Origin of the sequence: Enterobacter sp. BIDMC 29, from assembly GCF_019378755.1 — a bacterium.
GTDB classification, from domain to species: domain Bacteria; phylum Pseudomonadota; class Gammaproteobacteria; order Enterobacterales; family Enterobacteriaceae; genus Enterobacter; species Enterobacter ludwigii.
This window is the reverse complement of the sequence record NZ_CP080000.1, coordinates 1,226,584-1,276,866: the sequence shown is the minus strand read 5'-3', so window position 1 is coordinate 1,276,866 and position 50,283 is coordinate 1,226,584. Positions and strand designations below refer to the sequence as shown.

Here is a 50,283-nt window from a genome sequence, read left to right as displayed (position 1 = left end):
AGTCCGCTTCTGGCACATAACGGCCCTGGAAATTGGGAAAATCACCGGACCCTTAGCAGATCTGAATATCTGGTCGTATATCTCGGCGACAGCATTTCACGTTTCATCTGCCAATACTGCTGTATGCCCTGTCCTGCAAAGTAAAGCCTGCCTTTCCCGTCTTTCGCATTCAGGTGATCGAGCACCTCAATCAACTTTTCGCTGCCAGCATACGGTGCGTTCTCATCGAAAAGGTTGAGCTGGCTCCCCCCTGGCTGAAGAAGTCACCCGACATTATTCCGGCTTTCTGGTAACGATGGCCATCCTTCCAGATTTTATCCAGGCACTTTATGTGGCGTTAATGATTTTGGGGAAGAAAAATCGGTCAAAAAACCGGGCATCGCGCCCGGTTCTGTTCCCACACTAAAAAAGCCCTTAAGCACTCAATCCACGATTTTCCAGCATCGGTTCAATCCTAGGATCGTGCCCACGCCACTGGCGGTAAAGTTCAGCTAAATCAGTACTATTCCCGCGCGACAAAATGGCCTCGCGGAATTTCTGTCCGTTTTCGCGAGTCAAACCACCCTGCTCGACAAACCACTGGTAGCCATCGTCTGCCAGCATCTGCGTCCACAGGTAGGCGTAATACCCCGCTGCGTAGCCGCCGCCGAAGATATGGGCGAAGTAGCTGCTGCGATAGCGCGGTGGAACGGCGGGCAGATCCAGTTCCTCTTTGTGCAGTGCTGCCGCTTCAAAGGTGTCAACATCGTCCACGGGTTCGCTGATGCCGTGCCAGTTCATATCCAGCAGCGCAGCGCTAAGCAACTCGGTCATGTCATAACCTTTATTAAACTGCGTCGCGTTAAGCATTTTATCGCGCAGCGCCTCCGGCATCGGCTCTCCGGTCTGATAGTGGCGGGCATAGTGGGCAAACACCTGCGGATGGCTCGCCCAGTGCTCGTTGATTTGCGATGGGAACTCGACAAAATCACGCGGCGTATTGGTGCCGGAGAGGGAGGCGTAGCGCTGGCTGGCAAACAGACCGTGCAGCGTATGACCAAACTCGTGGAACAGGGTGACCACATCGTCCCAGGAGATCAGCGCCGTCTGACCGTTAGCCGGTTTTTGATAGTTGCAGACATTGTAGATAACCGGGCGCGAGGCAAACTCATACGATTGCTCGACGAAATTCCCCATCCACGCCCCACCGGCTTTCGATTCGCGGGCAAAGAAATCACCGTAGAACAGCGCCATCCCTTCGCCGGTATGGTCGAAAATTTCCCACACGCGGACATCAGGATGGTAAACCGGAATATCGAAACGCTCGACAAAGCGGAGGCCAAACAGCTGGCTTGCAGCCCAGAATACGCCATCCTGCAACACGGTGTTGAGCGCAAAGTACGGCTTGATTTGCGACTCGTCGAGGGCATATTTCGCCTGGCGCACGCGCTCGGCATAAAAGGCCCAGTCCCACGCCTGCACGGTGAACCCGCCCTGCTCGTCATCAATCACTTTTTGGATATCGGCCTGCTCAAGCGTCGCTCGGGTGCGTGCGGCGGGCACAATTCCGCGCATAAAAGCCAACGCGGCGGCAGGTGTTTTCGCCATTTGATCGGCGATACTCCAGCTTGCGTAGTCCTCAAACCCCAACAATTTTGCCTGACGCGCCCGCAACGCGGTGAGACGCAGGATCAGTGCCCGGGTATCGTTTTCATCCCCTTTCTGGGTACGCGTCCAGCCCGCGTTAAATAAATTTTCCCGCGTCTGACGGTCACGCAGCGCGGAAAGTGCGGGTTGTTGAGTGGTATTCAGCAGCGGAATCAACCACCGATCGTTCAGCCCTTTCTCCGCGGCGGCATGGGCAGCCGTCGCAATCTCGTCAGGACTGAGTCCATCAAGCTGATGTGCATAATCCACGACCAGCCCACCGGCTTTGGTGGCGGCCAGCAGACGCTGATTAAACTGGCTGGTGAGGGTCGCCGCCTCGGTATTCAGCGCTTTCAGCTCCGCTTTTTCTGCATCATTCAGCCGCGCACCGGCCAGCACAAAGTGCTGGTACGTCTCTTCTGCCAGCCGACGGGATTCGGCGTCCAGCGCAGCACAATCCTGCCAGACGCTCTCCACGCGAGAGAACAGCGTGTCGTTAAGCCAGATATCGTTCGCCAGCGCAGCAAGCTCGGTAGAGATCTGCTCCTCAAGCGCCTGTAAGTCATCATTGGTGTGCGCAGAGGTCATGGCGAAGAAAACGCTGCTGACACGCGAGAGCATGGCACCGCTTTTTTCGAGTGCCAGCACGGTATTGTTGAAATCGGGGGCGGCCGTTTGCGCGACAATCGCGTCAATTTCGGCTCGCTTCTGGCGTATCGCTTCATCGAATGCCGGGCGGTAGTGGCCGTCGTTGATTTCGTCGAATCGGGGTGCCTGATAAGGCAACAGGCTGCTTTCAAAAAAGGGATTAGTGGCCGACATCTTTCACTCCTGAGTACGGTTATCTTCCCAGAGTAGGCCAGGCCGCCACTGCCTGCAATGCCGTCATACAAATGTTGCCTTAACGCATCCTTCGCGGCCGTGCTATGTTAGTACAACACAAAAAGCGTTGAGGAACAGTGAGATGATTATTTTAGTTACCGGGGCAACGGCAGGTTTTGGTGAAAGCATCACGCGTCGCTTCGTCGCCAACGGACATAAGGTGATTGCGACGGGTCGTCGTCAGGAGCGTCTGCAGGAGCTGAAAGATGAGCTGGGTGACAGCATCCTGACCGCGCAGCTTGATGTCCGTAACCGTGCCGCCATCGAAGAGATGATTGCTAACCTGCCGGCCGAATGGCGTGCCATTGACCTGCTGGTCAACAATGCCGGTCTGGCGCTCGGTATGGAGCCTGCCCACAAAGCCAGAGTCGAAGACTGGGAAAACATGATCGACACGAACAACAAAGGGCTGGTGTACATGACCCGCGCCGTGCTGCCAGGCATGGTTGAGCGCAATCGCGGCCACATTATTAACATCGGTTCGACCGCAGGAAGCTGGCCTTATGCGGGCGGTAATGTTTATGGCGCGACCAAAGCCTTCGTGCGTCAGTTCAGCCTTAACCTGCGTACCGATCTGCACGGCACCGCCATTCGCGTGACCGATATTGAGCCGGGCCTGGTAGGCGGAACCGAATTTTCCAACGTTCGGTTTAAAGGTGATGACGCGAAAGCAGACAAAACCTACGAGAATGCGAACGCCCTGACGCCGGAAGATGTCACCGAAGCGGTCTGGTGGGTGGCAACGCTGCCAAAACACGTCAACATTAACACGGTAGAAATGATGCCAGTCAGCCAGAGTTTTGGCGGACTTAGCGTCCATCGTGGCTAACATTGCCCTTCCCGGCCTGCGGGCCGGGTCTGTTTCAGGCCATAAAAGAATGGTAGTATGTTCAGGCTAACTATCTGAGAAATGACAACTCATGGCCGCTGAATCGCAACTCAATCCTACCCAGCCCGTAAACCAGCAAATCTATCGCATTTTGCGACGTGATATTGTCCATTGCCTGATCCCACCCGGAACGCCGCTCTCTGAAAAAGAGGTGTCCGTGCGGTTTGACGTGTCCCGCCAGCCCGTGCGTGAGGCGTTTATCAAGCTTGCAGAAAACGGTCTGATTCAGATCCGCCCGCAGCGTGGCAGCTATGTGAACAAAATCTCGCTCTCCCAGGTGCGTAACGGGTGTTTTGTCCGTCAGGCCATTGAGTGCGCGGTGGCGCGCCGTGCCGCATCCTTGATTGATGACAACCAGTGCTACCTGCTGGAGCAAAACCTGCATCAGCAGCGTATTGCGATTGACCGCAAACAGCTCAACGACTTCTTCCAGCTTGATGACGAGTTTCACCAGAAGCTGGCGCAAATTGCGGACTGTCAGCTGGCCTGGGACACGATTGAAAACATCAAAGCCACCATCGACCGCGTGCGCTATATGAGCCTCGACCACGTCTCACCACCGGAAATGTTGCTCCGACAGCATCATGATATTTTCAGTGCGCTGGAAAAACGCGATCAGGACGGTGTAGAAAAAGCGATGACGCTGCACCTGCAGGAAATCAGCGAATCAGTACAGTTAATTCGTCAGGAAAACAGCGACTGGTTTAGCGAAGAGTAAAATACGCCGCCCCCGTTTCGGTTGCGGCGAAGAGATTAGCGAACCACCAGCACCGGAATACTCGCATAGCGCAGGATAGATTCCGCATTTGAACCGAGCAGATGGGTGCTGATGCTCGGGTTTTTCGACCCGATGACGATCACGTCATATTCCCCTTCTTTGCTCAGTTTGATAATTTCATCACGCACGTTGCCAAAGCAGACCAGGCTGTGGATATTCTCCCCGGGGAGATCAAACAGCCTTTTCAGCTCGTTCATTTTCTTCCCGGATTCAGCGGTCATAAACGCTTCAAACTTTTTGATATCGGCGTTGAATCCGCGTAGCAACGAGCGGCTGCTGTTGGGGAGAATGTTCACCAGCGTAATCGACGCACCTTCCGCCTTTGCAAGGTTGGCCGCGTGGCGAACCGCTTTGTCGCTCAATTCCATTTCAAATACATCAACAGGCATTAAAATCTTCTTATACATAAGCCTGACTCCTTATTCCTGTGAAAGGGGTATTCCCTGCTTCAAGAATGACAGCCGCAATATAAACAAACCCTAAACGCTTGCCTGCAGAAACTATCAACAAAGGAAAATAAATGTGGGCTTTGTAAATTGCTGTCGTGAACCGTCAGCACGCACCAATATTGAGAAAAAAGTGTGAGTTTGATCAAAAACAAAAAAATGAGATGCAGACAGGCGTATTTATAGTGTCCCGTGAACGGTGAAACCTGAAATAGCGCCGTAACGGATAAGTGAGAGAGGAGAAAATACCATGATGACATACGACCGTAACCGTAACGCAATTACCACCGGCAGCCGTGTAATGATCAATGGCACAGGACACACCGGCGTGATTAAAGCGATCCACAGCGAAGGGCTGGATGCCGCGCAGGTGCGTCGCAGCAAAACGGTAGAAGTGGAAGGTTGCGAAGGTAAGTTCGAACCGATTGAACTGATTCGCCTGGGTATGCACTGATTCATGCGACATCATGCCGCCGCACGCGGCGGCATGTGATGACTTAGCCGTTAGCCGCGTACTCTGCGACCGTGGCTTTTGCACCTTTTTGCACTAACGTCTGGTAAGCACGCATTACCGCATCCACAAAGACGGTTTCATGCGGGAGTTCTTTGCCAAAAATGGCCTCAATGCCCAGCAGCGCCTTCACCCGGTCTTCGCCCTCAGCACTTCCCTTCACCGCCGCCTGAATGACCGCCTGCTGCGGGTCGCTCACGTCGATAGCGTTGCCCTGCTCATCGACACCACCGACATACCGCATCCAGCCTGCAATGCCTAATGCCAGCAGCGGGAAGCTTTTTTGATGCACCAGATGCCAGCGCACGGAATCGAGCATACGCTGCGGGAGCTTCTGGCTGCCGTCCATCGCGATTTGCCAGGTACGGTGACGTAACGCCGGGTTGCTGTAGCGGGCAATCAACAGGTCAGCATAGTGGCCTAAATCAACGCCTTTCACTTTTAAGGTCGGCGCCTGCTCGTTCAGCATCAGCGCATGGGCGGCAGTACGGTAGTGCGCGTCTTCCATGCAGTCGTTGATATGCGGGTACCCCGCCAGATAGCCAAGATACGCGAGGAAAGAGTGACTGCCGTTAAGCATGCGCAGCTTCATCTCTTCAAACGGAATGACGTCTGAAACCAGCTCCGCCCCGGCCTTTTCCCACTGCGGACGGCCTGCAACAAAGTTGTCCTCAATCACCCACTGACGGAACGGTTCGCACGCCACGCCTGCCGAGTCACGAACGCCAGTCAGCTGTTCAATTTTATCCAGCGTCTCCGGTGTAACCGCGGGAACAATACGATCCACCATGGTGGACGGGAAAGTGACGCTGGATTCAATCCAGTCTGCCAGCTCGCCGTCAACCGCACGGGCATAAGCGCAGGTCACATTACGCATGACGTGACCGTTCTCCGGCATATTGTCACAGGACATGACGCTAAACGCGGGCAGCCCGGCAGCTTTGCGTCGCGCGAGTGCTTCCACCACCACACCCGGCGCAGATTTCGGCTGATGCGGATTTTGCAGGTCGGCGGCAATTAACGGGTGATCGAGCATCAGTTTCCCGGTCGCCGGCGAGTGGCAATATCCCTTTTCAGTAATGGTGAGCGAGACAATCGCCACCTGCGGCTCACACAGTGCGGCCAGCACGCGTTCCAGCCCGTCAACCTGTGCATGCAGTGCGTTCCTGACCACGCCCACCACCCGCGATGTCCACGCATCGGCAGACATTTCCGCCACGGTGTAGAGATGATCCTGTGCGTTCAGATCGGCAATCTGCTGTTCACCGCCAATCAGGTTTACCTCACAGTAACCCCAGTCGCTGTTGTGTTCCGCGGCGAGAATGTCGGCGTACACCGCCTGGTGCGCACGGTGAAATGCGCCAAACCCTAAATGAACAATGCGTGCCTTGAGGCGATCGCGATCGTACTGAGGAAGCGTCGCTTTCGCCTGTAATAACCGGTTTTCCATGATTAAGACTCGTTAAGTTATGTACGCTGGGATTCGCTGCCGCTCTATATGAGCAGCAGCGCCTGCTGACTACACCAACTAGAATGGCAGTCGGGGTAAAAAAGAACTGCCATTAACCATACTGATCCTGCAGTTTGAGATTTTGATTTATATTAACTTTTACGCATGTGGTGTGACATGAATATAAAGTTGTGTGACAGGTCACTCAAGATATAAACCATTACCGCCGCGATGAAACCGCTCCATAGCCAACGGAATCACGTGCCGGCCCCTCCGCCGCATCTTCCGCCACGCTCAAATCACGATCGCAGACCTCTGGCATGCAGATGGCGGCGATCAGCCCAATCACGGAGTAGGCGATCATCATGGCGACAATTGGCCACCAGGAACCGGTCATATTGCAGAAGATCCCGGCGAGCACTGGCCCAAAGCCTACCGCCACCAGCCCGCCCGCCTCTTTTGAGATAGCCATCCGGGTAAAGCGGTTACGCGAGCCAAACATCTCCGCCATCGTGATGTTTTCCAGGGCAAACAGTCCCAGTACGGCGAAATTATGGATAACGATGATGGAAAGCATGATCACACCCGGCGCATAGCTCTTATCAACGATAATCGACAGCATCGGGTACGCCAGAATAATGGCGGAGATATTGAGCAGAATGTACGGCAGACGACGCCCTACTTTATCGGAGAGCCAGCCCAACAGCGGGATAGAGATAAACCCGAGAATTGAGCTTATCATCAGCGCATCGGTGGGGATCGCTTTATCGAACAGCAGCGTCTGAACCAGATACCCGGCAAGAAACGTCTGGATCAGTCCCGAATTCCCCGCCTGACCAAAACGCAGCCCGGTTGCCAGCCAGAAGGACTTACTCTTCACCATCGCTGCAAATGATAAATCATGTTTTGTCACCGGTGCGGTTGTCTCAGCCTCGTTCACTTTTTCAAATACCGGGCTCTCCTTGAGGTTCATTCGCAGCCAGATGGCGAAGATCATTACCACCACGCTTGCAAGAAACGGTACACGCCAGCCCCAGGCAACCAACTGTTCGCGGTCGAGGGCGAAGAACATAACTGCCCAGATAGCCGTTGCACTTAGCGTCCCGCAGTTGGTGCCCATCGCCACCAGCGAGGAGATAATGCCCCGTTTCCCTTTAGGGGCGTACTCCGCCAGCATGGTCCCGGCGCCGGAGATTTCAGCCCCTGCTCCCAGCCCCTGGATGATACGCAGCGTCACTAACAGGACGGGCGCGAAAATCCCAATCTGCGCGTAGGTCGGCAAGACCCCGATCAGGGTTGTGCAGATCCCCATCATAGTAATGGTGATAAACAGCACCTTTTTTCGGCCAATGCTGTCGCCCATTCGCCCGAAGATAAAGGCGCCGACAATGCGCGCGATATAGCCTGCGCCGTACGTCCCCATCGCCAGAATCAGCGCCATTGCGGCCGATTGTTCCGGGAAGAAGATCTCATGGAATACCAGTGCGGCCCCCAGCGAATAGAGCTGGAAATCCATAAACTCCAGTGCGGTGCCCAGCCAGCCGGAAACGGCGGCTTTCACCAGATCTGAAGTCGTTCTTTGTGGTTGTGTTTGCGTCATAATGGCTATCTCTGCAAGGTAAGATGCGTACCACTCAGAGCCTGTCTGCGCAGGCTCTTAACCGCGTGAATTATTATTGCCCGAACGTGAGTAAGACTTTGCAGCACTGCCGCTGATCTTTTTCAAACCGTTCGATGGCGTCTGTTACGTGGTGATAGTCAAAAGTGTGGGTAATCAGTTTGTCCGGGTCGATCAGCCCCTTTTCCAGCCAGTCGATGACGACGGGGAATTTGTTGGCATTCAGCCGTGATGAGAATATCGCCAGCTCTTTTCCGGTGATCCCCTGCTGAACAATCTGGCTTGGGTCGCTGGAAAACCCCATCAGCACGATGCGTGCCGCCGGAGAGGCAATGGTGATGGCTTCCTGTAAAATTGTCGGATGACAGGCTGCGTCAATAATAAGCGTCGGTTTAATCCCTTTTTCTTCCAGCGCCGCCTGTAACGACAGCTCTGCGTTGTTGAACACCCAGTCCGCGCCGCTGCGTTGCGCCATTGCCAGCCGTTCATTGATCCGATCCACAACGATAACCTGCTTCACCTTATAGACACCTTTCAGCGCCTGGACGGTGACAAGCCCCATGGGACCTGCGCCGTAGATCAGGGCGATATCCTGCCCGGTGGGTTGTGCGTGGCCCGTCACGTTAGCGGCAATCGTGAACGGCTCGATCATTACCGCGTGTTTATCTGGAATAGCGTCCGGAACAACCCAGGCATTTTTTGCCGGTACGACGGCATACTCACTAAAGCCTCCGTCGCGATGAACGCCCAGCACCACCAGAGAGGTACAGACATTGGGTTTGCCCACGGAGCACGGATAGCAGTGTCCGCAGCTGATCACCGGGTCAACCGAGACGCGCTCGCCCACGCGGGCCGGGTCAACTCCCTCACCAACGGCATCAATCTCACCAAAAAATTCATGCCCAATCACGCGCGGGTATCGGGCAAACGGATTATGCCCGCGGTAAATATGGCTGTCTGAACCGCAAATACCGGCCAGTTTGACGTTGACGCGCACTTCACCTGCCGCGGGTTTCGGAAGTGGACGATCTTCAATCACCAGTGCATTGGGTTGTTGAATCACTACGCTTTTCATCGTTCGCTCCTCGTTTACCAGTTCCACAATGTGCCATCTTCGAGACGGGCAACCGGAAGATAGGCAGGATCGTACGGGTATTTCGCCGCCAGTTTTTCGTCAAATTCAATGCCCAGCCCGGGTTTGTCGCCCGGATGCATATAGCCATTATCAAAGCGCCAGCTGTGCGGGAAGACCTCCAGCATTTGTTCGGAGTAACCCATATATTCCTGTACACCAAAGTTTGGCACCCACAGGTCAAAATGCAGCGCGGCGGCGTGGCAAACAGGCGACAGATCCGACGGTCCATGTGAGCCGGTACGCACCTGATAAAGCGAGGCGAAGTCCGCGATGCGCCGCATGCCGGTGATGCCGCCCGCGTGGGTAATGGTGGTGCGGATATAGTCGATAAGCTGCTCTTCAATAAGCTGCTTACAGTCCCAGATGCTGTTAAACACTTCTCCAACCGCAATCGGCGTGACCGTGTGCTGACGGATCAGACGGAAGCAGGCCTGGTTTTCCGCAGGCGTAGGATCTTCCATCCAGAACATACGGAATGCTTCAATGCTCTTACCGAATCGCGCCGCCTCAATCGGGGTCAAACGGTGGTGCATGTCGTGCAAAAGATGCTCATTAAAGCCAAACTTATTGCGCACCGCATCGAACAGCTTCGGTGTGAAATCGAGGTATTTTTCGGTGGACCAGAGCTGCTCTTCCGGCCAGTCACCTTTAGTGGCGGGCTCGTAGGCCAGCCCTTTTCCTTTCGACATGCCATAGGTGGTTTTCATACCCGGCACGCCGCACTGAACGCGGATCGCCTTAAAGCCCATCTCTTTATGCCGGGCGTAATCTTCCAGCACGTCATCAATGGAGTGTCCGGTGGTATGACAATAGACCATCACCCCTTCCCGGGATGCGCCGCCCAGCAGCTGGTAGAGCGGCATATTGGCCGCTTTGGCTTTGATATCCCACAGTGCCATATCCACGGCGGAAATGGCCGACATGGTGACCGGACCACGACGCCAGTAGGCGCCTTTATAGAAGAACTGCCAGATATCCTCAATGCGGTGCGCATCACGGCCGATCAACTGCGGGCAGAGGTGATCTTTCAGATAAGAGGCCACCGAAAGTTCACGTCCGTTGAGGGTGGCATCACCCAGGCCGACGATGCCCTCGTCGGTGGTAATTTTAAGGGTGACAAAGTTACGCCCCGGGCAGGTAACAAAGACTTCAGCCGCGACAATCTTCATAATCCATTTCCTTACATCGCTCATTGTGATGCTGGAAACTTACTCTTCTGCACTACTACCATACAAGTATAATGATCATAAAATCAGCGAACGGTCACAAAAAAATCGGGCGCTCAGGCGCGCCCCCATCCGGCAACAATAATCAACATGCCGCACAGCGCAACCAGCGCCCCGGCCCAGTCATACGCGCTGAGCTTCACACCATCCACCACGCGTAACCACAGCAGCGCGGTACAGACATAAACGCCCCCATAAGCGGCGTAGACGCGCCCGCTGGCCGCCGGGTGCAGCGTCAACAGCCAGACAAACAGGGCCAGCGCAATGCCCGCCGGGATCAGCAGGAAGATGGTTGCCCCCTTCTTTAGCCAGAGCCACGGAAGGAAGCAGCCGATGATTTCACACAGCGCGGTGGCAAAAAAAAGCAGAGTGGTTTTGAGCATATTTACGGTCATGTGATGATTTATTTAGACATCATACCTGATGATATCGTTTACTTTTCCATACCCGTGCCGCGGGTATGCCGTTATTTCTCTTTGGTGTAGAATCTGAACGGGATAACTTAATTATCTGCGCCCATTTAAAAGGAAACGCTATGACTACATTAAGCAAACGCCTTTGTCTGACAGCCCTGCTGGCGCTGTCATCGTTCGCCTTTGCCGCCTCTGCCACCGCCGAAACCAGCAAACTCATTATTGAGTCTGGTGACAGCGCGCAAAGCCGTCAGAACGCCGCGATGGACAAAGAACAATGGAATGACACCCGTAGCCTTCGCCAGAAGGTGAACAAACGTGTTGAAAAAGAGTGGGACAAAGAAGATGTCGCTTTCGACGCGCGCGATAAGTGTCAGCAAAGTGCCAACGTTAACGCCTACTGGGAGCCAAATACCCTGCGCTGCCTGGATCGTCGTACTGGCCGCACGGTCGCGCCATAATGTCAGTGCAGTGTGACGTTAAGCTCCGCCCGCTGGAGCGTGAAGACCTGCGCTTCGTCCACCAGCTCGACAATAACGCCAGCGTGATGCGCTACTGGTTCGAAGAGCCTTACGAGGCGTTTGTTGAGCTGTCGGATCTCTACGACAAGCACATTCACGATCAAAGCGAACGCCGTTTTGTCGTGGAGTGTGAAGGTGAAAAAGCCGGTCTGGTGGAACTGGTTGAGATCAACCACGTTCATCGTCGGGCAGAATTCCAGATTATCATTTCACCTGAGCATCAGGGGAAAGGTCTTGCCACGCGGGCGGCGAAGCTGGCGATGGATTACGGATTCAACGTCCTGAATCTCTACAAGCTTTATCTCATCGTGGATAAAGAGAACGAGAAAGCAATCCATATCTACCGCAAGCTGGGCTTTATGGTGGAAGGCGAGCTGGTTCACGAGTTCTTTATCAACGGTGAATACCGCAACACCATTCGCATGTGCATCTTCCAGCATCAGCACCTGGCCGGACACAAACCGTCAGGCGCCAGCCTGCTGAAACCCACCGCGCAGTAACCTGCGCGGCTTTTTCTCAGTAGTATTCAATACTGTTCTTAATGGTGTACTTGCGCTCAACGGCGGGCTTCACGCTGTTGTCGGTGATCGTCAGATCGCAACTCACCGGATTATTGTGTCGATCGTAATCACAGCTCTGATTGACGTTGCCCAGCGGTTTGTCATTCAGCATGCTCACGGCGGAGTAATCCATTCTTTTGCGAAGATCTTTAGACGGCGTCGACTGGACGGATAAATGCTGGTCCCCGGAGACGGTGGTTTTCCCCAGCGGATAGCCATCCGCATCATAGCGGTACTTCACTTCCATCTCTTTGCCGTGCGCCGCCACCACAAACCCGTTATCGTCGGTATCCCACGTTACGCCCGCCGACGGTAATTCGGCCAGCTGGCATTTCCCCTGCAGTTTCACTTTTCGCTGCTGGGTTTCCGCATCAAGGTAGTAATTAGCATCCAGTACCAGCGCCACGCCGGTATTGGCCTCGAGGTCGTGCAGTTCGAGGGTATCGAAACACCCTTCCGTCGACATCGTACCGGTTACCCGTTTGGAGACTTCACCTTTGTCGTTGAACAGTGTCTGGGTAAAGTCTTTTACCGGGCCGCGCAGAGGGTCAAAATCAAATTCATTGGAGAAGCTCGCCATCTCGGGCGTAAACGACAGCGGCGCGGAAGGGTTGTCGCACCCCACCAGTGTTGCTGCCAGTAGCGTTATCGCTGCGTAGTTCTTCACATCATTTACCGAATCAGGGAGAGTATTCCCGATCATATTAGCAAATACCGTTGTTCACACGATAGCAAAATGTCAGGCGAAAAGAGACGTACAATCAATGCATTAATCTCTCTTGCCCTCTGCAAAACCTCGCCAGAACGAGAAGGCGCTGTGCCCTCTGTTGAACAGGAAACACACCTGCTTTGAGCGCATGACGGATATTCTGTGACATATTAACAACATGAAAACGCCGGCAGATTGCGCCATCTAACTTTTTTCTTTGATATATTAAATGTTTAACATCCCCTTTCTTCCTCTATAAGGATGCGCTACCCTCACAAATGCGTTCGCGTCCAAAACCGCCTGGAATCTCTATGCTTTCTTTATTCATGAAAAAACGTAGGCAAAACGCTGATTTTTGATTGCTCATCAAAGGTTAAAAAATGAAAAAAACAATCCCTGCATATACACCTGTTGACTTATCACGTTGGGCCAGAAAAGAACATTTCGAGGTATTTCAGTCCTTTGCTCAATCTACATTTAATCAAACTGTTCAAATAGACATCACCGCATTGCTCAAGGATATAAAAGAACTGGGCTGGAAATTTTATCCGACGATGATTTCCCTCCTTTCTAAAATCGTCAACAACCATTCGGAATTCCGTATGGCCATGAAGAACAATGAACTTGTCATATGGAATGAAATTCATCCAAGCTATACCATTTTCCATAATGAAACGGAGACCTTTTCTTCATTATGGAGTCACTTCGATGGCAATATTGATCATTTCCAGAACGTTTATTCGGAAGATGTTGCTCGCTATGGTAATAGCCTTTCTTATTGGCCGAAGGAAGAGTCACGGGAAAATCTATTTTTCGTGTCGGCGATCCCCTGGTCAAGTTTTACCAGTTTTAATATCAACGTAGCCAATATGCAGAACTTTTTTGCCCCCATGTTCACTATGGGGAAATACGTCAACCAGGGTGGAAAAGTATTGTTGCCCCTCGCCGTGCAGGTCCATCATTCCGTGTGCGATGGTTTCCATGTAGCAAGATTATTCAATGAGTTACAGGCGATGTGTGATGACTTACGGCATCACTCCGGCGAACGACAGGTGCAGAGCAAAACGCACCGCGCTTAGCGTCGCGATGCCGGGCGGTTATAACCGCCCGCAGGACGTGTTGATGGAAATTGGGGAAAATGAGCGCAGGAAGCCTGTATAAGATTGTTCAGAAAGTTATCTCCAATAACAAAAGCTTACACGAACCCTGCTAAGCTTAACCGACACACAGAGAAAAGGAGCTACAGATGAAACGGTTACCCTGGATTACCGCCCTGCTGTTAATGAGCGCTTCTACAGCGGCTCTGGCTGCCCCGGATTCCTGCGAGCGCGTAAAAAGCGACATTCAGCAGAAAATCATCAATAACGGCGTGCCCGAGTCCGGCTTTACGTTGAATATTGTGCCAAACGATCAGGCTGACCAGCCGGATGCACAGGTTGTCGGTCATTGTGCGAACGATACCTTTAAAATTCTCTATACCCGCACCGGTAGCGGTGCCGCATCAGGGATGCAGGATAATGGTCAGGGCGAACCTCAGTGATTTTAATCACTTTCTCGCGGCCAATTCCCTTTGACTTGATGAGGATTAATATTTAATACCTCCAAATAAGTAACATTCACCCCATCATTAGCCCGGTTGTAATCACGGGCGAAAATAATACGCAATTAAAATGATGGGGTGAGTTATGTCCGATGTCGATAATCACGGCGGGATCAGCCGTCGAACGTTGGTTAAATCCACTGCAATAGGCTCTCTGGCACTTGCCGCCGGGGGGATTTCACTGCCTTTTGGCCTCAAAAGCGCCGCTGCCGCGGTACAAAACGCCGTAAAGCCCGCTGAAGACAAAGTGGTCTGGGGTGCCTGCTCGGTCAACTGCGGGAGCCGTTGTGCGCTGCGCCTTCACGTCCGTGATGAAGAAGTTTACTGGGTCGAAACGGATAACACCGGTGAGGATATTTATGGCAATCATCAGGTTCGCGCCTGCCTGCGCGGGCGTTCTATTCGCCGTCGGATCAATCACCCCGATCGTCTGAACTACCCCATGAAGCGCGTAGGGAAACGCGGTGAAGGAAAATTTGAGCGTATCTCATGGGATGAAGCCCTGGACACCCTTACCCGCAGCCTGAAAGATGTCGTCGAAAAATACGGCAACGAAGCGGTCTACATTAACTACTCCTCCGGCATTGTGGGCGGCAATATCACCCGCTCCTCCCCTTATGCTTCGCTGGTCGCGCGTCTGATGAACTGCTACGGCGGCTTTTTAAGCCACTATGGCACTTATAGCACCGCGCAAATAGCCTGTGCAATGCCCTACACCTACGGAAGCAACGACGGCAACAGCACCTCAGATATTGAAAACACGAAGCTGGTGGTGATGTTCGGCAATAACCCGGCAGAGACGCGAATGAGCGGCGGCGGGATAACCTATTATCTCGAGCAGGCCCGCGAGCGCTCTCACGCGCGCATGATCGTCATCGATCCGCGGTATACCGACACCGCCGCCGGGCGCGAAGACGAGTGGATCCCGATTCGCCCGGGGACGGACGCCGCGCTGGTCGCGGGTATCGCCTGGGTACTGATCGACGAAAACCTTGTCGATCAGCCGTTCCTCGACACGTACTGCGTCGGCTATGACGAAAAAACGCTGCCGGAAGGTGCGCCTGCTAACGGACATTACAAAGCGTATATTCTCGGTCAGGGTGATGATGCCACCGCCAAAACGCCGGAATGGGCCTCGCGCATCACAGGCATACCGGCCGATCGCATCATCAAGCTTGCACGAGAAATTGGCAGTACCAAACCGGCTTACATCTGTCAGGGCTGGGGCCCCCAGCGCCAGGCCAACGGCGAGCTGACCTCCCGCGCCATTGCCATGTTGCCGATTTTGACCGGAAACGTCGGTATCAACGGCGGGAACAGCGGCGCACGTGAATCGACCTACACGATCACCATTGAGCGTATGCCACTGCCGGATAACCCGGTGAAAACGCAAATCTCATGCTTTAGCTGGACCGACGCCATCGCGCGCGGCCCCGAAATGACCGCCCTGCGCGACGGCGTGCGGGGAAAAGAGAAGCTGGATGTGCCGATCAAATTCATCTGGAACTACGCCGGCAACACCATCATCAACCAGCATTCCGACATCAACAAAACCCACGATATTCTGCAGGACGAGAGTAAATGCGAAACCATCGTGGTGATCGACAACTTTATGACCTCGTCGGCGAAATATGCTGACATCCTGCTGCCCGATTTAATGACCGTTGAGCAGGAAGACATTATTCCTAACGATTATGCAGGCAACATGGGCTACCTGATTTTCCTTCAGCCCGTGACCGCACCGAAGTTTGAGCGCAAACCGATCTACTGGATCATGAGTGAAGTGGCGAAACGCCTCGGCCCGGATATTCATCAGCGATTTACCGAAGGACGTACCCAGGCGCAGTGGCTGCAGTATCTGTATGCCAAAATGCTCGAAAAAGATCCGCAGTTGCCGTCCTATGACGAACTGAAAGAGAGGGGTATTTATAAGCGTAAAGATCCGGCCGGGCACTTCGTAGCCTATAAAAAATTCCGCGATGATCCGCAGGCTCATCCCCTCAACACCCCCTCGGGCAAGATTGAAATTTACTCCAGCAAGCTGGCAGAGATTGCGGCTACCTGGGAGCTCGCCGACGACGAAACCATCAGCCCGCTGCCGGTCTACGCCTCGACCTTCGACGGCTGGGACGCCCCGGAACGTCATAAATTCCCGCTGCAGCTCTTCGGCTTCCACTTCAAAGCTCGCACCCACTCCAGCTACGGCAATGTCGACGTGCTGAAAGCCGCCTGCCGTCAGGAGGTCTGGCTTAACCCCGTGGACGCGGCGCAACGCGGCATCAAAAATGGCGATACGGTGCGCGTGTTTAACGATCGCGGCGAGGTGCGCATCGAAGCGAAAGTCACACCACGCATCATGCCCGGCGTGAGCGCGATGGGCCAGGGAGCCTGGCATGACGCCAATATGAACGGCGATCGTGTCGACCACGGTTCATGCATCAACACCCTGACCACGCACCGCCCGTCACCGCTGGCCAAAGGTAACCCGCAGCACACCAATCTGGTGCAGATCGAGAAGGCGTAAGGAGTAACCGATGACAACCCAGTATGGATTTTTTATTGATTCCAGCCGCTGCACCGGGTGCAAAACCTGCGAGCTCGCCTGCAAGGATTACAAAGATTTAACCCCGGACGTCAGCTTCCGCCGTATTTACGAATACGCGGGCGGTGACTGGCAGGAAGACAACGGTGTCTGGCACCAGAACGTGTTTGCCTACTACCTGTCGATTGCCTGCAACCACTGCGAAGACCCGGCCTGCACCAAGGTCTGCCCRAGCGGRGCGATGCACAAGCGTGACGACGGGTTCGTGGTGGTGGATGAAGATGTCTGCATCGGCTGTCGCTACTGCCACATGGCCTGTCCGTACGGTGCCCCGCAGTACAATGCCGCCAAAGGGCATATGACTAAGTGCGACGGCTGCCACACCCGCGTGGCAGACGGCAAAAAGCCGATCTGCGTGGAGTCCTGYCCGCTGCGTGCGCTGGACTTCGGTCCTATCGACGAGCTGCGTAAAAAACATGGTCAGCTGGCGGCCGTCGCGCCGCTGCCGTCCGCGCACTTCACGAAGCCGAGCATCGTGATTAAACCTAACGCCAACAGCCGCCCGACAGGGGATACCACCGGCTACCTGGCAAACCCGAAGGAGGTGTGAGATGGGAAGTGGATGGCATGAATGGCCGCTGGTGATCTTCACCGTCTTCGGACAGTGCGTCGCCGGGGCATTGATCGTTATGGGGCTCGTCTGGCTTACTGAAAAAGACGACGCGGTGAAAACACGCCTTGTCCGCAGTATGTTCTTTCTGTGGCTGGTAATGGGCATCGGATTTTTGGCGTCCGTGCTGCACCTTGGCTCCCCACTCCGGGCCTTTAACTCGCTCAACCGCGTGGGTGCTTCGGCGCTCAGTAACGAAATTGCCGCGGGATCCATTTTCTTTGCCGTTGGCGGTTTCTGGTGGCTGGTATCCGTTATCGGTAAAATGCCCCCGGCACTGGGTAAAATCTGGCTGGTCGTTAGCCAGATCCTGGGCGTTGTCTTTGTCTGGGCGATGACCCGGGTTTATCAAATTGATACCGTACCGACCTGGTACACGGGTTACACCACGGTGGGCTTTTTCCTGACGCTGGTATTGGGGGGGCCGCTGTTTGCAGCCCTGTTGCTGCGCGTGGCAAACACGACATATAAAAGCACATTCGCGGCCTCTGTCAGCGTGCTGGCACTCCTGGCCTGCGTGGCGGTCATCGTGCTGCAGAGTAATGACCTGGCGACAATCCACAGTTCCGTTCAACAGGTGAGTGCCCTGCTGCCTGACTATGGCGCACTGCAAATCTGGCGTATCGTACTGCTTGCCGCCGGACTCGGCTGCTGGTTGTGCCCGCTGATGCGTCGGCAGGAGCCTAAAGCCCTCGCTCTTTTTGCAGGCGTGATACTGGTCGTCGTGGGTGAACTGATTGGCCGTGGTCTTTTCTATGGTCTGCACATGACCGCAGGTATGGCGATTGCGGGTTAACACAGTCGCGCGGGCGACTCCGCGCGAGCAAGGAAGGTAGTCATGAAAGAAGTCTCACAGCGTGATTCGTTCGCGTTCAGCGCCCGGGTACTGGGCGCGCTGTTTTATTTTGCTCCGGATAGCGAGCAGACTGCGCCACTGGTGCAGGCACTCACCGCAGGCGACTGGATTCAGGACTGGCCGCTGGCGCCGGAAACGCTGCAACCCGTTGCAGATGCGTTCAAAACGCCATCCGATGCAGCGTTGAAAGATGCCTGGCAACGTCTGTTTATTGGCCCTTACGCCCTGCCGTCACCGCCATGGGGTTCCGTCTGGCTGGATCGGGAATCCGTGCTCTTCGGCGACTCCACTCTCGCGCTGCGCCAGTGGATGCGTGAAAACAACATTGCCTTCGAGATGAAGCAGAACGAACCGGAAGATCACATCGGTACCCTGCTGTTACTGGCCGCGTGGCTGGCAGAAAATGGCCGCGACGCTGAACGCGACCAACTTCTGGCGTGGCACCTGCTGCCGTGGAGTACCCGCTTCCTGTCCGTGTTTGTTGAAAACGCCGGGCATCCGTTCTACACCGCACTTGGCAAACTCGCACAGCTGACGCTCGCGGACTGGCAGGACACGTTAATTATTCCGGTCGCGGAAAAAACGCTCTACCGCTAACGCCAGCACCCTGGCTTGCTCACCGTTTCCGGGCAAGCCAGGCTCTCCAGCCACCAAATTCGGTGATATCCCGTGCCCCCTCCAGGCCATACGCCTCGCAGATAAACCCGGTCAACCACCGTCCGTCCTGCAGCTCGATTTTTCCCAGCCCCAGAGGTGCGGGGATCCCGGCGAGAAACGACCCCACTTCGCTGTGCGGTAGCTCCCAGACTTCGACCGCAATCCCGACCCCCTGGTCTGCCACCCGAACCATTCCGGGACGTTTACCGTCCGCCAGCGCATACAGACGGTAATAAGGTGCGCTGGTGGTCGCGTCTACAAGACGTGCTCCGCGCTCTCGTAACTGAACATTGAGCGCCAGACCGTCCATATGCGCACCGCAGACCACTATCCGCAGGCGGTCATGGGTTGCGGTGCAGGTCGGCGCATCGTCCAGCATGGCACGATTGCCCGGTAACGTTAATTTTGTGTGACGTTGTAACGCATCGGCCAGACTGAGCAGATACTGATCGGTAAACGCGCGGCCAAATAGCGTGACGCCGGATGGCAGCCCATTGTTCATTTCACCGACCGGGACCGCTACGGCGGCATAGTCGAGCAGGTTCATAAAGTTGGTATAGATGCCCAGCGCCGAGTTGCTTTTAACCGGTTCATCGGCCAGCTCAGCCAGACTCACCGGGCGGGGATACGTCGGGATTAATACGCAATCCAGGTCGGCCATCATGGCATCGCACTCGGCTTTATACCGCTGGAGTTTGTACTGCGCGTCAAACGTCGCCACCGCAGTGGCTGCAGGCGCGTTTTGCAGGACATCACGGATAACCGGCAACACCGCGTCGGGCTGGCGTTCAATCAGCGCACCCGCGAGGTGATAACGCTCGGCGACCCACGGGCCGTCATAGAGCAGTTTCGCGGCCGCCAGAAACGGTGCAAAGTTGAGAGTCACGGGCACGCCCCCCAGCGCGATAAGCCCCGTCTTCGCGCGGTGATACAGCGCCTCGCTTTCTGCACAGCCGAGAAACTCGAGCGTCTCCGGCACGCCAAAGCGAAAGCCCGCAGCAGGGGCACCAAAAGCCTGAGGGCCGTTCCACGTCGGGTTGGACCGGCTGTATTCGTCACGCGGATCCTGTCGCGCCGTGAGTGCCAGCAGCTGGCTGGCCTCTGCTGCCGTCGCGGTGAAAAACGTGACGCAGTCCAGCGTGCGGCAGGCAGGCACAACCCCTGCCGTGGAGATGAGTCCTTTGGTTGCTTTGAGGCCGACCAGATTATTCAGCGAGGCCGGTACGCGCCCGCTGCCGGCCGTGTCCGTTCCCAGTGCGAAGCTCGCCAGACCCAGGGCGACCGCCAGCGACGACCCCGCGCTGGATCCACCGGACGGGTAATCCGGATGAACGCTGTTACGACATGGGCCATACGGCGAACGCGTACCGTTTAAGCCGGTAGCGAACTGATCGAGGTTAGTTTTCCCCAGAGGAATCGCCCCCAGCGCAATCAGCTGCGAAACTATCGTTGCATCCTGTTCTGCCCGATACGCAAATGCCGGACAGGCGGCGGTGGTGTCGATACCCGCCAGATCGATATTGTCTTTGATGGCAAAGGGCACGCCGAACAGCGGCAGCGCGTCCGGCGCTACGCCCTCCAGCGCGGCGAGGTACGGCTCCAGCTCTTCAGGGGTGAGCAGATAAATAAAAGCGTTAAATGACGGGTTCAGCGCCAGCGCGCGCTCGCGTAATGCCGTTATCACCTCACGCGGGGCGATCTGGCCTTCACGGTATGCCTCTGCCAGCACAGAGAGACGTAAATCATAAAGAGGCTTCATGCTGTTTTCTCCAGAACGACCACGCACTGGCCCGCCCGCACCGACGACCCCGGCTGGACACGGACCTGACTGACCACACCGTCCTGAGTGGCAACTAACGGGATTTCCATTTTCATCGACTCCAGCACCACCAGCACATCGCCTTCGCGCACGGTGTTGCCGACCTCAACGTTCACCTGCCACAGGTTGCCGGCAACCGGGCTTTCAACACCGGATTCTCCCGACCGTAACGGCACGTCGTCACCGTCATCCGTTGTTTCGTCGCTGCTGTCAAAATGCGCCTGCCCGCCCGCTATCCAGCGCTCACGCTCGGCATTAAACGCCGCCTGCTGATGCGCACGGAATGCCTCAATCTCAGGTGCTTCGTCAGCCAGAAACTGCTGATACTCCGCCAGTTTCAGCGTGGTGTGTTCAATACGCAGCGGATAACGCCCCAGCGGGAAATCCCGGCGGATGGTTTGCAACTCCCCGGCAGAGACCGGATAAAAGCGAATTTGATCGAAGAAACGCAGCAGCCAGGGCTTGCCGCCGAAATCCTCTACCGTGCGATAGCGATTCCACATCTGTAGGGTTCGCCCCACAAACTGATACCCGCCCGGCCCTTCCATACCGTAGATGCAGAGGTATGCCCCGCCAATGCCCACCGAGTTCTCCGCCGTCCAGGTACGCGCCGGGTTGTATTTGGTGGTCACCAGACGGTGTCGCGGGTCGAGCGGCGTGGCCACCGGCGCGCCGAGGTAGACATCCCCCAGCCCCATCACCAGATAACGGGCGTCGAACACCGTTTTATACACTTCATCAATGTTAGCCAGATCGTTTATGCGACGGATAAACTCCAGGTTGCTCGGGCACCACGGCGCATCGCGGCGCACGGTGGTCATGTATTTGTCGATGGCTTTCTGACACGCCGGATCGTCCCAGGAGAGCGGCAGCCAGACGATGCGCGACGGCACGTCCAGCGAGTCCTGGTCACAAACGCCCTGCCACAGGCCGGCGATCACCTCCAGCAGGCTATCCAGGCGCAGCGTTTCCGGCTGATAATGAATTTGCAGGGAGCGGATCCCCGGCGTGAGATCGATAACGCCTTTCAGCGCCCGGCCCTCCAGCGCCTGCATCAGCGCGTGGCCGCGAAAACGCAGCACCAGATCCAGCTCAGGCTCGCCAATCTCCAGCAGCAGATGGGTATCACCCGACACTCTCGCCACCAGACGTTTATCGTCCGTCCCCTGCGTCAGCACAATCGGTGAGTCCAGACCGGCAGGTTGCCATGTGACAGGTTGCGGGGTCAGGCTGGCGATTTGGCGCTCCTGCGCCTGCGCCAGCCGTCGCGCGGTGGCAATATCCACCGGCACAAAGCGAACGTAATCTCCCGCCTTCAGTTGTCCTACCGCGTGCAGATCGGCCTCGATGATGGTGACCGGACAGACAAACCCGCCCAGGCTTGGGCCATCCGGGCCGAGGATCACCGGCATATCGCCGGTAAAATCCACCGCGCCGATGGCATACGGATTGTCATGAATGTTCGACGGATGCAGGCCCGCCTCGCCGCCGCTGTCGCGAACCCATTCCGGTTTCGGGCCAATCAGGCGTACCCCCGTCCGGCTGGAGTTGAAATGCACCTCCCATTCGGTGGCGAAAAACGTCGCGATGTAATCCGGCGTGAAATACTCCGGCGCACCGTGCGGGCCGTAAATCACCCGCAGTTCGCGCACCGCGTCCAGCCTCGTGTGCAGCGCCTGCGGCAGCGGCGCGTCCGCAACCGGCTCGATTAACGGCGCCAGGTGCAAAATGTCACCGGTACGGAGCGCCCGTCCGGCGTGCCCCCCGAACTGCCCCAGCGTGAAGGTGCTTTTACTGCCCAGATATTCCGGCACGTTAAACCCGCCGCGCAGGCAAAGATAGCTGCGCACGCCCTCACCGCGGATCTCTCCCATACGCAGCGTCATGCCCGCACGGACGCGAAAAACGTGATTATTGGCCAGCGGTTCACCGTCCAGCGTGAGCGCAATTTCAGCGCCCGTCACCACCAGCTGCGCATCGCAGTTGAATTTCAGCGTCGGGCCGCTGAGGGTGATCTCAAGCGCGGCGGCATCGTCTTTATTGCCCAGCAGACGGTTACCCAGACGCAGCGCCAGGCTGTCCATTGGCCCGGATGGCGGAACGCCAACCGCCCAGTAGCCTGTGCGTCCCGGGTAATCCTGCACCGTGGTCTGCGTACCGGCGCTGAGCACCTCCAGCGTGGACGCCTGGTACATCAGGTGCTCAAGACAGCGGGTCCAGGGCTCACCTGCGGCAAACGGCGCGAAGGTCAGGATCTGCTGCAGATAATTGCGGTTGGTTTCAACGCCATAAATACGGGTCTCCCCCAGCGCGGTATGCAGCACGCGGATGGCGGCTTCGCGTGTCGGCTGCCAGGCGATCATTTTGGCTAACATGGGGTCAAAAAACGGCGGGACTTCGCATCCGGCCTCAACCCAGCTGTCGATGCGCAGCGTAACGCGGTCATCGGGCGGGAAAGCCACGTCCGTGAGCAGTCCCGGTGAAGGCTGGAACTGACGGCCCGGATTCTCGGCATAGATCCTGGCCTGAATGGCATGCCCCTTCGGTTTCAGGGTGTCGCGCAGTGTCGTCAATGGCGGCAACGTTCCGGCGGCAAGTTCGATCATCCAGCGCACCAGATCCACGCCCCACACCTGTTCGGTCACGCCGTGCTCCACCTGCAAACGGGTATTCACCTCAAGGAAGTAAAAGCGGGCGGCGTCGCTGTCATAGACGAATTCAACGGTGCCCGCGCTGCGGTAGTTGACCGCTTTACCCAGCGTTATCGCCGCCTCGCACAGTGCCTGCGCCATGCCCGCCGGCAGGTTTGGTGCGGGCGTCTCCTCCAGCACTTTCTGGTTACGCCGCTGCACAGAGCAGTCGCGCACGCCGAGGGCAATCACCTCGCCCTTGCCGTCGCCAAACAGCTGTACTTCCAGATGACGCGCCCGCTCGATGTACTTTTCGATAAACACACCCGCGTCGCTGAAGTTATTTTTCCCCAGACGCACTACTGCATCGAACGCGTCGCGCAGCGCTTCTGCGTCATAGCAGACGCGCATACCGATACCGCCGCCTCCCGCCGTGCTTTTCAGCATCACCGGATATCCCACCCCGGCGGCAGCGTTGACGGCCTGGTTAACATCGGCCAGCAGTTCGGTGCCCTCCAGCATCGGAACCCCGTGCGTTTTCGCCAGCGCGCGAGCGGTATGTTTTAGCCCAAACAGACGCAGCTGTTCCGGCGTGGGGCCCACAAAGGCAATCCCCGCGGCGTCACACGCTTCGGCGAACGCGGCGTTTTCCGAGAGAAAACCGTAGCCCGGATGAATGGCCTGTGCGCCGCTGGCTTTCGCGGCGGCGATGATCTTCGTGCTATCCAGATAGGTGTTCGCCGCCGGGCCATCGCCCAGACTCAGCGCTTCATCGGCCTCGCGAATATGCAGGCTGCTGATATCTGCCTCGGAATAGACTGCCACACCACGAATTTTCATGGTGCGCAGGGTGCGTAAAATGCGGCAGGCTATCGCCCCGCGGTTCGCAATCAGGAGTGTCGTCAACATAGGTCAGACTCAATCGTGGCGGGTCGTCCCGCCGAAAATCGGCTCACCCATGGTCGTCCATGGGGGAAAAAGCGGTTACGGCAGAATGCGTCCGGCACGGACTTCAAACAGGCGGTACAGCGCCTGGCGCAGTCGCTGCCAGCGGGTGGGCGTCAGTTCCATACCAGCACCTCAGCAGGCGTTGGGTTCCAGCCGTTGCAGGGGTTATTCAGCTGTGGACAGTTGGAGATCAAGACAATGACGTTACACTCGGCGCGCAGGTCGACGTATTTCCCCGGCGCGGAGATACCATCTTCAAACGTCAGCCCGCCCTCTGGCGTCACCGGCACGTTCATAAAGAAATTGATGTTGGCCGTGATGTCGCGTTTTTGCAGACGGCCATCGTGCAGACAGGCGCAGAGAAAGTTATCGCGACAGCTGTGCATATGGCGTGTATCGAGGGCGTATCGCACGGTGTTGCTCTCCTGGGCGCAGGCCCCGCCGAGGGTATCGTGACGCCCGCAGGTATCGTCGATAATGGTCAGCAGGGGGTTACCGAGGCTGGAGTACAGGACGCTGCCACGCGTGAGATAGGCGTTGTTCTGACGGCGCAATGTGCGCTGCGCATCGTAACGTTCACGCGGGTTATCCGCATTGTAGAACAGCGTGTCGACCGCCTGGTTACCTTCCAGGTCGAGCAGGCGCAACGTCTGCCCTTGTTTCACCTCGAACAGGTACGGTTCACCTGCCGGTATCACGTGGCGAAATACCGCGTCTTGCACATGCTTTTCAGAGATCATGGTCATTTTACTGCTCCTTACAGGGCGAAAAGCCGGGTATTGATCATGGCGCGTTCGTTTTCCGGGCGCGTCAGAAGCGCGTTAACGGCCCCCTCTTCATCCTCAGCCTGTCGCCAGCTCAGCGCGACCGGTCGTGGGGCATATTCCCGGGACGGATCCATCGGATGCTGCAGCGCGGTCATCACCACAAGCGTGTCCATGGGGGCGTACAGCTCCACGTAACTGCCCGGCTGCGAATAGCCGCCGTGGAAGGTGAACTGACCGCGGTCATCGACGGTGACTTTACTGAAGAAGTTGACCACCATCAGCAGATCTTCGAGGTTGAGATCCCACTTACCCATCTCCACCAGCAGGTTGTCCGTTCCGTTTCGGTAAAACCCGTTACGCAGTTCCTGATAGCGTCCCTGGCCATACTTTTCAGTCACCTCGGCGGCGTTCAGTACGCCGCCAAACGGGTCATGCCAGCCGCAGGTATCTGCGGTGATGCCTGCCAGCACGCGTCCCATGTCGGAGTAAAAGCAGTGTCCGGCGGTCAGACGCGCGGTGTGCTGGCCTTTCAGGGTGTCGGGCAGGTTAAGACGTTCACTTTTCTCGTGCGGATTCAGCATCAGCAGGCTGACGTTTGCTCCACCTTCAATGTCGGTCATACGCAGGATCTGCCCGCGCTTAAGCACAAACGAGAGGTGACCGCCGCCGGGCAGGATATCTTCGCGTAACATGGTCATGGTATTCACGGTGTTAACCCCTTAATGCATAAACGTTATCGGGAGCCGTTCCACTCAGCGCGGAGAGCCGCGTCTCGTTGAGCGGAATGTCGTAGGTAATACGGGCGCCAAAGGCGTTGGGCGCCTGCGGGTCGAGGCGCACTTTGTCGAACACCAGTAAGCGGGTGCCGAGGTTAAAGCCTTCCGAAAGATCGTGGGTGACCATAAAGACGGTCATGCGGGTCTCCCCCCACAGCTGAAGCAACAAGGCGTGCATATCTTTACGAATACCCGGGTCCAGGGCGCCAAACGGCTCATCCAGCAGCAACACGCGCGGCTGCATGATGAAGGCCTGCGCAATGGCTAAACGTTGCTGCATACCGCCGGAAAGCTGGGCCGGGTATTTGTGCATCGCATGCCCGAGACCGACTTTTTCCAGCATCCCGGTGGCCCGCTCACGCGCCGCGCGTTTCTTTGCCCCAAACAGGCGCCCGAACAGCGGCGCTTGCGGCAGTTCGAGCCCTATGGTGACGTTATCCAGCACGCTGAGATGCGGGAAAACGGAGTAGCGCTGAAACACCACGCCCCGGCTGCTGTCCGGCTCGGCGCGCAGCGGTTTACCATCCAGCGTAATGGACCCTCGGCTGGGCGCTTCCTGACCGAGCAGCAGGCGCAAAAACGTGGATTTTCCGCAGCCAGAGGCCCCCACCATTGAGCAGAACTCGCCCTCTTTCACCTGCAGATTGAGGCGCTCCAGCACCACGTGATCGCCGTACTCCTGCCAGATATTGTTGATGGTGATAAAGCTCATGCCTTCCCTCCTTCCGCCCAGGGAAACCAGGTTTTATGTAACTGGCGCAGGGCCAGATCCATCAGCCAGGCCAGCAGCGTGATCCACAGGACGTACGAAATGATCACATCCATCGCCATATAGCGGCGCACGAGGAAAATGCGATAGCCCAGCCCGGCGGTTGAGGAGATGGCCTCTGCCGAAATGAGAAACAACCATGCCGACCCCAGCAGCAGACGCAGCGAGGTCAGCAGCCGCGATAACAGCTGCGGAAGCACCACGCGCAACACCAGCGTCCAGCTGCTGGCACCCAGCGTCTGGGCTTTGATCAGAATCTCCGGTGGGATTTCGCACGCGCGATGCTCCAGATCGCGCGCCAGCATCGGAGTGATGCCGATGACAATCAGCATCACTTTCGACAGTTCATCCAGCCCGAAAACGATAAATAGCACCGGCAGGATCGCCAGCGGCGGGATCATCGACAGTACCGTCATCAGCGGCGAGAGCGACGCGCGCCACAGCGGGAAAACACCGGCGGTGACGCCAACACAGAGGCCGATGATTGAGGCGATGACCAGCCCCGTCAGCAGACGGGCAAGGCTCACCAGCGTGTCCACCCAGAACAGATAGTCACCACTGCGTTTATCCGGGGTAAACGCCATGCGTGATAGCGCGTCCAGCATCTGCTGCAGGCCAGGCAGCAGCTTGTCCTGCGGGTTAGCCTCCAGCCTGACCGCGGAACCGAAAAAGTATGCGGCCAGCAGCAGGACGAAAGGCAGCATCACGAGCATCAGCCGCATGCCGGGCGTGGGATGGCGATTAATTTGTCGCATGGATGTTCCGTCCGTTATTACAGCGTGCCGGCAGCGGCCATTTTCACGAAGCTGTCGTCAAAGCGCAGCTTCACGTTGCTGGCATCGCCCTGGGTGACATTGCCCGGGAAGCGCATGCCGATGAAATCCGCGCTTTGCGCCCCATCGCCCAGCAGCCCTTTATCGAACGAAAACGTGGCCACGCGCTGCATGGTTTTCGCCAGTTCCGGCGACGTTAAAAAGGCAATATTGTCCTGCGGGGTATAGAACAGATGGGTTGTTTTCAGCTGCGCCTGATAACCGGCCAGATCGGTACCGGAGGCGGCGGCCATTGCGTTGAGCACGGTGGCATCCTGCGCTTTCATCAGCCCCATCATCTCGTACCATGCGCCGGTCAATGCTTTGCCAAGCGCCGGGTTGTCTTTCAGGGTTTCGCTGTTGACCACCATCATGTCGATAAGCTCACCCGGTACCTGAGAGGAGCTGAACACTTCAGTCGTTTTTGGCGTGCCTTTGATGACCGACAGCTGCGGGTTCCAGGCTACCGCCGCCTGCACATTTGCCGTGCCAAAGGCAGAGACGATATCCGCGTCAGACGTGTTTACCACGGTGACGTCTTTTTCGGCCAGGCCGGCTTTTTCCAGGCCGCGCACCAGCAGATAGTGGGAAACAGAGAGCTCAGGCAGGTAGACTTTCATCCCTTTCAGGTCGTTGAGCGTTTTGCCCTCGCCCTTCATCACCACGCCGTCGTTGCCTTCTGAATAGCTGCCGAGGATCAGCGCCGTGGTATCAACGCCGCCCGCGGCCGGTATGGTCAGCGCATCCATATTGGTCATGGTGCAGCCGTCAAACTGGCCCGCAGTGTACTGGTTGATGGATTCGATATAGTCGTTGAGCTGAACAACGTTGATTTTGATGCCGTATTTATCGGCCCATTTATCGATGATTTTGCTACTGCTAAGGGTGCCCCAGGGCATCCAGCCGGCGTAGATGGTCCAGCAGACGTTGAACTCTTTCTTCACCGCAGCAAAGGTGGGGAGACTGACCAGCATCGCCAGGGAGAGTACCAGGGTGCGGAATAATGGCGTTTTCTTCATGCTTGACCTCTGAGTGGCACAAAATTAGGGGGCAGCGCGACACCTTCAGGTGCTGCTGTCTCCCGGGCTTTTGTCCCGCCGTGTAACCTCTCAGAGGTCGCCAGCTCTTGGACCAGCCATTCACCGCAGTGAACCGGAACCCTAGCCAGCTATTTTTCAAATTGTGGTGTGCTGCCCTTCAGTGTTAAGCGTTGCAAGGGATATGCCAGAATTTTTTATGTTAATTATTAAACTGTTAAGTCTGCCTGTGCAGGCTCTTTCACCGTTTTGGTGAGACAAGGCGAGTTGAGTGCACCGTGCTGGTGCTCTTTGGGATGACGCGTGGTGCTGACGGCGTTGCCCACAGAACGTGTCTGCGACAGCAGGAAAGGCTCAAAATGATGTGCTGGTTTTTGCCAGGTCTTTCATCATCGTCGTCGTCAGGCTGAGCTGCTCGCTTCCCATTTTACGTGACAATTCCTCTCTTGCGGACTGCCATACGGGGATCACGGATGTCAGAAGCGCCCACCCCTGCGAGGTCAGGCTAAGTTGTTTTCCACGGCGCCCGCGCCCCCCCGTTGATTCAATAACCCCACGGGACTCCATAATCCGTATGTTTCGGCTCAGTGTGGTTGCATCCACCCCGGCCTTTGATGCAAGCCCTGCCACCGTTTCATTTACGCCACCGCCGATCCCCACCAGCAGGCTGAACTGTTCTGCCGTCAATTCATAAGGTCTGAAGCAGGCGTTGTAATAACGCGTAATAGCCCGTGCTGTTGCACGTGCCTGATACGCCGGACAGGTCTCGGGGATGGTTTTTAGTAACGCCAGATCAACAGTGTTCATACTTTACGCTCGACAGATACGGTGAGATAAAATAGTGTATATACACTATTAATGCTATTCAAGGTATCATGATGCCCGCATTTATCCATATCAATTTACGTGTTATAGACCCTGCACGGCAGGCCAATCTTGCCCCTCACTTCAGACTGGCACTTGAAGAGGCCGGCGGCAAAATTCTGCATTTTGGTCCTGTTGTTGAACTCCTTGAAGGCGATGAAGAACCGCTACCCTTTGCTGGCATTTTTGAGTTCCCTTCACTGCAGCAGGCGCTGGCGTTTTACCATTCGGAAAAATATGCCCCGATCAAAGCTGAACGCCAGCTGGCACAGCAGGCAAAAATGTTCGTTGTCACCACTGACTAAGCGTTTCGTTTCCTTGCCTGCGATATCGTTTCCAGATTTCTCCATCCGTTCGCCAGAACCGGTGTAGAGTTTTTAAACACTGCATCTCTAAAAGGACACCGGCATCATGTTAAGCATCCTGGGCAAGACAACCTCGATCAACGTACGTAAAGTGCTCTGGACCTGCGAAGAAGCGGGTATCGAGTATCACCAGGAAGACTACGGCAGCGGTTTTGCCTCCACGCAAACCGCTGCCTTCCGCGCCCTGAATCCCAACGCCATGGTTCCCGTGCTGCTCGATGACGAGTTCGTCCTCTGGGAATCTAACGCAATCTGCCGTTATCTGGCACGTAAAGCCGGCCGTGAGGATCTCCTGCCAACGGAACCGCAGGCCTGCGCCAACGTCGAACGCTGGATGGACTGGCAGGCAAGCGAATTTAACAATGCCTGGCGGTATGTCTTTCCGGCACTGGGACGCAATAACCCGGACTATAACGACCCGGAGCGTATTGCCGCCGGAATTAAAGCGTGGAACCACTGCATCGCTATTCTGGAGGAGCAGTTGCAACGCACTGCAGCCTATACGGCGGGCGAGGTGTTTACCCTTGCAGACGTGGTACTTGGTCTTTCGGTGAACCGCTGGAAAATGACGCCATTTGATAAGCCTGATGTGCCGGCAATTAACGCCTGGTTCGAACGACTTAATCAGCGACCGGCATTTTTACGTCACGGGAATAACGGTATGGTGTAAGTTTTTCAGCCCTCACACATTCAGCAAGGATATTTTATTTAATTACAAAACCCTGAATGCCGTTATCAGGAATAATAATTAAGCAATATCCTGGACAGCCCCTTGCACCGCTTTGCTAGCCTGAATAGTCAGGCAAAGCTCAACCCGGAGGTATTCTTGCTGATTAAACTCAAAAAAGAACGAACGCATCAGGAGGATCGCCTGCTCGCACTCTGGCTGGCGACCTCTGCAGGCTTGCTCAACGCCATCGCCCTCGGGGCATTTGGCTTTTTTCCCTCCCATATGACCGGCAATACCTCCCAATTATCCAGCGAAGTTTCCTCTACCGATCTGAATGATATTTTGTTCTTTGGCGCCATTATTCTGTCTTTTGTTGCCGGCGCAATCATGGCCCGTATCATCGTGTTATGGGGGATTATCCATAATATCAGGCTGGTTTTTTGCCAGATACTGTTGGTCGAGGGATTATTACTGACCGGCGTTTCCTGTTACGAGATGTATTTCCATGCCCTCACGACTAACCGTGAAATTATTATCTTTCTTTGTGGTCTGATGGGGATTCATAATTCAACGTCGACCCAGCTTTCCGGCGGCCGGGTAAGATCAACCCATATTACCGGCACGCTGACGGACGCGGGAATATCCCTGGCCTCGGTCCTGGTGGCGATGCTCCGCCGGGATTATTCCAAAGATACGGCAGCGCAAAAAAGTCAGCTCAAAACCCACTTAACCACCATTTTCTCGTTTATTACCGGCGGTATCGCCGGGCTGATCCTGTTCAGGTGGATTGGGTTTAACGCCATGCTGGCGCTTGGGGTGATGCTCGTCGTTGTCGCCGCCTTTTCCATCATCAGCACCTCAGTGCGCGTTCGCCGGGTGCGCGCCGCCTTCAGCCGATAATGAGGGTCGCAGGCGTGAGGAGACGCTCACGCCATGTGACACTGTCACATTTTAAATTACGCTTTAGGACAATTCTGTCTGCCCCACAGCCAGCCCTTGCTCCATAAGGCTTAACCTAAGGTTGTCACTAATTTCATAGGGTTACTGATTTTCCCCCTTCGCTGGAACCCATCCCAAACGCTTGCTATAGGTCATCTACCCCTGCCGAAACATGGCATAACAACAGGCAACCCGTGGTTGCTATAACGCATGCGCACAGGGAGACACATCGCAATGCACCCATTACTCAAACGTTCGCTGCTTTTTGTCGGCGCCATTATTGTGGTCGTTGCCCTCCTCACCTGGGGAATTGGGCTGGATACAATTAAGGCGCGTCAGGTTGACCTGATTTACCTCGGGCAACAGCATTTAATCCTGGTATTCTCATCCATGTTCTTTGCCCTGCTGATGGGTATTCCCAGCGGCATTTTGTTGAGCCGCCCGTCAGCACGCGGTATCGCTGAATACGTGATGCAGATCTTTAACGTCGGTAATACCCTGCCGCCGCTGGCCGTTCTGGCGCTGGCAATGGTGGTGATTGGTATCGGTGATACGCCTGCGATTATCGCCCTGTTCCTCGCCTCGCTGCTGCCGATAGTGCGAAACACCTATGCCGGACTGTGCTCGGTTCCGGCGTCGTTACTGGAAGCGGCTAATGGCATTGGGATGACGAAATGGCAGCGTCTGCGCCAGGTCGAACTTCCCAACGCCTGGCCGGTAATGCTCTCCGGGATCCGCATTGCCACCGCCATCAACGTGGGTACCGCCCCGCTGGCCTTCCTGATTGGTGCCAGCAGCTACGGCGAACTGATTTTTCCCGGTATCTACCTCAACGACTTCCCGACACTGATCCTCGGCGCGGCGGCCACCGCCCTGTTTGCTCTGATCCTCGACACCCTGCTGGCTGCGCTGGGTCGCGTGATGAGTCCACATCTCGCTCGATAACAATAACAAGGAGCTTTTATGAGACTGATATCCAGCCTGACGGCGCTGTGTGCCGCGGCACTGTTCACCAGCCAGGCGATAGCGGCCCCGCTGATCCTGGCGACCAAGAGCTTTACCGAGCAGCACATTCTCTCGGCCATGACCGTCCAGTATCTGCAAAAGAAGGGGTTTCAGGTCCAGCCACAGACCAATATTGCTACGGTCATTTCCCGCAACGCGATGATCAACAAACAGATTGATATGACCTGGGAGTACACCGGCACGTCGTTAATCATTTTTAACCACATCGACAAGCGCATGTCGCCACAGGAGTCTTACGAGACGGTGAAACGCCTGGACGCGAAGCACGGTCTGGTATGGCTCAACCCCGCCGATATGAACAATACCTACGCCTTCGCCATGCAGCGTAAACGCGCCGAAGCGGAACACATCAACACCATGTCTGAAATGGTCACAAAGATTGAGCAGATCCGTAAAACCGATCCGGATAAAAACTGGCTGCTGGGTCTGGACCTCGAATTTGCCGGACGCAGCGACGGGATGAAACCGCTGCAGGCGGCATACAACATGGAACTGGATCGCCCGCAGATCCGCCAGATGGACCCGGGCCTGGTCTATAACGCGGTGCGGGACGGTTTCGTCGATGCCGGGCTTATCTATACCACCGACGGGCGGGTAAAAGGTTTCGACCTGAAGGTGCTGGAAGATGATAAAGGCTTCTTCCCGAGCTATGCGGTCACTCCCGTGGTGCGTAAAGACACCCTTGACGCCAATCCGGGTCTGAAAGAGGCGCTGAATACTCTCTCCGCCCAGCTCAATAACGACGTTATCACCGAACTGAATAAGAAGGTGGATATCGACCATCAGTCACCGCAGCAGGTCGCCCGTGATTTCCTGCGTAGCAAACAGTTGCTGTAGGAGGCGCTATGGAGACGATTCACTACATTCTGGATAACTGGGACTATCTGTTAACCCTGACGCTGCAACACCTGTGGCTGGTGGCGCTGGCGGTTGGGCTAGCCATACTCATCGGCGTCCCTCTGGGGATTTTGATTGTCCGCCACAAATGGCTGGCGACGCCGGTGCTGGGGATTGCCACCATTGTGCTGACGATACCGTCCATTGCGCTGTTTGGCCTGATGATCCCGCTCTTTTCGCTGATCGGTCAGGGCATTGGTGCCCTGCCCGCTATCACGGCGGTGTTTCTCTACTCGTTGCTACCAATTGTGCGTAACACCCATACCGCGCTGGACAGCCTGCCGCCGGGCCTGCGTGAAGCCGGACGTGGTATCGGGATGACCTTCTGGCAGCGTTTGCGCTGGGTTGAAATCCCGATGGCACTGCCGGTGATTTTTGGCGGTATCCGCACCGCCGTCGTGATGAACATCGGCGTGATGGCCATTGCCGCAGTGATTGGCGCTGGCGGCCTTGGCCTGCTGCTGCTTAACGGCATCGGCGGTAGCGATATTCGAATGTTAATTGCGGGTGCGCTGATGATCTGTCTTTTAGCGATTGTGCTCGACTGGCTGCTGCATCGTCTGCAGGTAGTCCTGACTCCAAAGGGGATACGATAATGATAAAACTGGAAAACCTCACCAAACAATTTTCACAGAAACACGGCCAGAGCGTTAAGGCCGTCGACAACGTCAACCTCAACGTGCCTGAAGGGGAAATGTGCGTCCTCCTCGGCCCGTCAGGCTGTGGGAAAACCACCACCCTGAAGATGATTAACCGTCTGATCGCGCCAAGCAGCGGCACGATCCTGATTAACGGTGAAGACACCAGCGGGATGGATACCGTGACCCTGCGCCGCAATATTGGCTACGTTATTCAGCAGATTGGTCTGTTCCCGAACATGACCATTGAGGAGAACATCACCGTGGTGCCGCGCATGCTGGGCTGGGATAAAGCCCGATGTAAAACCCGCGCTGAAGAGCTGATGGATATGGTGGCCATGGACCCGCATAAATTTCTCAACCGCTATCCGCGTGAAATGTCCGGCGGTCAGCAGCAGCGTATCGGCGTGATCCGCGCCCTGGCGGCGGATCCTCCGGTACTGCTGATGGATGAACCGTTCGGTGCGGTGGACCCGATAAACCGCGAGGTGATCCAGAACCAGTTCCTGGAGATGCAGCGCAAACTGAAAAAGACCGTGATGCTGGTCAGCCATGACATCGACGAGGCCCTGAAGCTTGGGGATCGTATCGCCGTCTTCCGCCAGGGGCGTATTGTCCAGTGCGCCAGCCCGGACGAACTGCTGGCAAAACCGGCGAATGAGTTCGTCGGCTCGTTTGTCGGCCAGGACCGTACGCTCAAGCGTTTGCTGCTGGTATCGGCAGGCGATGTCACCGACCAGCAACCGACCCTCACCGTGCGGGGCTCTACCCTGCTTTCTGACGCCTTTGCGATCATGGATGACAACGATATTCGCGCCATTACCGTCGTGGACGATCGGGGTAAACCGCTGGGCTTTGTGAAGCGTCGGGAAGCGCGTAATGCCAGCGGCACCTGTGCCGATATCCTGCATCCGTTCCGTATGACCGGCAAAGCGGAGGATAACCTGCGCGTGGTGCTTTCACGGTTGTATGAGAGCAACACCAGCTGGATGCCGATTGTCGACGAAGAGGGCCGCTATAACGGCGAGATCTCACAGGATTATATTGCCGAGTATCTCAGCTCCGGCCGTACGCGCCGGGCGCTGAATATTCACAGCGAGAGTTAAGCGAAAACACTCCGCCGGGCGGGCCAGACGTATGGCGCTGACCTGCCCGGCGGCACGCTCCCCCACAGCGCATTTGCTCAGGCCGACACGGTTCATCGCACGCATACCTTTTGCTAACCCCGCGATTTCCCCTCACAATATTGTATCTCCCACGTTTAATTGCGGCCCATGCAACGTCTTCACGCTTATCCCGACATCCGCGCGATGTTTCGCAGACTTCTGATTGCCACCCTCACCGGCATACTGGCCGCGCTGGCCGTCGCGGTGTTCCGCCACAGCATGTATCTGCTGGAGTGGCTGTTTCTCAGTAACAACAGCGGCAGTCTGGTGAATGCCGCGGCTGCGTTATCCCCGTGGCGTCGCGCGCTCACGCCCGCGCTGGGAGGGCTGGCGGCGGGGTTATTGTTGTGGGGATGGCAGCGGCTTACGGCGCAACGACCTCATGCGCCGACAGATTATATGGAAGCACTGGAGACGGGCGACGGCCAGTTTGATTATGGCTCGAGCCTCGTAAAATCCCTTGCGTCACTGCTGGTTGTCTCCAGCGGGAGCGCCATCGGCCGCGAAGGTGCCATGATCCTGCTTGCGGCACTGGCCGCCTCCTTTTTCGCCCAACGCTTTACGCCGAAATCCGAATGGAAATTATGGATTGCCTGCGGAGCCGCGGCCGGGATGGCCAGCGCCTATCACGCGCCCCTGGCCGGCAGCCTGTTTATTGCCGAAATTCTGTTTGGCACGCTGATGCTGGCCTCGCTCGGGCCGGTGGTGATTGCGGCGGTGGTAGCCCTGCTTACCACGCGACTCTTAGCGCCCGGTGCCGGTACGCTCTATGACGTCCATCTGAGTGGCCTACTCAGTGCGGCAGATTATGGCCTGCTTGTCGTGACAGGCCTGCTGGCGGGACTGTGCGGACCGCTGCTGATGTGGCTTATGGCGTTCAGCCATTCGTTATTTCTGCGTCTCAGGCTTTCGCCGCCCTGGCAACTGGCGCTCGGCGGAGCGATCGTCGGGCTGCTGTCGCTCCTGACGCCTGACGTGTGGGGGAATGGCTACAGCGTGGTTCAGGCTTTTCTGCTCGCCCCACCGCTGCTGTCCGTGATAGCAGGTGTATTTATCTGTAAATTGCTGGCGGTACTGGCAAGCAGCGGTTCTGGCGCGCCGGGCGGGGTTTTCACACCGACGTTGTTTGTCGGCATGGCCACAGGAATGCTGTTTGCACAACTCTTCGGGCTGTGGTTTCCGGGGTCTGAAACGGTGATTTTGCTGGGGCTGGCAGGCATGGCGACGTTACTCGCCGCGACGACCCATGCGCCCATTATGTCTGCGTTGATGGTCTGTGAAATGACCGGGCAGTATTTTTTGCTGCCCGGTTTGCTGATTGCCTGCGTGATCGCGTCCGTCTTGTCGCGGACGTTACGCCACGACTCGATCTACGGACAACATGCGACCGAGGGAAGAGAGATCGATGTACTGCGCTAATTCACGCTGTTCGGCACGCGGCAAATAAGGCAGCTCGCCCACCAACGGTCCCGGCAGTTTTTTGCTCAGCACGTCGATGATTTCCGCGTAGTGCGCCAGGCCCGGGTTGATACGGTTTGCGACCCAGCCAATCAACGGCAATCCATCATTGGCAATCGCCTGCGCCGTCAGAAGCGCATGGTTGATGCACCCTTCCTGAATACCGACCACCATGATCACCGGCAGTTGCTCCTGCACCACCCACTCAGAAAGCGGGCGCAGATCGTTCATCAGGCTGCGCCATCCGCCGGTACCTTCCACCACGACATGGTCGGCCATCTCGCTCAGGTTCGCCAGACCGTCGGACAACAGGGTGTAATTAATCAGACCGCTGTGCGCCACGCTGCTTTCATCTTCGCTTAAGGCAATGGGATTGATCGCGTGATATGGCAGTTCCAGTGACGAGACGCTTTGTAACACCAGGGCGTCTTTATTCCGCAATCCTTCGGGCGTCTCTTTACTGCCTTTTGCGACCGGTTTGTACCCTGCAACGCGTTTACCGCTTGCTGCCAGAGCCTGTAGCAACGCGCGGGATACAACGGTCTTGCCGACAGAGGTATCTGTACCCGTAACAAAGAAACGCTTAAGCATGACTCATTCCACCTCTTGGGTATGCTTCGAAAATATAAACCAGAGAAATAATTCAGTGGGGGAAGTCTACGGGATGCGTGCGCTACCCAGCTTGAGATAGCGCAATTTTTCGTACATCTGCGGAAAAGAGTTAACCCTGTAACAGGCGGATCAGCAGCGAGCCGTTGTACATGGCGTCCTTGACCAGGGCTGCACCAGCCATGGTGCCCTGATTGGAAAACTGGGTGCTTTCCACGGCAATATTTTTGCTGTAGGCCGGGAGCGCCTGTTGATGAATACAGGCCGAGATCGCCGGGAAGAGGATTTCCGCCGCCTGACTCAGCGGTGAGCCAATCAGGATTTTTTGCGGGTTGAAGAGATTCACCATAATGGCCAGAATGCGGCCAACGTTATTCCCCACTCCGGTAATAATATCCTTTGCCAGCAGATCCCCCTGACGCGCTGCGGCGCACAGTGAATCGACGGTCAACGGTTGTCCGTGCAGCGAAGAGCTCATGGACTGGCTGAGCCTGACCTGCGCCAGCTCCAGCACGCTTTCCACGCTGGCGATGGTTTCCAGACAGCCATGGTTGCCGCAGTAACAGCGCTTGCCGTAGGGATCGACCTGCGTGTGGCCGATTTCGACCAGGCTACTGCTTCCGGCATGCAGAAGGCGTCCGTCGGTGATGACGCCCGCCCCGACGTTATGGTCAATCACCACCTGAATCACGTCCCTTGCGCCGCGGGATGCGCCAAACAGCGCCTCCGCCATCGTCCAGGCGCTGATGTCATGCTGAATATAGACCGGCACGCCGGTGTGATTTTTCAGCACCTCGCCCAGCGGCATCTCTTTGACATCGTCGTAGAACGGCATGCGGTGCACGATTCCATTTTCGGTATCAATAATACCCGGCATGGTGATCGCAATGGCCGTTAAGCGTTCAAGGCGTTGCTGATGGCGAATAAAGAAGTGATCGATATGGGTGACAATGGCATCGAGGAGCGATTGTTCAGCCTTGAGCGGCAGTTCCAGCCGGTCTTCTACCACCAGCTTGCTGCTTAGATCGCGCAGGGCAAGGAAGATCTCTCCCCGGCTAATGCGCAGTGACAGGTAGTGCCACGCTTCGGTCTCCACCACCAGTCCGACCGCCGGACGGCCGCGGCTGCCCGGCTCCTGAATTTCCGTCTCCTGGACCAGGTGGGCTTCCAGCATTTCACGAACAATCTTGGTAATACTGGCAGGTGCCAGTTGTGCCAGGCGCGAAAGATCGATACGCGAAACCGGGCCAAGCTGATCAATCAGGCGATAAACCGCGCCAGCGTTGGTCTGCTTAATCTGATCAATGTGCCCTGGCTGACTATCAGCAACCACCTCGTACTCCCTTATTTTCGAGCATCGAAATAAACTGTGGGCTATGGTGAAGCACTTCAATGGCCGTCGTCAAATATTTACTTAGCCATGTGATTTACTGCACATTTTTACCCACTTTTCCCTCTAAATATCGGCCTGCAGAGGCGCTTAACAGCTGTGCTTTAAACCGCTGCGCTGCGTGGCTCTGCTCATGATGTTTCGACCATACCAGCCACATTTCCGAAACAGCATCGTCTTCGGCGATAGCAACCCAGCGCATTTCACGCAATTGTACCCGTTTAAACGAGGCCGGAAGAATAGAGACGCCCAGCCCCGCCGCGACCAGCCCAATAATGGTCATCGCTTCCCCAACTTCCTGCGTAATGATCGGGGCAAGATCGTAGCGTCGTAACAGGCCCAGAATATCGTCGTACAGACCGGTACCTACCTGCGGGTCGAAAAAAACAAACGGCTCTTTTGCCAGCTCTGCCAGCGTGACCGCCGAACGCGAGGCGAGCGGATGATCGTGCGGAATCATTGCCATCAACGGTTCGCGCAGAATAACCTGCCACGCCAGCGTATCCGGGAGTTGGGTGTTACGCATCAGACCTAAATCAAGAGAACCTTCATTCAGCGGAGCGATTTGCTCGCGGGTATTAATTTCGCGCGTCTGAATATGCACATCCGGAAAATGCCGGCGAAACGACGACAGGGTCTGCGAAACAGCGCTGATAAACGGTGCAGACGAGGTAAACCCAATCCGCAACTCTCCGGTTTCCCCGAGATAAAGCCGCTCTGCCCGGGCTGCCGCCTCATCCACCATACTGAGAATTTGTCGGCTGTCGGCCAGAAATTGCTTCCCGGCCGCCGTCAGGCTCACGCTGCGGTTGGTCCGTGCCAGAAGGCGCGCCCCGACCTGTTGCTCAAGGATCTGAATCTGCTGGCTTAGCGGGGGTTGTGAGATATTCAGTCTTGCCGCCGCGCGGCCAAAATGAAGCTCTTCAGCGACGGCGACAAAGTAGCGCAGATGACGCAGTTCGATATTCATATTTTTAAAGTATCATTTGAGATTATTAATATATTAGACAGATTATTTACATTTTCCTACTCTGATCGTGTGGTCATACCCGTCACCCGAAACCACGGGGATGTTTAAGCAAGGACATTGTGTGAGTCGTACATCTACCATTGATATCGATCCGGCCAGAGATATTGATGATTTACCCGCAGCATCGCAGCCGGTTCAGTTCATTAAACGTGGTACCCCCCAGTTCATGCGCGTCACGCTGGCGCTTTTCTCAGCGGGTCTGGCAACCTTCGCCCTGCTCTATTGCGTTCAGCCGATCCTGCCCGTTCTTTCCCATGAATTTGGCGTATCGCCTGCCAGCAGCAGTATTTCGCTCTCCATCTCTACCGGCATGCTGGCGATTGGTCTGCTTTTCACCGGGCCACTTTCCGACGCCATTGGCCGTAAACAGGTGATGGTTACCGCCCTGATGCTGGCTTCGATTTGTACGTTACTCTCCACGATGATGACCAGCTGGCACGGTATCCTGGTGATGCGTGCGTTAATTGGGTTATCCCTGAGCGGCGTGGCGGCGGTCGGGATGACCTATCTCAGCGAAGAGATCCACCCGAGCTTTGTCGCCTTCTCTATGGGGCTGTACATCAGCGGGAACTCGATTGGCGGAATGAGTGGACGTCTGCTGAGCGGGGTGTTTACGGACTTCTTTAACTGGCGTATTGCGCTGGCGGTGATCGGCTGCTTTGCCCTTGCGTCTGCGCTGATGTTCTGGAGAATCCTTCCGGAATCACGTCATTTTCGTTCCACCTCCCTGCGCCCGAAAACGCTGTTCATCAACTTCCGTCTGCACTGGCGTGACAAAGGGTTGCCGCTGCTGTTCCTGACCGGCTTTCTGCTGATGGGCTCTTTCGTTACGTTGTTTAACTATATCGGCTATCGCCTGATGCTCTCCCCGTGGCATCTGAGTCAGGCGGTGGTGGGTCTGCTCTCTGTGGCGTATCTCACCGGTACGTGGAGTTCACCTAAAGCCGGAGCGATGACGGCCCGCTTTGGACGCGGTCCGGTTATGCTGGTCTCTACGGCCGTCATGCTGCTCGGCCTGTTGATGACCCTTTTCGCCTCCCTGTGGCTTATCTTCGCCGGGATGCTGCTTTTCTCTGCCGGTTTCTTCGCCGCTCACTCGGTGGCCAGCAGCTGGATTGGCCCACGCGCTCGCCGGGCTAAAGGCCAGGCGTCATCTTTGTATCTGTTCAGCTATTACCTCGGTTCCAGCTTTGCGGGGACGCTGGGTGGGGTGTTCTGGCATAACTATGGCTGGAACGGCGTAGGCGGTTTTATTGCGCTGATGCTCTGCGGGGCGCTGCTGGCAGGGACCCGTTTACACCAGCGTCTGCACTGATTCAGGGTTTGAAATCGAGCGTGTAGTTTTCCCCGATACGCTCATCAGGTACCACTGGGAGCACATGATCGTCACTGGCAGACTGTAAGGCCGCAATGGCGGCCTTACACAGTTCAGGATCGCTGCCTTTTACCACCTGAATGTGGGTCACATAGGTCGCGCCTTTGGGCTGGTGAATCTTTAACGAGCAGAGCTTCCCTTCATACTGCTCTGTGGTCGTCATCCTTTGTTTCACTGTTTCCACATACGCAAACGCCCATGCGTGCGCAGAGTCTTCTTCGGTGTTGAACGGAATCACCTCATGATGATGTGTCTGGCATCCCGTCAGCAACACTGCAATCCCTACACTCACAACCTTGTTCATTTTCCATCCGGCAGTCGTTTTTTTTTAGGGTTATAACACAGCGTTACTGAACGAAATAGCACCAAACTCTAAGGGGTAATGGCTTGGATTCAGGCGGGAATTTTGATACTACTCACTCTTCATGCCTGAAACATCGCCTTGCAAAGAGAAAACGAAATGAGCGAAAACAGCCACTACCAACAACTCACCCGCACCTTCCAGCGCCTCTCCCGTTTCTCCCACCTCTCCTCCATCGCCAGCTGGGATATGTTTACCATGATGCCGCCGGGAGGCAGTGCCGCGCGCGGTGAAGCGCTGGCCGAAATGAGCGTTCTGCAACACCAGATCCTGACCGATAAAAAGGTGGGTGAATGGCTGTCCGCCGCGACCGGTGAGGACCTGAATGATATTGAACAAGCCAACCTGCGTGAAATGACGCGTCATTACCAGCAGGCGTCGCTGTTGCCGGAAGCGCTGGTGGAAGCCAAATCGCTGGCAGGCAGCAAATGTGAGCACGCCTGGCGTACTCAGCGCCCGGCCAATGACTGGCAGGGGTTTGCCGCCAACCTGAAAGAGGTCGTCAAACTGAGCCGCGAGGAGGCTCGCCTGCGTGCTGAAGCCAAAGGCTGCAGCCCTTACGACGCGCTGCTGGATATTTTCGAGCCGGACATGACCAGCGCGCGTCTGGACGTACTGTTCGCGGATATGAAATCCTGGCTGCCGGACCTGCTGGCAAACGTTGTGGAAAAACAGGCTCAGCAGTCGTTCGTTCCGCCGCAGGGCCCCTTCCCGACGGCAACGCAGCGTGAACTCGGGCTTGAAGCCATGAAGATGCTCGGCTTTGACTTTAACGGCGGTCGCCTGGACGTCAGTGCACACCCGTTCTGCGGTGGCGTGCCGGAAGATGTGCGCATCACCACGCGTTATGATGAGGACGAGCTGCTCAGCGCGCTGTTTGGCGTGATCCACGAAACCGGACACGCGCGCTACGAGCAAAACCTGCCGCGAACGTGGGCCGGTCAACCTGTCGCGCTGGCCCGTTCAACGGCGATCCACGAATCCCAGAGCCTGTTCTTTGAGATGCAGCTGGGGCGCAGCGACGCTTTTCTTAAACATCTCCTCCCTGCGGTTCACGCCCGTTTTGGCAGTCAGGCGGCGTTCAGTGAAGAGAACTTTATTGCCTGGAACCAGCGCGTGAAACCGGGCTATATACGCGTCGATGCCGACGAAGTCAGCTACCCGGCACATGTGGTGCTGCGCTATGAAATTGAACGTGCGCTGATCAATGGCGATATCGAGGTGGATGACATTCCGGCGCTGTGGGATGAGAAAATGCAGGCCTGGCTCGGGTTATCAACCAAACATAACTACCGCAACGGCTGTATGCAGGACATTCACTGGACCGACGGCGGTTTTGGCTACTTCCCGTCCTACACGCTCGGCGCGATGTACGCCGCGCAATTGTTCCATGCGGCCAAAACGGCGCTGCCGGGTCTGCAGTCCTCCATCGCTGAGGGCGATTTCTCCGCCCTGTTTGACTGGCTGCGTCAGAACATCTGGCAACACGGTAGCCGCTTCACCACTTCGCAACTGATTACCCAGGCGACGGGTGAAGACCTGAATATCCGTTACTTCCGCGAGCATTTGACGTCCCGTTATCTGTAATCCAGCGGCCGGAGTGCGCTCCGGCCGTTTTCCCTTTGCGCATCCTTTACCGCCCTTTGTACATTCCGTTACACGCCGATACCAATCACTCACGGAAACCCCGAATTTACAGGGATATAGTTCTTTCAACGGCCCCGCAGTGGGGTTAAATGAAAAACCAAATTCGAGGGTATGAACATGAAAAAAGTATTAGCTCTGGTTGTTGCCGCTGCTATGGGTCTGTCTTCTGCTGCGTTTGCTGCTGAAACCACTGCTGCACCGGCTGCTGCTGCTCCAGCTGCAACAACGACTGCTGCTCCGGCAAAAACCGTACACCACAAGAAACACCATAAAGCCGCTAAACCTGCTGCAGAGCAAAAAGCCCAGGCTGCTAAAAAACACCACAAAAAAGCCGTTAAACAAGATGCCGCTAAACCGGCTGTAGAGCAGAAAGCGCAGGCCGCTAAAAAGCACCACAAAAAAGCGACCAAACCTGCTGTAGAACAGAAAGCCCAGGCGGCTAAAAAGCATCACAAAAAAGCAGTAAAACACGAAGCTGCTAAACCAGCTGCACAGCCAGCTGCGTAAGAGTACAAGCTTAACCGTGCCTTTCGGGGCACGTTGGTAAACCGGCGCTGAACCGGAAAGGTCCAGCGCCGTTTTTTTTATCCGGAGGGCGTATGCTGCGGCGCTATCGGTTTGAGCTGATTCTTATCCTGCTTATTTTATGCGCGCTCATCGCAAGCCATTTTTATCTTTCCTGATCGTAGCACGCTGATTTTACTCCCACTTTAGCGCTGTCCCGTCTATAGTATTTTCATAGGGTTCACTTTTAATAATCATAATTGCCCCCACCAGAGTGTGATATGCGTAAATCTGTTGTGTTGTTACTGGGAACGTTTGGTCTTTTTTCTGGATTCTCACATGCGGATGATGGCGGTGATGAAACCATTAGCGCGAAAGAGCTTAAAACGCTGTTTTTCGGTCATGACGATCGTACGCGCGTCGCCGATCCTACCCAAGCACCCTGGGACGCTATCGGGCAACTGGAAACCGCCAGCGGTAATTTATGTACCGCTACGCTGATTACCCCGCAACTAGCCCTGACGGCTGGCCACTGCCTGCTGACACCGCCAGACGGCAAGCCAGACAAAGCCGTTGCCCTGCGATTTGTGTCGCAAAAAGGGATGTGGCGTTATGAAATTCACGGTATTGAGGGACGGGTTGATGCTTCTCTCGGCAAACGTCTGAAGCCCGACGGTGACGGCTGGATAGTGCCTCCGTCAGCGGCATCCTGGGATTTTGGCCTGATCATTTTGCGCTACCCGCCTTCTGGCATTACCCCGCTTCCGTTATTTGACGGAGACAAAGCCGCGCTCACTGCCGCACTGAAAGCCGCCGACCGTAAGGTGACGCAATCAGGCTACCCTGTCGATCATCTGGACGCGCTTTACACCCACACGGACTGTATTGTCACAGGATGGGCGCAAAACAGCGTGCTCTCACATCAGTGCGATACGTTACCCGGTGACAGCGGCTCGCCGCTGATGTTAAAAACGGATAACGGCTGGCAGCTGATTGGGGTTCAAAGCTCTGCGCCAGCGGCAAAAGACAGATGGCGTGCAGATAACCGGGCCTTAGCCGTGACCGGTTTTCGTGACAAGCTGGAAGCACTGGCGCAGCAGTAGCTCAGCACTGTCTGACCTGACGTAACGCCCTGATTGATTCAATCGGCATCGGCTGGCTGAACCAGAATCCCTGCAGCTGATCGCAGCCAGCCAGCCGTAACAATTTCATCTGCTTTTCGTTTTCCACCCCTTCAGCGACCACCGCCATGCCCAGGGCATTGGCGATCCTCACCGTGCCGCTCACCAGCGCCGCTGCCTGCTCATCGTTGTCCACCAGCCCGGCCAGTGATTTATCAATCTTAATGGTGTCGAAATTAAAACGCCGCAAATAGCCAATACTCGAATAGCCCGTGCCAAAATCATCCAGCGCCACCGCGGTGCCCAGCGCTTTAAGGTTGGCAATCGCCGTGCGGGCACGCTCGGGGTTTTCCAGCACATAGGTCTCCGTGACTTCGAGCTGGAGTCGCCTGGCCGGGAAACGGGTGCTTTCCAGAACCCAGGCCACTTTTTCTTCGAATTCAGGGTCGCGAAACTGCGCCGGGGAGATATTAACGGAGAGCTTCAATTCGCTGTACGGCTCCAGATCCTGGCAGGCACGCTGCAAAACAAACTGGCCCAGTTTGTAAATCAGCCCGCTCGTTTCCGCAATGGAAATGAAGGTATCCGGACCGAGTTCACCTTCCGGACGACGCGGCCAGCGAACCAGCGCTTCCACACTGCTCATTTTCTGACTGCGGGCGTCAATAATCGGCTGGTACCAGACCTCAAACTCGTCTCGCTCCAGTCCGTTACGGATCTGGTTTTCAATCGCAAGCTTGCGTTCCCGGGCGTTATTCAGCGCCGCGTCATAGTGGGTGACACGCCCTTTCCCGCTAATTTTGGAATGGTACATGGCGATATCGGCGCGACGAAACAGCTCGGAACTGGTGCATTCAATCAGGGTTCCGCTGGCAATCCCGATGCTGGCGCCGATATGAATGGTGCGCTCCCCCAGACGAATGGGGGTATTGAGAAAATCCAGTACCGATTCGGCAAAGGTGGTCGCCAGCGCTTCTGCCCCTTCACCGCCGATGGTCATGGCAAACTCATCGCCTCCCATGCGCGCCAGCATCCCGCCCGGTGGAACGCATTCATTCAGCGTTTTGGCAATGGTCACAATGAGATCGTCACCGACGCTGTGGCCGTAGATATCGTTGACGTCCTTGAAGCCATCCAGATCGATAAACACCACGCTTTTGACGTCAATATCGCCACGCAAACTCACGCGGTCCAGCGCTTCAATGAGTGCGCGGCGGTTCGGCAGATGGCTTAGCCAGTCCGTTCTGGCGACCAGACGCGCCTGGCTTTCTCCGCGGGCCAGTTTGTACAGGCCCACGCAGCTCACCATAATGAACAGCAGGATCAGCACCGATGCCAGCACCACTATCTGCGTGATATCAGATGATGCGGCCCGGGCCGCCTGCGCGCCAGGAAGGCGTGCCTGCCAGTTGAGGTAACCCAGTAACTCCCCAGCAGAACTGCGCAGCGGCATACTCAGACTGTTGATTTTATCCGGGGTAAAGTTGAGGTTATCAATCTGAAAGGTCTGCCCCAGATCGGATAATATGCCGCTATTCAAATGGCGGGTAATCACCAGATAGCGGCGTGTACCGTCGTTAACCTGCAATCGCCCGATCATCGGTCGGATCAGCCCTATTCCGACAAACGCGACGCCGTGACGCGTTCGGGTGATCCCGGCATAAATATTCTTCTGGCTGGGTAATTCACGTCCGTGCTGCTGAATAAGCGCTTGCAGTCCTTTGCCAAAAAAATCGAGATTCGTCTCCGCAAAAGGCTGGCTTTGAAACGATCCCCAGATAACGTTGAAATGCTCATCCAGCACGAAAGTGCCGTCATAGAGGTTATTGACTTTAAAGCCCGCTCCCCAGGTGTTGTATAACCATTCGGTATCGAGCTTTGGGCGGTAGACCTCGCGTACCGCATCGTCCCAGACGGCATTATCAATCACCAGGGTCGAGACACGGTTAACCGACGTTTGTATCGCACCCTGCACGGAAAGCGTGGTGCGGTGCTCGTCAATTTCATTGGTTTTGGTGCTGATCAGGTGCAGAGATAAATAGAGCAGCGCGACAATGGAGATGATTAAGCCGATCCCCGCCATGAAGATCATGGCAAACAATGTTCTCGCGGTGGGAATATTGCGCCAGCTTAATGTGCGATACATTAGCCATCCTCTTCAATGTTTTGCTTTTTTTAAGAGTAATACAGGCAGCGAATTTCGCTGCCTGTAAATAATGGCTTAACGTGTATCAGGCGAGTTTTATCATGATCATGCCGGCAAGCAGCAATATCAGTCCAATCCAACCTTTGTTATTTAAACGCTGACCGAACAGCACCCAGCCGGCTGCCAGGGTGGCGGCAATACCAAACCCGCCCCACAGCGCATAGGCCACGGACAGATCGATACCCTTCACCGCCTGTGACAGGGCGCTGAACGCCCCCAGTACGGCGGCAATCGACAACAGTCCGTAAATTTTACGACGAAAACCGTCAGAGAATTTTAGCAGGACGTTCGCTAAAATCTCCAGCACGATGGCAAACCCCAACCAGGCCGCGTGGATCCATTCAAACTGCTGCATGGGTCTGCTCCTTCGGCTGCTTAGTCGGTTTGCGTGTACCCGATTTAATCAGCACGATACCTGCTACCAGCGTCGTTAACCCGGCAATCTTCATTGTTGATAATGTTTCGTCAAATAATAAGACGCTGAACAGGGTGATCAACAAAATACCGATCCCTTCCCACAGCGCATAGGCCACACCCAGCGCAATTTTCTTCACTGCAAACGACAGGAAAATATAGGAAAGTGAAATCATCACCAGCATTAAAATAAAGCCGGTATTGCCATCGCTGACGCTTGCCCATTTCATAGACAGCGTGCCGGTAATTTCAGCGACAATAGCAAGGGCTAATAAAATCCAGTAAAACATGTTTTTCTCCTGCTTGAGAATATAATCCATCGTGGCCTGCTGCGTGCAGCAAACCCAAAAATATGAAATTAAATCAGACAGCTAAGCGCGTAGCGCCAGCTCAGGCAGAAGATGTGACTATAGCGCGTTGCGCCAGTGTTGCTCACCAGAAAGAAGGCAGAAGGAAGTGAAAAATACAGCGGTGTTGTTTGAAGAATACGTCCTGAACAAATTGTCCATAAAATTACAATTATCCGCGTTGTTGCTTCTCGTCTTTGCGGATGAAAATTGTCCTCGGTAGTTGAACACGCCAAATTTGTACCATAAGTAAGGCTTTTACTCAAAGTCTTTTCAATTCTTTACCCATCCCGTTTGATTTTGGTTAGTTTATTGAAACGGCTTTCGCCTTTATTATAAATAAAAATATTATTCAGGAACCCCCATGGCTAAACCCATCATTACCCTGAACGGGCTAAAAATTGTCATCATGCTGGGCATGCTGGTGATCATACTGACGGGCGTCCGTTTTGCCGCCGACATCATCGTGCCGTTTATTCTGGCCCTGTTTATTGCGGTGATCCTTAACCCGCTCATACAGCGCATGACGCGGTTCCGCATCCCGCGCGTGCTGGCAATCACGATGCTTATCAGCATCATTATTATTGCCATGGTGCTGCTGGTCGCTTATCTCGGCACCTCCCTGAATGAACTGACGCGAACGTTACCGAAATACCGCTCGTCGCTGGCGATACCGCTGTTGCAGCTTGAACCCTGGCTGCAGCGTGCGGGAATCGAAGTGTCCGTTGAGGAGTTGCTGAAGTACATTGATCCAAATGCCGCCATGACCCTCGTCACCGGCCTGCTGGCGCAGCTCTCTAACGCCATGACCTCGATTTTCCTGCTGTTTTTAACGGTGGTGTTCATGCTGCTGGAAGTGCCGCAACTGCCCGCAAAACTGCAGCAAATAATGGTCCGTCCGGTTGAAGGCATGGGGGCGATTCAACGCGCGCTGGATAGCGTCTCCCGCTATCTGGTCCTGAAAACCGCCATTAGCCTGGTCACCGGGGCCGTGGTCTGGGGAATGCTGATGGCGCTGGATGTCCGGTTTGCGTTCGTCTGGGGATTACTGGCCTTTGCGCTCAACTATATCCCCAACATCGGCTCGGTGCTGGCCGCTATTCCCCCTATTCTGCAGGTGCTGGTGTTCAGTGGGTTCTATGATGCGCTGATTCTGCTGGCCGGGTATCTGGTGATTAACCTGGTGTTCGGGAATATTCTTGAGCCACGCATGATGGGGCGCGGTCTGGGATTGTCCACGCTGGTGGTATTTCTGTCTCTTATATTTTGGGGATGGCTGCTCGGCCCGATCGGCATGTTGCTCTCCGTTCCGCTGACCATCATTGTGAAGATTGGCCTCGAACAGACGGCGGGCGGGCAAAGTATCGCCGTGCTGCTGAGCGATATGAGCCATAAGCCAGTCGAATAACCTCCGCAGATGCCTGCCTCGTCCCCCTTACCGGGGGTGACGAGACAGGCAGGCGTTACGGCCTTCGCGCTCGGCGCTCGGCGCACAACAAAATGGCTACTCGCGCCATCCCATTGCCGGTGCAACATGCTTCAGAATGGATTCGATAACATGCGCGTTGTAATCCACTCCGAGCTGGTTCGGCACGGTGAGCAATAAGGTGTCCGCTTCGGCAATCGCTTCGTCCTGTTTCAACTGCTCAATCAGCTTTTCAGGCTCAGCGGCATAGCTGCGTCCGAAAATGGCGCGCGTTTTCTCATCAAGGTAACCCACGCTATCGCTGTCATTCCGGCTTGCGCCGAAGTACATACGGTCACGATCGTCCATCAGCGCGAAAATACTGCGGCTGACCGAGACGCGCGGCTGACGAGTATGCCCGGCTTCCGCCCAGGCCTGTCGGTAAGCGCGGATCTGTTTTGCCTGCTGAATATGGAATGGCTCACCGGTTTCATCATCTTTCAGGGTTGAGCTTTGCAGGTTCATCCCCAGTTTTGCAGCCCATACCGCTGTCGCGTTCGACCCTGCGCCCCACCAGATGCGCTCACGTAAACCTTCGGAATGTGGCTCCAGGCGCAGCAGTCCCGGTGGATTTGGGAACATGGGTTGTGGGTTCGGTTTTGCAAACCCTTCTCCGCGCAGCACCTCAAGCAGTACCTCGGTGTGTCGGCGTGCCATATCTGATTCATTTTCCCCTTCCTGCGGGACATAACCAAAATGACGCCAGCCATCAATGACCTGCTCCGGAGAGCCCCGGCTGATCCCCAGCTGCAAACGTCCGCCGGAGATTAAATCCGCCGCGCCCGCATCTTCCGCCATGTACATCGGATTTTCATAGCGCATATCAATCACACCAGTACCGATTTCGATGCTTTTCGTTTTGGCACCGATCGCCGCCAGTAAGGGGAACGGAGAGCTGAGTTGACGGGCAAAATGATGCACACGGAAATAGGCACCGTCTGCGCCCAGCTCTTCAGCGGCGACGGCCAGGTCGATGGATTGCAACAGGGTGTCCGCCGCGGAACGCGTGCCGGACTGAGGTGACGGTGTCCAGTGACCAAATGACAAAAAGCCGATCTTTTTCATAACGAGATATCCTGATGATGCTTTGCGTTATCTCTACTTTACGCATTACCCGGGGAGAATAAATGCCCTTTATTTAACG

The 50,283-nt window shown here is 55.8% G+C and carries 48 protein-coding genes, 1 pseudogene and 1 riboswitch; of the genes and pseudogenes, 24 read left to right on the top strand and 25 right to left on the bottom strand.

From position 1 onward, the window contains the following. Positions 1-41: 41 nt before the first annotated feature. Together JTA15_RS05770 and dcp are read right to left on the bottom strand one after the other, a co-directional pair. A pseudogene (locus tag JTA15_RS05770) lies at positions 42-331 on the bottom strand (DUF4113 domain-containing protein); the annotation flags it as partial. Between the two features lie 83 nt (positions 332-414). Next, entirely contained in the window at positions 415-2,448 is a 2,034-nt protein-coding gene (gene dcp / locus JTA15_RS05765; RefSeq protein ID WP_219372958.1) for a peptidyl-dipeptidase Dcp, read from the bottom strand. 142 nt (positions 2,449-2,590) lie between these two features. Here dcp and ydfG point away from each other — a divergent pair, with 142 nt between their 5' ends. After that, positions 2,591-3,337, top strand: coding sequence for a bifunctional NADP-dependent 3-hydroxy acid dehydrogenase/3-hydroxypropionate dehydrogenase YdfG (gene ydfG, locus JTA15_RS05760; protein ID WP_219372957.1), 747 nt, complete (start codon positions 2,591-2,593; stop codon positions 3,335-3,337). A 91-nt stretch (positions 3,338-3,428) separates the two neighbouring features. Next, positions 3,429-4,115, top strand: coding sequence for a GntR family transcriptional regulator (locus JTA15_RS05755; RefSeq protein ID WP_014169893.1), 687 nt, complete (start codon positions 3,429-3,431; stop codon positions 4,113-4,115). A 35-nt stretch (positions 4,116-4,150) separates the two neighbouring features. On the opposite strand, the gene JTA15_RS05750 is transcribed toward JTA15_RS05755, so the two are convergent. Next, a complete protein-coding gene (locus JTA15_RS05750; protein WP_014169892.1) occupies positions 4,151-4,582 on the bottom strand; it encodes a universal stress protein in 432 nt (143 codons plus the stop codon). 289 nt (positions 4,583-4,871) lie between these two features. Here JTA15_RS05750 and ydfZ point away from each other — a divergent pair, with 289 nt between their 5' ends. Beyond that, positions 4,872-5,075 carry a putative selenium delivery protein YdfZ gene (ydfZ, locus tag JTA15_RS05745; RefSeq protein ID WP_013096785.1) on the top strand — a complete coding sequence of 68 codons (204 nt, stop codon included), beginning with the start codon at positions 4,872-4,874 and terminating at the stop codon, positions 5,073-5,075. A 43-nt stretch (positions 5,076-5,118) separates the two neighbouring features. Here the strand turns inward: ydfZ and JTA15_RS05740 are convergent, their stop codons facing one another. From JTA15_RS05740 to JTA15_RS05720, 5 genes are all read right to left on the bottom strand, one after another. Beyond that, on the bottom strand, positions 5,119-6,582 hold the full coding sequence (locus tag JTA15_RS05740) for a mannitol dehydrogenase family protein (RefSeq protein ID WP_219372956.1): 1,464 nt from the start codon (positions 6,580-6,582) through the stop codon (positions 5,119-5,121). Between the two features lie 220 nt (positions 6,583-6,802). Next, positions 6,803-8,182, bottom strand: coding sequence for an MFS transporter (locus JTA15_RS05735; RefSeq protein ID WP_025204303.1), 1,380 nt, complete (start codon positions 8,180-8,182; stop codon positions 6,803-6,805). 73 nt (positions 8,183-8,255) lie between these two features. Then, entirely contained in the window at positions 8,256-9,275 is a 1,020-nt protein-coding gene (locus tag JTA15_RS05730) for a Zn-dependent oxidoreductase (RefSeq protein ID WP_219372955.1), read from the bottom strand. Between the two features lie 14 nt (positions 9,276-9,289). Further along, complete coding sequence (rspA, locus tag JTA15_RS05725) at positions 9,290-10,504, bottom strand: starvation-sensing protein RspA (RefSeq protein WP_185791258.1); 1,215 nt, start codon at positions 10,502-10,504, stop codon at positions 9,290-9,292. A 113-nt stretch (positions 10,505-10,617) separates the two neighbouring features. Then, positions 10,618-10,944 carry a YnfA family protein gene (locus JTA15_RS05720; RefSeq protein WP_040017363.1) on the bottom strand — a complete coding sequence of 109 codons (327 nt, stop codon included), beginning with the start codon at positions 10,942-10,944 and terminating at the stop codon, positions 10,618-10,620. Between the two features lie 152 nt (positions 10,945-11,096). Between JTA15_RS05720 and JTA15_RS05715 the strand changes: the two genes are divergently transcribed. Next, entirely contained in the window at positions 11,097-11,435 is a 339-nt protein-coding gene (locus JTA15_RS05715; protein WP_020884264.1) for a DUF1283 family protein, read from the top strand. Beyond that, positions 11,435-11,995, top strand: coding sequence for a spermidine N1-acetyltransferase (gene speG / locus JTA15_RS05710; protein ID WP_020884265.1), 561 nt, complete (start codon positions 11,435-11,437; stop codon positions 11,993-11,995). The genes JTA15_RS05715 and speG overlap by 1 nt, the downstream gene beginning before the upstream one ends. Before the next feature lie 16 nt (positions 11,996-12,011). Here speG and JTA15_RS05705 read toward each other — a convergent pair whose 3' ends face one another. After that, a complete protein-coding gene (locus tag JTA15_RS05705; RefSeq protein WP_032670404.1) occupies positions 12,012-12,758 on the bottom strand; it encodes a YnfC family lipoprotein in 747 nt (248 codons plus the stop codon). 386 nt (positions 12,759-13,144) lie between these two features. Here JTA15_RS05705 and catA point away from each other — a divergent pair, with 386 nt between their 5' ends. The 6 genes from catA (at position 13,145) to dmsD (ending at position 19,029) form a co-directional block, all read left to right on the top strand. Then, the gene (catA, locus tag JTA15_RS05700) at positions 13,145-13,843 is read left to right on the top strand and encodes a type A chloramphenicol O-acetyltransferase (protein ID WP_219372954.1); all 699 of its coding nucleotides are present in this window, start codon (positions 13,145-13,147) and stop codon (positions 13,841-13,843) included. A 167-nt stretch (positions 13,844-14,010) separates the two neighbouring features. Next, positions 14,011-14,304: a DUF1161 domain-containing protein gene (locus JTA15_RS05695; protein WP_014169881.1), complete on the top strand. Its 294-nt coding sequence runs from the start codon at positions 14,011-14,013 to the stop codon at positions 14,302-14,304. A 145-nt stretch (positions 14,305-14,449) separates the two neighbouring features. Then, positions 14,450-16,888 carry a selenate/tellurate reductase subunit YnfE gene (ynfE, locus tag JTA15_RS05690; RefSeq protein ID WP_219372953.1) on the top strand — a complete coding sequence of 813 codons (2,439 nt, stop codon included), beginning with the start codon at positions 14,450-14,452 and terminating at the stop codon, positions 16,886-16,888. A gap of 10 nt (positions 16,889-16,898) precedes the next feature. Next, entirely contained in the window at positions 16,899-17,516 is a 618-nt protein-coding gene (locus JTA15_RS05685) for a DMSO/selenate family reductase complex B subunit (protein WP_014169373.1), read from the top strand. A gap of 1 nt (position 17,517) precedes the next feature. Continuing rightward, positions 17,518-18,372: a dimethyl sulfoxide reductase anchor subunit family protein gene (locus JTA15_RS05680; RefSeq protein WP_219372952.1), complete on the top strand. Its 855-nt coding sequence runs from the start codon at positions 17,518-17,520 to the stop codon at positions 18,370-18,372. A gap of 42 nt (positions 18,373-18,414) precedes the next feature. After that, a complete protein-coding gene (gene dmsD / locus JTA15_RS05675) occupies positions 18,415-19,029 on the top strand; it encodes a Tat proofreading chaperone DmsD (RefSeq protein ID WP_219372951.1) in 615 nt (204 codons plus the stop codon). A gap of 19 nt (positions 19,030-19,048) precedes the next feature. On the opposite strand, the gene atzF is transcribed toward dmsD, so the two are convergent. From atzF to JTA15_RS05635, 8 genes are all read right to left on the bottom strand, one after another. Further along, positions 19,049-20,848: an allophanate hydrolase gene (atzF, locus tag JTA15_RS05670; protein ID WP_219372950.1), complete on the bottom strand. Its 1,800-nt coding sequence runs from the start codon at positions 20,846-20,848 to the stop codon at positions 19,049-19,051. After that, complete coding sequence (uca, locus tag JTA15_RS05665; protein ID WP_219372949.1) at positions 20,845-24,447, bottom strand: urea carboxylase; 3,603 nt, start codon at positions 24,445-24,447, stop codon at positions 20,845-20,847. The genes atzF and uca overlap by 4 nt, the downstream gene beginning before the upstream one ends. A gap of 152 nt (positions 24,448-24,599) precedes the next feature. Beyond that, positions 24,600-25,232, bottom strand: a complete 633-nt coding sequence (locus JTA15_RS05660; RefSeq protein WP_063925021.1) for an urea amidolyase associated protein UAAP2 — start codon at positions 25,230-25,232, stop codon at positions 24,600-24,602. Positions 25,233-25,243: 11 nt separating this feature from the next. Continuing rightward, positions 25,244-25,951, bottom strand: coding sequence for an urea amidolyase associated protein UAAP1 (locus JTA15_RS05655; protein WP_219373232.1), 708 nt, complete (start codon positions 25,949-25,951; stop codon positions 25,244-25,246). A 13-nt stretch (positions 25,952-25,964) separates the two neighbouring features. Then, on the bottom strand, positions 25,965-26,741 hold the full coding sequence (locus JTA15_RS05650) for an ABC transporter ATP-binding protein (RefSeq protein ID WP_014169870.1): 777 nt from the start codon (positions 26,739-26,741) through the stop codon (positions 25,965-25,967). Further along, positions 26,738-27,553, bottom strand: a complete 816-nt coding sequence (locus tag JTA15_RS05645) for an ABC transporter permease (RefSeq protein ID WP_219372948.1) — start codon at positions 27,551-27,553, stop codon at positions 26,738-26,740. The genes JTA15_RS05650 and JTA15_RS05645 overlap by 4 nt, the downstream gene beginning before the upstream one ends. 17 nt (positions 27,554-27,570) lie before the next feature. Then, complete coding sequence (locus tag JTA15_RS05640) at positions 27,571-28,629, bottom strand: putative urea ABC transporter substrate-binding protein (protein WP_032681129.1); 1,059 nt, start codon at positions 28,627-28,629, stop codon at positions 27,571-27,573. A 57-nt stretch (positions 28,630-28,686) separates the two neighbouring features. Next, positions 28,687-28,785: riboswitch (guanidine-I (ykkC/yxkD leader) on the bottom strand. Positions 28,786-29,001: 216 nt separating this feature from the next. Next, a complete protein-coding gene (locus JTA15_RS05635; RefSeq protein WP_040017354.1) occupies positions 29,002-29,454 on the bottom strand; it encodes a MarR family winged helix-turn-helix transcriptional regulator in 453 nt (150 codons plus the stop codon). Positions 29,455-29,522: 68 nt separating this feature from the next. Between JTA15_RS05635 and JTA15_RS05630 the strand changes: the two genes are divergently transcribed. The 8 genes from JTA15_RS05630 (at position 29,523) to clcB (ending at position 36,631) form a co-directional block, all read left to right on the top strand. Further along, complete coding sequence (locus JTA15_RS05630) at positions 29,523-29,816, top strand: DUF1330 domain-containing protein (RefSeq protein ID WP_223398002.1); 294 nt, start codon at positions 29,523-29,525, stop codon at positions 29,814-29,816. 106 nt (positions 29,817-29,922) lie between these two features. Next, positions 29,923-30,546, top strand: a complete 624-nt coding sequence (locus JTA15_RS05625; RefSeq protein ID WP_014169864.1) for a glutathione S-transferase family protein — start codon at positions 29,923-29,925, stop codon at positions 30,544-30,546. A gap of 156 nt (positions 30,547-30,702) precedes the next feature. After that, complete coding sequence (locus JTA15_RS05620; protein WP_025204317.1) at positions 30,703-31,446, top strand: YoaK family protein; 744 nt, start codon at positions 30,703-30,705, stop codon at positions 31,444-31,446. A gap of 273 nt (positions 31,447-31,719) precedes the next feature. Continuing rightward, positions 31,720-32,430, top strand: coding sequence for an osmoprotectant ABC transporter permease OsmY (gene osmY, locus JTA15_RS05615; protein ID WP_032681133.1), 711 nt, complete (start codon positions 31,720-31,722; stop codon positions 32,428-32,430). Between the two features lie 18 nt (positions 32,431-32,448). Continuing rightward, positions 32,449-33,348: an osmoprotectant ABC transporter substrate-binding protein OsmX gene (osmX, locus tag JTA15_RS05610; RefSeq protein WP_219372947.1), complete on the top strand. Its 900-nt coding sequence runs from the start codon at positions 32,449-32,451 to the stop codon at positions 33,346-33,348. An 8-nt stretch (positions 33,349-33,356) separates the two neighbouring features. Next, on the top strand, positions 33,357-34,004 hold the full coding sequence (osmW, locus tag JTA15_RS05605) for an osmoprotectant ABC transporter permease OsmW (protein WP_014169860.1): 648 nt from the start codon (positions 33,357-33,359) through the stop codon (positions 34,002-34,004). After that, positions 34,004-35,152, top strand: a complete 1,149-nt coding sequence (gene osmV / locus JTA15_RS05600; protein WP_014169859.1) for an osmoprotectant ABC transporter ATP-binding protein OsmV — start codon at positions 34,004-34,006, stop codon at positions 35,150-35,152. The genes osmW and osmV overlap by 1 nt, the downstream gene beginning before the upstream one ends. 168 nt (positions 35,153-35,320) lie before the next feature. Next, on the top strand, positions 35,321-36,631 hold the full coding sequence (clcB, locus tag JTA15_RS05595; RefSeq protein WP_138013786.1) for a voltage-gated ClC-type chloride channel ClcB: 1,311 nt from the start codon (positions 35,321-35,323) through the stop codon (positions 36,629-36,631). On the opposite strand, the gene bioD is transcribed toward clcB, so the two are convergent. From bioD to JTA15_RS05580, 3 genes are all read right to left on the bottom strand, one after another. After that, positions 36,566-37,261, bottom strand: coding sequence for a dethiobiotin synthase (gene bioD, locus JTA15_RS05590; protein ID WP_014169857.1), 696 nt, complete (start codon positions 37,259-37,261; stop codon positions 36,566-36,568). The two genes, clcB and bioD, sit on opposite strands and share 66 nt — an antisense overlap. 130 nt (positions 37,262-37,391) lie before the next feature. Then, positions 37,392-38,612: a sugar metabolism global transcriptional regulator Mlc gene (gene mlc, locus JTA15_RS05585; protein ID WP_020884286.1), complete on the bottom strand. Its 1,221-nt coding sequence runs from the start codon at positions 38,610-38,612 to the stop codon at positions 37,392-37,394. Between the two features lie 94 nt (positions 38,613-38,706). After that, positions 38,707-39,639 (bottom strand): LysR family transcriptional regulator, encoded by a 933-nt coding sequence (locus JTA15_RS05580; protein ID WP_032678049.1) that lies wholly within the window; start codon positions 39,637-39,639, stop codon positions 38,707-38,709. 121 nt (positions 39,640-39,760) lie between these two features. Here JTA15_RS05580 and JTA15_RS05575 point away from each other — a divergent pair, with 121 nt between their 5' ends. Continuing rightward, positions 39,761-41,014, top strand: a complete 1,254-nt coding sequence (locus JTA15_RS05575) for an MFS transporter (RefSeq protein WP_183516410.1) — start codon at positions 39,761-39,763, stop codon at positions 41,012-41,014. 1 nt (position 41,015) lies between these two features. On the opposite strand, the gene JTA15_RS05570 is transcribed toward JTA15_RS05575, so the two are convergent. Continuing rightward, on the bottom strand, positions 41,016-41,378 hold the full coding sequence (locus JTA15_RS05570) for a cell envelope integrity protein TolA (RefSeq protein WP_050736707.1): 363 nt from the start codon (positions 41,376-41,378) through the stop codon (positions 41,016-41,018). Between the two features lie 156 nt (positions 41,379-41,534). Here JTA15_RS05570 and JTA15_RS05565 point away from each other — a divergent pair, with 156 nt between their 5' ends. From JTA15_RS05565 to JTA15_RS05555, 3 genes are all read left to right on the top strand, one after another. Then, entirely contained in the window at positions 41,535-43,022 is a 1,488-nt protein-coding gene (locus tag JTA15_RS05565; protein ID WP_219372946.1) for a carboxypeptidase M32, read from the top strand. Positions 43,023-43,199: 177 nt separating this feature from the next. Next, positions 43,200-43,589: an acid resistance repetitive basic protein Asr gene (gene asr / locus JTA15_RS05560; protein WP_032670412.1), complete on the top strand. Its 390-nt coding sequence runs from the start codon at positions 43,200-43,202 to the stop codon at positions 43,587-43,589. Between the two features lie 278 nt (positions 43,590-43,867). Next, on the top strand, positions 43,868-44,689 hold the full coding sequence (locus JTA15_RS05555; RefSeq protein WP_020884292.1) for a serine protease: 822 nt from the start codon (positions 43,868-43,870) through the stop codon (positions 44,687-44,689). A 1-nt stretch (position 44,690) separates the two neighbouring features. Here the strand turns inward: JTA15_RS05555 and JTA15_RS05550 are convergent, their stop codons facing one another. The 3 genes from JTA15_RS05550 to mdtJ form a co-directional block, all read right to left on the bottom strand. After that, the gene (locus tag JTA15_RS05550) at positions 44,691-46,853 is read right to left on the bottom strand and encodes a bifunctional diguanylate cyclase/phosphodiesterase (protein WP_020884293.1); all 2,163 of its coding nucleotides are present in this window, start codon (positions 46,851-46,853) and stop codon (positions 44,691-44,693) included. Positions 46,854-46,938: 85 nt separating this feature from the next. Further along, complete coding sequence (mdtI, locus tag JTA15_RS05545; protein ID WP_014169849.1) at positions 46,939-47,268, bottom strand: multidrug/spermidine efflux SMR transporter subunit MdtI; 330 nt, start codon at positions 47,266-47,268, stop codon at positions 46,939-46,941. Next, a complete protein-coding gene (gene mdtJ, locus JTA15_RS05540; protein ID WP_032670478.1) occupies positions 47,255-47,617 on the bottom strand; it encodes a multidrug/spermidine efflux SMR transporter subunit MdtJ in 363 nt (120 codons plus the stop codon). The genes mdtI and mdtJ overlap by 14 nt, the downstream gene beginning before the upstream one ends. Before the next feature lie 421 nt (positions 47,618-48,038). Between mdtJ and JTA15_RS05535 the strand changes: the two genes are divergently transcribed. Beyond that, the gene (locus tag JTA15_RS05535; protein ID WP_219372945.1) at positions 48,039-49,082 is read left to right on the top strand and encodes an AI-2E family transporter; all 1,044 of its coding nucleotides are present in this window, start codon (positions 48,039-48,041) and stop codon (positions 49,080-49,082) included. A gap of 96 nt (positions 49,083-49,178) precedes the next feature. Here the strand turns inward: JTA15_RS05535 and JTA15_RS05530 are convergent, their stop codons facing one another. Then, positions 49,179-50,204 carry an LLM class flavin-dependent oxidoreductase gene (locus JTA15_RS05530; protein WP_014169846.1) on the bottom strand — a complete coding sequence of 342 codons (1,026 nt, stop codon included), beginning with the start codon at positions 50,202-50,204 and terminating at the stop codon, positions 49,179-49,181. Positions 50,205-50,283: the final 79 nt, after the last annotated feature.

Coding starts and splice junctions, on each gene's coding strand:
- ydfZ (WP_013096785.1), top strand. CDS start 4,872: ATGATGACATACGACCGTAACCGTAACGCAATTACCACCGGCAGCCGT.
- JTA15_RS05740 (WP_219372956.1), bottom strand. CDS start 6,582: ATGGAAAACCGGTTATTACAGGCGAAAGCGACGCTTCCTCAGTACGAT.
- bioD (WP_014169857.1), bottom strand. CDS start 37,261: ATGCTTAAGCGTTTCTTTGTTACGGGTACAGATACCTCTGTCGGCAAG.
- JTA15_RS05565 (WP_219372946.1), top strand. CDS start 41,535: ATGAGCGAAAACAGCCACTACCAACAACTCACCCGCACCTTCCAGCGC.
- speG (WP_020884265.1), top strand. CDS start 11,435: ATGTCAGTGCAGTGTGACGTTAAGCTCCGCCCGCTGGAGCGTGAAGAC.
- JTA15_RS05655 (WP_219373232.1), bottom strand. CDS start 25,951: ATGACCATGTTACGCGAAGATATCCTGCCCGGCGGCGGTCACCTCTCG.
- osmY (WP_032681133.1), top strand. CDS start 31,720: ATGCACCCATTACTCAAACGTTCGCTGCTTTTTGTCGGCGCCATTATT.
- JTA15_RS05635 (WP_040017354.1), bottom strand. CDS start 29,454: ATGAACACTGTTGATCTGGCGTTACTAAAAACCATCCCCGAGACCTGT.
- JTA15_RS05750 (WP_014169892.1), bottom strand. CDS start 4,582: ATGTATAAGAAGATTTTAATGCCTGTTGATGTATTTGAAATGGAATTG.
- dcp (WP_219372958.1), bottom strand. CDS start 2,448: ATGTCGGCCACTAATCCCTTTTTTGAAAGCAGCCTGTTGCCTTATCAG.
- JTA15_RS05580 (WP_032678049.1), bottom strand. CDS start 39,639: ATGAATATCGAACTGCGTCATCTGCGCTACTTTGTCGCCGTCGCTGAA.
- JTA15_RS05695 (WP_014169881.1), top strand. CDS start 14,011: ATGAAACGGTTACCCTGGATTACCGCCCTGCTGTTAATGAGCGCTTCT.
- JTA15_RS05625 (WP_014169864.1), top strand. CDS start 29,923: ATGTTAAGCATCCTGGGCAAGACAACCTCGATCAACGTACGTAAAGTG.
- JTA15_RS05550 (WP_020884293.1), bottom strand. CDS start 46,853: ATGTATCGCACATTAAGCTGGCGCAATATTCCCACCGCGAGAACATTG.
- ydfG (WP_219372957.1), top strand. CDS start 2,591: ATGATTATTTTAGTTACCGGGGCAACGGCAGGTTTTGGTGAAAGCATC.
- osmW (WP_014169860.1), top strand. CDS start 33,357: ATGGAGACGATTCACTACATTCTGGATAACTGGGACTATCTGTTAACC.
- JTA15_RS05555 (WP_020884292.1), top strand. CDS start 43,868: ATGCGTAAATCTGTTGTGTTGTTACTGGGAACGTTTGGTCTTTTTTCT.
- rspA (WP_185791258.1), bottom strand. CDS start 10,504: ATGAAGATTGTCGCGGCTGAAGTCTTTGTTACCTGCCCGGGGCGTAAC.
- JTA15_RS05720 (WP_040017363.1), bottom strand. CDS start 10,944: ATGCTCAAAACCACTCTGCTTTTTTTTGCCACCGCGCTGTGTGAAATC.
- JTA15_RS05570 (WP_050736707.1), bottom strand. CDS start 41,378: ATGAACAAGGTTGTGAGTGTAGGGATTGCAGTGTTGCTGACGGGATGC.
- mdtJ (WP_032670478.1), bottom strand. CDS start 47,617: ATGTTTTACTGGATTTTATTAGCCCTTGCTATTGTCGCTGAAATTACC.
- uca (WP_219372949.1), bottom strand. CDS start 24,447: ATGTTGACGACACTCCTGATTGCGAACCGCGGGGCGATAGCCTGCCGC.
- JTA15_RS05640 (WP_032681129.1), bottom strand. CDS start 28,629: ATGAAGAAAACGCCATTATTCCGCACCCTGGTACTCTCCCTGGCGATG.
- JTA15_RS05735 (WP_025204303.1), bottom strand. CDS start 8,182: ATGACGCAAACACAACCACAAAGAACGACTTCAGATCTGGTGAAAGCC.
- JTA15_RS05650 (WP_014169870.1), bottom strand. CDS start 26,741: ATGAGCTTTATCACCATCAACAATATCTGGCAGGAGTACGGCGATCAC.
- JTA15_RS05660 (WP_063925021.1), bottom strand. CDS start 25,232: ATGACCATGATCTCTGAAAAGCATGTGCAAGACGCGGTATTTCGCCAC.
- osmV (WP_014169859.1), top strand. CDS start 34,004: ATGATAAAACTGGAAAACCTCACCAAACAATTTTCACAGAAACACGGC.
- JTA15_RS05755 (WP_014169893.1), top strand. CDS start 3,429: ATGGCCGCTGAATCGCAACTCAATCCTACCCAGCCCGTAAACCAGCAA.
- JTA15_RS05645 (WP_219372948.1), bottom strand. CDS start 27,553: ATGCGACAAATTAATCGCCATCCCACGCCCGGCATGCGGCTGATGCTC.
- JTA15_RS05680 (WP_219372952.1), top strand. CDS start 17,518: ATGGGAAGTGGATGGCATGAATGGCCGCTGGTGATCTTCACCGTCTTC.
- JTA15_RS05630 (WP_223398002.1), top strand. CDS start 29,523: ATGATGCCCGCATTTATCCATATCAATTTACGTGTTATAGACCCTGCA.
- clcB (WP_138013786.1), top strand. CDS start 35,321: ATGCAACGTCTTCACGCTTATCCCGACATCCGCGCGATGTTTCGCAGA.
- JTA15_RS05730 (WP_219372955.1), bottom strand. CDS start 9,275: ATGAAAAGCGTAGTGATTCAACAACCCAATGCACTGGTGATTGAAGAT.
- JTA15_RS05715 (WP_020884264.1), top strand. CDS start 11,097: ATGACTACATTAAGCAAACGCCTTTGTCTGACAGCCCTGCTGGCGCTG.
- mdtI (WP_014169849.1), bottom strand. CDS start 47,268: ATGCAGCAGTTTGAATGGATCCACGCGGCCTGGTTGGGGTTTGCCATC.
- osmX (WP_219372947.1), top strand. CDS start 32,449: ATGAGACTGATATCCAGCCTGACGGCGCTGTGTGCCGCGGCACTGTTC.
- JTA15_RS05705 (WP_032670404.1), bottom strand. CDS start 12,758: ATGATCGGGAATACTCTCCCTGATTCGGTAAATGATGTGAAGAACTAC.
- JTA15_RS05535 (WP_219372945.1), top strand. CDS start 48,039: ATGGCTAAACCCATCATTACCCTGAACGGGCTAAAAATTGTCATCATG.
- asr (WP_032670412.1), top strand. CDS start 43,200: ATGAAAAAAGTATTAGCTCTGGTTGTTGCCGCTGCTATGGGTCTGTCT.
- dmsD (WP_219372951.1), top strand. CDS start 18,415: ATGAAAGAAGTCTCACAGCGTGATTCGTTCGCGTTCAGCGCCCGGGTA.
- atzF (WP_219372950.1), bottom strand. CDS start 20,848: ATGAAGCCTCTTTATGATTTACGTCTCTCTGTGCTGGCAGAGGCATAC.
- catA (WP_219372954.1), top strand. CDS start 13,145: ATGAAAAAAACAATCCCTGCATATACACCTGTTGACTTATCACGTTGG.
- JTA15_RS05530 (WP_014169846.1), bottom strand. CDS start 50,204: ATGAAAAAGATCGGCTTTTTGTCATTTGGTCACTGGACACCGTCACCT.
- ynfE (WP_219372953.1), top strand. CDS start 14,450: ATGTCCGATGTCGATAATCACGGCGGGATCAGCCGTCGAACGTTGGTT.